Source organism: Saccharopolyspora halophila, assembly GCF_039531955.1.
In the GTDB taxonomy this organism is placed as follows: Bacteria; Actinomycetota; Actinomycetes; order Mycobacteriales; family Pseudonocardiaceae; genus Saccharopolyspora; species Saccharopolyspora halophila.
Genome location: NZ_BAAARA010000023.1, coordinates 57,672 through 114,402 on the forward strand (window position 1 = coordinate 57,672; position 56,731 = coordinate 114,402).

Consider the following 56,731-nt stretch of genomic DNA (forward strand, 5'->3'; position numbering starts at 1 on the left):
CCGACTGCTACGTCGATCGCAACGCGCGCAAGGGCAAGGGCACCTCCGATCACGCACCGGTCGTGGTGGATCTCGCCCTGGACTGACGGTTATGTTCGGCGGATGTCCGCCGACATCTGCCACCGCACGGCCACCGAGCTCGCCGGTCTGATCCGCTCCGGCGAGCTCTCCGCCCGCGAGGTGATGAGCGCGCACCTGCAGCGCGTCGAGCAGCTCAACCCGAAGGTCAACGCGCTGGTCTCGCTGGCGCCCGAACGGGCGATGGAGGCCGCGCGGGAAGCCGATGAGCGGTTCGCGCGCAACGACGCCACCGGTCCGCTGCACGGGCTCCCGATGGCGCACAAGGACACCCACGAGACCGCCGGTATGCGCACCACTTTCGGCTCCCCGGTGTTCGCCGAGCACGTCCCGCAGCGCGACGAGCTGATCGTGGAACGGCTCAAGAACGCCGGAGCGATCACCATCGGCAAGACCAACGTCCCCGAGTTCGCGGCCGGTTCGCACACGTTCAACCCGGTGTTCGGCACCACCGCCAACCCGTACGCGACGGATCGCTCGGCGGGCGGCAGCAGCGGCGGCGCGGCGGCGTCGCTGGCGTGCCGGATGCAACCGCTGGCCGACGGCAGCGACATGGGCGGGTCGCTGCGGAACCCCGCGTCGTTCTGCAACGTCGTGGGGCTGCGCCCGGCGCCCGGCCGAGTCCCGACGTGGCCAGCGCCCGCGGGCTGGTCGACGCTGTCGGTCCAGGGCCCGATGGCTCGCACGGTGTCCGACGTCGCCCTGATGCTGTCGGTGCTCGCCGGGCCGGACCCGCGCACCCCGATCGCGCTTTCCGAACCGGGCTCGACGTTCCTCGGGCCCTTGGACGCCGAGCTGCGCGAACTGCGCGTGGCGTGGTCGCCGGACCTGGGCGGCCTGCTCGCCGTCGATCCGGCGGTGCGCGACGTGCTCGAACCGGCCGCTGAGGTGCTCACCGGCCTGGGCGCGCACGTCGAGCTCGCCCAGCCCGACCTCACCGGCGCGGACGAGGTCTTCCGCACGCTGCGCGCGTGGCAGTTCGAGCTCTCCCTTGGCGAGCTCCGCGACGCCCATCCCGACCGGATCAAGCCCAGCCTGCGCGAGAACATCGACGCGGGCCGCCGCCTGGCCGGGGCCGACGTGGGCCGCGCGGAACGCCTGCACACCGAGCTGTTCCACCGCGTCCGCGAGTTCTTCGACCGCTACGACGTGCTGGCGCTGCCGGTCAGCCAGGTCCCCCCGTTCGACATCGACCTCGAGTACCCGGCCGAGATCGCCGGTCGGCCGATGGAGACCTACCTCGACTGGATGCGCTCGGCGTACTGGATCTCGGCCACGGGCAACCCGGCGATCAGCGTGCCCGCCGGCTTCACCTCCGACGGCCTGCCGGTGGGCCTGCAGCTCGTCACCGCCCACCGGGACGAACACCGGCTGCTGCGGATCGCGCACGCCTTCGAGCAGGCCACCGGGCACGCCGCGCGCCTGCCGGAGCTGTGACCGCGACAGCGCCCGTCCGACCTGGCGCGGCGCAGGACTCCGGGTGCCGCACGCCCGGCCCCGCTGCACCCGCTGGCACCCGACCACTCCGCTCGACGAGCCGTTTTCGCGGGTAGCACCGGGTCATCCGAGAAAGGCCTTGTTTCCCGCCGCGCGCACCCGTTTACTTACTTAGCGAAGGTAAGTTCACGGTCGAGCAAGGAGCAGAATGCCCTCCCCCGGGTCCGCAGCACCGAGGAACTCGAAGATCGTCATTCTGATCCTCGCCTCCTGCGGTATCGCCGTATCGCTGATGCAGACCCTGGTGGTGCCGCTGCTGCCCGAGTTTCCCCGACTGCTGAACACCACGGCCTCGAACGCGGGATGGCTGGTCACCGCTCCCCTGGTCGCGGGCGCGGTGTGCTCGCCGGTCACCGGACGCCTCGGCGACATGTACGGCAAGCGAAAGATGCTGTTGCTGTCGCTGGCCGTGATGGCCGTGGGCAGTTCGATCGGGATCGTCAGCGATGACTTCACCGCGGTGCTCGTCGGCAGGGTGCTGCAGGGCGCCGCCGTCGGGGTGGTCCCGCTGGGCATCAGCATCATGCGCGATGAGCTCCCGGAGCAGCAGGTGCCCACCGGGGTCGCCTTGATGAGCGCGACGCTGGGCATCGGTGGTGCGGTGGGCCTGCCGCTGACCGGCGCGGTGGCCCAGCTGCTCAACTGGCACTGGTTGTTCGCGGGTGCGATGTTGTTCGCGCTGGTCGAGATCGTGCTGATCCTGCGGGTGGTGCCGGAATCCACCCAGCGCACCGGCGGCCGGTTCGACTTCGTCGGCGCGGTCGGGCTGTCGATCGCGCTGACCTGCGTGCTGCTGGCCATCTCCAAGGGCAACGAGTGGGGCTGGACCAGCGCGCTGGTCCTGGGCCTGCTGGGCGCCGCGATCATCCTGCTGCCGGCCTGGGGCCGCTACGAGCTGCGTTCCCCGGCTCCCCTGGTCGACTTGCGGGTCTCCGCTCGGCCGCAGGTGCTGCTGACCAACATCGCCTCGGTGCTGGTCGGCGTCTCGATGTTCACCGGGTTCCTGGTCGGTGCCCAGCTCCTGCAAGCTCCGCCCGGAACCGGCTACGGCTTCGGCCTGTCGCTGATCGCCAGCGGACTGGTGCTGCTGCCGATCGGCGCCGCGATGGGCCTGTTCTCCCCGGTATCGGCCGCCATCACCCGCCGCTTCGGCCCCCGGACCACCTTGATGGTGGGCGCGGCCATCATGACCGTCGGCAACCTCGCGAGCGCGGTGGTGCACGGCCCGATGCCGCTGGTCGTGGCGAACCTGACCATCGCCTCGATCGGTGGCGCGCTGGCCTACGGTGCGCTGCCTACCGCGATCATGCGCGCGGTGCCGACCACGGAGACCGCCGCCGCGAACGCGCTCAACAGCCTCGCGCGATCCATCGGGACGTCCAGCTGCAGCGCGATCGTGGTGGCGCTGACCACCGGCTCGCTGGTGCGGGTCGCGGGCGCCACGTATCCGTCCATCGACGCCTACTCGTGGGTCTTCGTCGTGGCGGGCGGCTGCGCGCTGGTGGCGGGCCTGCTCGCGGCGGCCACACCGGCATCCAGCGAGCCGGCCCCCGTCACACCGCAGCCCGCCACCGCCGCTATCCGCTAGGCCCAGCGCACGGACATCTCAGGTACCGCTGCGGCAAGCGGTGGGCTCAGGGTCCTCGCAGTGCGCGGCGGAGCCGCACGCGGTGTGGGACTCAACTCGCGCCGCCGCGGGTTCTGGCGCGTCAGCTTCCACCACCCGCGCCGCCGCGCAAACCCGGCCTGAAACGTCTCCTCAGGCCGTGCGCCCCAGCGCGGTGTCGTGCGGAACTCCGTCCAGCGCCTTGTCGAACTGCTCGATGACGTCGGCCAGCGGCTTGGTGCTGTCCGGGTGGACCTCGAGATCCTCGCCGACGACCGCGAGGTGCTCGTCCAGCAGGAAGAAGCTCTGCACCACGTGCCGGGCGCCCAGCGAGTGCGCCACCGGGCGCAGCGCGTAGTCGATGCTCAGCACGTGCGCGACGCTGCCGCCGGTGGCCAGCGGCAGCACCGCCTTGCCCGCGAACCCGAATTGCGGAAGCAGGTCCAGGAACGCCTTGAGCAGTCCGGAGTAGGCGGCCTTGTAGGTCGGGGTGGCGAGCACCACGCCGTCAGCGGTCTCGACCTGCGCGACCGCGGCGCGGATGGCCGGATCGTCGAAGTCGGCGCCGAGCAGCGAATCCGCGGGCAGGGCGCGCACGCGCAGGTGCTCGACCTCGTGACCGGACGCGGTGAGCTCGCCGGACACGTGCTCGCCGAGTTTCTCCGTGCGAGAGGGATTCGCCGGGCTACCGGAAATTACCAGAACGCTGGACACTTCTGCTCCCTGATTCCGAGTGGACCGATCAGTCGGAATCGGTCCGCACCAGTCCTCCCCGAGAATTCCGGCGCGACCGCGACGAGAATCGCATCGCTCCTCGAGAGGGCCTTTGATCTGAGCGTTTCGGTGTTCCTCGAGATACCTCCGGGCCGTCGGCAGAACCGATCAATCCTCTTCACGGCCGGCTCGCGCTGTCAATGAACGAGCGGCGCATCCCACTTGCCGGATGCGCCCGTCGATCTGTCCAGTTAGCTCTCCGAATTTCATCGATCTGGCACTGGCCAATCGCGGCGGCACCGACGACGCTGGGTCCGAGCACAGAAGGAGGAACGTATGTCGAGCACCGCCCTGTGGCACCCGTTCGCGGACATGCACGAGGTCAAGAACAGCCAGTTCTGCGTCACCAAGGCCGAGGGGTCCTGGATCTACGACGACGCCGGACGCGGCTATCTCGATGGCACCGCGAGCCTGTGGTACGCCAACGTCGGGCACGGCCGCGCCGAGATCGTCGAGGCCGCCGCGGCGCAGATGCGCGAGCTGGAGTCCTACTTCGTCTTCAACGACTTCACGAACCCGCCCGCCGAGGCGCTGGCCACCCGGTTGTCCGAGTGGGCTCCGATCGAGGACGCGAAGGTCTTCTTCACCACCGGCGGCGGTGAGGCCATCGACACCGCGGCCAAGCTCGCCCGGCAGTACTGGTCGCAACGCGGCAAACCGCAGCGCACGAACATCCTCAGCCGCGGCAACGCCTACCACGGCACCAACGGCATGGGCACCGGAATCGGCGGCATCGAAGCCAACCGGTCCGGGTTCGGCACGCTCGTCCCGGAGACCGCTCGGGTGGCGCACGACGACGCCGAGAGCCTGCGCAGCGCCATCGAGAGCATCGGCGCGGACAACATCGCGGCGTTCTTCGCCGAACCCGTGATGGGCGCGGGCGGGCTGTACCCGCCGGAACCGGGATACCTGGAAGCCGTTGCCAAGATCTGCGCCGAGCACGACATCCTGTTCGTGGCCGACTCGGTGATCTGCGGGTTCGGCCGCGTCGGCGGCTGGCTCGGCGTCGAGCGCTGGGGCCTGCAGCCCGACATGATCGCTTTCGCGAAGGGCGTGACCAGTGGTTATCTGCCGCTGGGCGGGGTCGTCGTCTCGGGCAAGGTCGCCGAGCCGTTCTGGGAGGAACCCGGCCACCCGTTCCGGCACGGCGCGACCTACTCCGGTCACCCCACGGTGGCCGCTGCCGCGATGGCCAACCTGGACATCCTCGAGCGCGAGCAGCTCCCGTCTCGCGCCGATGCCCTGGAGAAGCCGCTGCACGAGGCGCTGACCGCGGTCGCCGACCATCCGGCGGTGGCCGAGGTGCGCGGCGGGGTCGGTCTGCTGGGCGCGGTCGAGCTCACCCCGGAGATGCTCGCCGACGGCGCGTTGCCCCGGCTGCAGAAGAAGATCCGCGAGCTCGGCGTGATCGTGCGCCCGCTGGGCAAGGCGCTCGCCGTGTCGCCTCCGCTGATCGTCACCGAGGAGGAGATCGGGCTGATCGGCAAGGCGTTCCGGGAAGGCCTGGACGAACTGTGACACGTGGATCGGGGTGGACGCGCGGACTCGTCCACCCCGATCCGCGCCGCCCCGTTCATCCGAACATCGTCCGCCGCGTCGCCGCGTTTCAGCCCGCAGCTCCGCCGTTGTGGAACCGATACGTTCCGGGCTGGTCCGTACCAGGTTTCGTCACGTACGTTGCCACTAGTCCACCGATCCGCTGGCGACCGCGTTGCCGCAGCTGAGCGAGGCTGTTCTGACGCCGTTGCCCCCGGTGCGCGCCTAGATTCGTCCGGTCCAGACCGCGGGGGATGCCGACATGCAGCGAACCAGATGACCGACCAGGCCACCTCCGGCCCGGCGGGCTCGAGGTGCGCACGCGAGGCCAGCTCCACCCGGGCCACCAGTGAACGCGAATCGCTGGACGCAAAATCGGAGCCCCTGCATTCGAGCCACCCAGTAGAGTTGGCAAAATAAGGCTTCCGGGTGAATAGTGCAGCGGGGGCGGACGGAGGAACACAGCCAGGTGAACACGCAGACCGCACAAGTCGACGACCTTCGGCTGATCGCACTTCCCAGCGCGGTGAACTGCACCGAGATGTTCGTGCGCTTCACTCTCGCCGAGTGGAACCTGCGCGAGCTGACCGACGACGCCAACCAGCTGGCATCGGCCCTGGTTACCGCGGCGGTGGACAGCGCCGACCAGACCAACCCCGGTTTCCTGACCATCCGGTTGCGCCTCAGCGGCGAGAGCCTGGTCGCCGAGGTCGAGGACGAGACGGGCACGGTCCCGCCCCAGCTCGCCCCGGGTTTCGCGGACGGCCGGTGCGGTTCCACCAACCTGCAGGACGGCGGCACCCTGGTGTGGTGCGAGCTGCCGCTGCCCGGTGGCGTCAAGGCCGACTCGGTTCCGCTGCCGCGCCGTTCGCGCACCAACAAGCGTCAGCAGGCCACGCCGGACGAGACCGCCGAAGTCGATCCCGAGGTCATCAAGCGCCTGCTGTCCGGCCTCAGCAACACCGACCAGCTCTGACCTCCCGCGGCGGCTGAGCCCGGCCACTCCTGCTGCCGGAGAGGTGTGCTCCGGCTCGTTCCGGGGTAGCTCCTTACGTGCACAACGAACACGAGCGCGTTGGGGAGTCGAGATGGTCATGGTGGATCGGGCCGAGCTGCTGCGGCTGCTCAGCCACGTGCGTTTTCCGGCCACCAAGGACGAGATCCTGCAGCAATGCCGCGAGCAGGATGCCGGGGCGGAGCACCTCGCGCGGCTGGAGCACCTGCCCGCGGATGTCTACGTCGAGGCGGACACCGTGCTGCAGGCCATTCCGCACCCGGCGCCGTGATCGATCGGTCGCCGGGTCAATCCCGGGCTCTGCGACGCAGGTCGTAGACCACGATGGCCGTGCCCACCGCGGTGAGCGCGGCGAGTCCGGCCGAGATCCACACGAAGCCGCTGACCAAGAACACGACCGCGGTCAGCGCGACGATCGACAGCAGCGCGAACAGCATGAGCTTGCGCACGCCTTCCCAGGTGCTGCTGCCGTCGAAGCGGTCGAACCGCTCCACGAACTCCGGATCGGCGGACGCCAGCGCCGCTTCGATCTCGGCGAGCCGGTCCCACTCGTGCCTGCTCAACATGACGAGCTCCTAGTGACGTCACCGTTGACCCCATCGAGGTACCCGCCCCCGGCGGCCTTAAGCACCCGGCGGGGCTCGTCCAGACTCGCACGGGACGGCGCCACGACCTACGCGGCAAGTGGGTGATTTTACCGGCCCGCAGCGGGCCTTTCCGGTTACGCGTTGTCGCGTTGCGCCGGCCCGTCGTGCTGCCCGACCAGGTGCGTGGGGTTCGCAGCCGACGCGCGAACACGCTCCGTGTCGAGGTGTCGCGTTCCCGCCGCGCCGCGGTTCGTTCCGGCATACTGCTCGACCGGAGGTGCCCGATTTGACCGCTGCGGACCTCACCCCGCTCGACGACCTTCCGCTGCTCGACCACCACGTGCACGGCGCGCTGACCACCGACCTCGCGCGGCCCGAGATGGAGAGCGCGCTGACCGAATCGGACCGGCCCGTGCCGGGGTGGATGACGCAATTCGACTCGCAGCTGGGGCTGGCCGTTCGCCGCTGGTGCGCCCCGGTGCTGGACCTGCCCGCGCACGTCGCGCCCGAGGAGTACCTCCGCAGGCGGTCCGAGTTGACCGCCGCCGAAGTGACCGGGCGCCTGCTGCGGGCGAGCGGGATCGCGACGTGGCTCGTCGACACCGGCATCGCAGGACCCGGCGTCCTCTCCCCCGCCGAGATGGCCGCGGCCTCCGGTGCTCGCGCCTGGGAAGTGGTGCGCCTGGAAGCGGTGCTCGAGCAGCTCGCCCGGGAGGGCTTCTCCGCCGCCGAGCTGCCCGCCCGGTTCCCGGAGGTGTTGGCCGAGCGCACGGCGAGCGCGGCCGGGCTCAAGAGCGTCGTCGCCTACCGCTCCGGGTTCGATTTCGAGCCGAACCGCCCCTCCGACAGCGAGGTCGTCGCCGCCGCCGAGCGCTGGCTGCGCGCCGGTGGCGGCCGGGTCGTCGATCCGGTGCTGCTGCGATTCCTGCTGTGGGCGGGCGTGGATCGCGGCCTTCCGCTGCAGCTGCACACCGGACACGGCGACCCGGACCTGCGGCTGCACCGGTGCGATCCGCTGCTGCTGACCGAGTTCATCGAGCTCGTCGAGCCCACCGGCACCGAACTCGTGCTGCTGCACTGCTATCCGTTCCACCGCAACGCGGGACATCTCGCGCAGGTGTACCCGCACGTGTTCTTCGACGTCGGGCTGGCGATCAACCACACCGGGCTGCGTTCGGACTCCGTGGTCGCCGAATCGCTGGAGCTGGCACCGTTCGCGAAGGTGCTGTTCTCCACCGACGCCTACGGCCCCGCGGAGCTGCACCACCTCGGAGCGGTGCTGTGGCGGCGCGCCATGCGCCGGACGCTGGCTCCGTGGGTCGAGGACGGCGTCTGCTCGGCCGAGGACGCGCTTCGAGTAGCGAGCATGATCGGCCGGGACAACGCGCGGCGTCTCTACGGCTGTTGACCCCGATGTGAACCACGACATAGTGTCCCGAGCCATCTGATGTCAGGTGGATGGTGGTTTGCCCGTTGTCGTTGCCCGATGAACTTGCCGAGCAGCTCCTCGGAGCGATCATCGATGGAACCTATCCGCCGGGCACCGCACTGCCCTCCGAACCCGAGCTCGCCGAGCTGTTCTCGATCAGCAGGCTGACGGTGCGCGAGGCGATCAAGGCGCTGCGGGTGCAGAACGTGGTACGCATCCAGCGCGGGCTCGGCACCTACGTCAACACCCCGGACCGCTGGACCTCGCTGGAACCGCTGATCCGCGCGACCACGAGCCGCGGACCGGCCGACAGCGACCTGCTGGACGCCCGACGAATCCTGCAGGCCGGCGCCGCGGAGCTCGCTGCGGTCAACCGCACCGGGGAGGACCTGGCACGACTGCGCGCGCACCTGCAGGAGCTGCGGAGCGCGCCCGACGCCGCCGCGTTCTCCGCCGCGGACCAGGCCTTTCACCGCGCGATCATGTCTGCCAGCGGAAATTCCTATCTCCCACTTATGTTCGAGCCGTTCGCGAAGATCGATGCCGACCGGGACGCGCGACGGCACGAGCAGGTCCTCGCCGCTCTCGAAGCGGGCGACCCGGTCCGGGCGCGGGAGGCGATGAACGGCGCCGCCGCAACGCGTTCGGAGGGCGAACCGGCGTAACCCGGCCGAATCGGGCTCGTTGATCTCCTCTGAGTCCCTGGGAGGTCCTCATGCAACGACGCCTGTTGGCCCTGCTCCTCGCGCTGACCACGGCCTTGGCCGGGTTGACCGGTGCCGGAGCCGCCACCGCCGATCCGGGCGCGCGCGGGGAGCAATTCCCCGGCGTCGCAGTCGAAACCGATGTCCCGATCACCATGTCCGACGGCATCGTCGTGCGCGCCAACGTGCGGCGCCCGGCCGACGCCGAGGGCGATCCCGTCGCGGGACGCTTCCCCGTGCTGCTGACCATCACCGCCTACAACAAGAACGCCCTCGACGGTCCCGCCGCCGGCGTCATCGGCGGCTCGTCGGACTTCTTCGTCAAGCGCGGGTACGTGCACGTCACCGTCGACGCGCGGGGAACCGGGAGTTCGGACGGTTCCTGGCAGGCCTTCGACGACCGGGAGAACACCGACTCCGGTGAGATCGTGGAATGGGCCGCCTCTCGCGGCCGGCCGTGGAGCAACGGATCGGTGGGCATGCACGGCGCGTCCTACATGGGCATCAGCCAGCTGTTCGCCGCGAGCCATCGCCCGGCCGGGCTCAAGGCGATCTTCCCGCAGGTCCCGGCCGCCGACACCTATCGCGACGTGGTGGCCTCCGGTGGCGCGCTCGACGTCGGCTTCATTCCGCTGTGGATGGGGCTGGTGACCGGAACCGGGGTCATCCCACCCGATTACGGCCCCGCCGAACCTGATAACGCGCTGCAGATGTACCTCTCGCGGCTCAAGGGAGCCACCAGCTTCACCGCACCGACCCTGCTGGAGGCGACCCTGGGGCTCAACGCGGCCTTCGACGGGCCGTTCTACGCCCAGCGCTCCCCCATCAACGTGGTGGACGACATCGACGTCCCGACGTTCCTCGTCGGTGGCGAGTACGACCTGTTCCAGCGCGGCACGCCGATGATCTTCGACCGGCTGCGGCAGAACGGCGTCCCGACCAAGATGATCCTGGGCCCGTGGGACCACCTGCAGGCCAGTTCCGGTTCGGCGATCGCCGAAGCCGGCCACGGCACGTTGCAGGAGCTCCAGCTGCGCTGGTTCGACCACTACGTCAAGGGCGTCCCGGATCCGGGCCTGAGCGACATCCCGCCGCTGACCTACCACGAGATCGGCTCCGGCGAGTGGCGGCACGCGCAGGACTGGATCGGCGAGCAGCGCGCCACCACGTTCAACCTCTCCGGGAGCTCCTTGCCGGGACGGCCGGGGGCGCTGACCGCGGGCGACGCCGACGACGGGGCCAGCCCCGTCGCGCCGGTGCCGGTCTCCGGGCTGTGCACTCGCTCGGCCAACCAGTGGACCGCGGGACTGCCCAACGCGGTGGGCGTCGGCGCGCTCTGCGAGGACAACCGGCTCAACGACACCACCGGGGCGGTCTTCGAAACAGCGCCCGTCGACCGGCCGTTGCGCCTCCGCGGTCCGATCAACGCGCACCTCAACACGTCCACGCCCACCGGCAACGGCATGTTGTCGGTCTCGGTGTCGGCGGTGTCCCCGGACGGCGAGGTGGACCGTCTCACCGGCGGCTGGCAGGTCCTCTCGCACCGCGCGCTGGACGAGTCGAAGTCGCGCTATCTCGACGGGGAGCTCATCCAGCCGTTCCACCCGTTCACGAAGGAAGCCCAGTCGGTGATGCAACCCGGCAGGCCCGAACCGATCGACGTCGAGATCTTCCCCACCGGCGCGGTCATCCCGCCGGGCAGCAAGCTCCGTGTGGCCATCCAGGCCTACGACGTCCCGCACCTGCTGCCAACGGTCCGCGACCTGCCAGCGGCCCTCTCCCCGCTGACGATCCACACCACCCCGCAAAACCCCTCGCACATCACCCTCCCCACCCTCGACTGATCGGGCGAGGTGACAGTTTTGCCTAAAACTGTCCGGACATTTCGGGCGCCAACTGCTTGCAGTTTTAGGCAAAACTGTCACGGGTGACCGAAGTGAGCGGCCCCGCGCCCTGTGCTTGGGTTCTAGTGGTGGGTGCGGGGCCGCTTCGGGATCGGGTTACTTGATCTCGCAGAGGGAGGCGCCCTGGGAGACCGAGTCGCCCGGGGTCGCTTCGAGACCGGTGATCGTGCCGGACTTGTGGGCGTTGACCGGGTTCTCCATCTTCATGGCCTCCAGGACCGCGATCTGCTCGCCCTCGGCGACCTCCTGGCCCTCGGTGACGGCGACCTTGACGATGGTGCCCTGCATCGGGGCGGTGACCGCGTCGCCCGAGGCCGCGGAGCCGCCCTTGCCCGCGGTGCGCTTGCGCGCCTTCTTCTCCTTGCCCGCGGGCGCCGCCGACGGAGCGGCGAACCCGGCGGGCAGCGAGACCTCGAGCCTGCGCCCACCGACCTCGACCATGACGGTCTGGCGCTCCGCGGACTCCTCGGCGACCTCGGCGCCGCCGGTGAACGGTTCGATGGTGTTGTCGAACTCGGTCTCGATCCAGCGGGTGTGCACGGTGAAGCCGTCCTCGCCGACGAAGGCCGGATCGCGCAGGATCACCTGGTGGAACGGCACCACGGTCGCCATGCCCTCGACGACGAGCTCGTCGAGCACCCGGCGGGAGCGCTGCAGCGCCTCCTGCCGGTCTGCGCCGGTCACGATGATCTTGGCCAGCAGCGAGTCGAACTGCCCGCCGATCACGCTGCCGCTCTCCACACCGGCGTCGATGCGCACGCCCGGCCCCTGCGGGGCCACGAACTTCGTCACCGTGCCCGGGGCGGGCAGGAAGTTGCGGCCCGCGTCCTCACCGTTGATCCGGAACTCGATGGAGTGGCCGCGCGGTTGCGGGTCCCCGTCGTACTCCAGCTTCTCGCCCTCGGCGATGCGGAACTGCTCGCGAACCAGGTCGATTCCGGTGGTCTCCTCGGAGACCGGGTGCTCGACCTGCAGCCGGGTGTTGACCTCGAGGAACGAGATGGTGCCGTCCTGCCCGACCAGGAACTCCACGGTACCCGCGCCGTAGTACCCCGCCTCGGCGCAGATCGATCGGGCGGCCTCGTGAATCCGGCTGCGCTGGTCCTCGCTCAGGAACGGCGCCGGGGCCTCCTCGACCAGCTTCTGGTGCCTGCGCTGCAGCGAGCAGTCGCGGGTGCCGACCACCACCACGTTGCCGTGCTGGTCGGCGAGCACCTGCGCCTCGACGTGCCGGGGCCGGTCCAGGTAGCGCTCGACGAAGCACTCGCCGCGCCCGAAGGCGCTCTCGGCCTCGCGCACCGCGGAGTCGTAGAACTCCGGGATCTCCTCCATGGTGCGGGCGACCTTCAGGCCGCGCCCGCCACCGCCGAACGCGGCCTTGATCGCCACCGGAAGCCCGTGCTCCTCGGCGAAGGCGACCACCGCGTCCGAACCGGAGACCGGGTCCTTGGTGCCGGGCACCAGCGGCGCGCCCGCGCGGGTGGCGATGTGCCGGGCGGTGACCTTGTCACCGAGGTCGCGGATCGCCTGCGGCGACGGGCCGATCCAGATCAGGCCGGCGTCCTGCACGGCCTGGGCGAAATCCGCGTTCTCGGACAGGAAACCGTAACCTGGGTGCACCGCGTCGGCGCCTGCGCGCTTGGCGACCTCGACGACCTTGTCGATGTTGAGGTAGGACTCACCGGGCGTCGAACCGCCCAGCGCGAAGGCCTCGTCGGCCAGCCGCACGTGCTGGGCGTCGGCGTCGGGCTCGGCGTAGATCGCGACCGAGGCGATGCCCTCGTCCTTGCAGGCGCGGATGACCCGCACCGCGATCTCACCGCGGTTGGCGATCAGGACCTTGCTGATCGGCGTCACGTCCACAGTGGTCAACTCCTAAAATTCCCGGCGCGACGCCGGAGCTGCATGGGAAATCTCTTCGTCGGCGCGGCGCATCAGCCGGGCATCCCGGACGCGCGCCAGGCGTTGGGGCCGGGACGCAGCGGGCGGCGTCCGGCCGGGTGGCGCAGCGCGGCGTCGCGGTCGGCCCACAGCGACATCGGCTCGGCCGGTTCCGCCGCGGGCTGCGCGGCGGCAGCCCCGGCCAGTGCCGCTGTCAGCGCGGCGATCTCGACGTCGTCGGGGTTGCCCCGCACGATGCGCAGCACCGGTCGGTCGGCTTCGTCCTGGCTCATCTAGACCACCTCGTCACAGCGGGATGTTGCCGTGCTTCTTGGCGGGCAGGTTGGCCCGCTTGTCGGCCAGCACGCGCAGCGACCGGGCGACGTGACCGCGGGTGTGCGACGGCGGGATCACCGAATCGACGTATCCGCGCTCGGCGGCGGTGTAGGGATTGCACAGGGTGTCCTCGTACTCCTGCTGCAACCGCGCCCGCTCGGCCTCGACGTCCTCACCGGCTTCGGCCGCCTCCGCCAGGGTGCGCCGGTAGAGGATGTTCACCGCGCCCTGGGCGCCCATGACCGCGATCTGCGCGGTCGGCCAGGCGAGGTTGATGTCGGCGCCGAGGTGCTTGGAGCCCATCACGTCGTAGGCACCGCCGTAGGCCTTGCGGGTGATCACGGTGACCAGCGGGACGGTGGCCTCGGCGTAGGCGTAGAGCAGCTTGGCGCCGCGCCGGATGATGCCGTTGAACTCCTGGTCGGTGCCCGGCAGGAAGCCCGGCACGTCGACGAAGGTCAGCACCGGGATGTTGAACGCGTCGCAGGTGCGCACGAACCGGGCCGCCTTCTCGCTGGCGTCGATGTCCAGCGTGCCCGCGAACTGGGTGGGCTGGTTGGCCACCACGCCGACCGGCTTGCCCTCGACGCGGCCGTAGCCGGTGATCATGTTCGGCGCGAACAGCGAGGAGACCTCGAGGAACTCCTCGTCGTCGACGACGCGGTTGATCACCTCGTGCATGTCGTAGGGCTGGTTCGGCGAGTCCGGGACCAGCGTGTCGAGCTCGCGGTCGGCATCGGTGATGTTGTCGGCGACCGCGCCCGCCTCGATCTCCGCACCGTCCTCGATCGGCGCCTCGGAGAGGTTGTTGCTCGGCAGGAACGACAGCAGGTCCTTGACGTAGGTGATCGCGTCGTCCTCGTCGGAAGCGAGGTAGTGCGCGTTGCCGGAGCGCGAGTTGTGCGTGTGCGCGCCGCCGAGCTCCTCGAAGGTGACGTCCTCGCCGGTGACCGTCTTGATCACGTCCGGTCCGGTGATGAACATGTGCGAAGTCTTGTCGACCATCACGGTGAAGTCGGTGATCGCGGGCGAGTACACGGCCCCGCCCGCGCACGGACCCATGACCAGCGAGATCTGCGGGATGACACCGGAGGCGTGGGTGTTGCGCTTGAAGATCTCGGCGTAGAGGCCCAGCGCCGCGACGCCTTCCTGGATGCGGGCGCCGCCCGAGTCGTTGATCCCGATCAGCGGGCAGCCGGTCTTGAGCGCCAGGTCCATGGCCTTGACGATCTTCTCGCCGAAGACCTCGCCGAGCGAGCCGCCGAAGACGGTGAAGTCCTGGGAGAAGACGCAGACCTTGCGGCCGTCGATGGTGCCGTAACCGGTCACCACGCCGTCGCCGTAGGGACGGCTGGAGTCCATGCCGAAGTTGGTGGAGCGGTGCCGCGCGTGCTCGTCGAGCTCGACGAACGAGCCCTCGTCCAGCAGCATGTCGATGCGCTCGCGGGCGGTCTTCTTGCCCTTCTCGTGCTGCTTGGCAACCGCGCGCGCCGAGCCGGCGTGCACCGCCTCGTCGTTCCGCCGGTACAGATCCGCCAGCTTGCCCGCGGTCGTGTGGATGTCCGGCACGTCAACCGGCGGCTCACCGACCGGCTCCGTCGCGCTGCTCATGCAACCAACCTGTTCTCGTTACCTGCTCTGGTCCAGTATCCGCACCCCGCGGTCGGCACTGCACACCGACGCGCGCGGGCGCACCTTTTCGCCGCGCGGCGCGCGGGCGGATCCGGTCTGCGCGGAGATTAATGCGGCACGACCCGCGCAGTCAACGTCCAAGTGATCGGTGGATAGCTCGTCAGGATTCCGGAGAAACAGCTTTGCCTGCGGGTTCAATGTCTAAGTGAATTGCCAGTAGCGCACTGGGCAACGGACATCGCGGTATGGATCACAGGCCTGTCACCGGGGTCTCCAGCATCAGCGCCGAGCCCAGCCTGCGCAGCGCCCGGTGGTCGCGCACGGGCCCGGTGCGCGCCATGTCGTTGGCCGCGGTCAGCGCGGCCTGCACCAGGATCCGCGAGCGCACCTCGTCCACCGCGGGCCGCGCCTCGCAGAGCAGCCCGACCCATTCGGCCACGTAGGCGTGCTGGGTCTGGCGGGCGCGGTGCCGCTCCCCGTCGGGAAGGTGGTTGACCTCGCTGACCAGGATGTCGATGAAGCCGCCGTGGTCGAAGGCGAACCCGATGTACGAGCGCAGCAGGTCGCGCAGCGCCTCGGCCGGGTCGGCGGTGCTGGCCAGGGTGCGTTCGAGCTCGACCTCGAGCCAGGAGTTGCCGCGGGTGATCACCGCGGAGAGCAGCTCCTGCTTGCTGGCGAAGTAGTTGTAGAGGCTCGGCCCGGCGATGCCCGCGGCGGCGCCGACGTCCTCGGTGGTGACCTTGCTGTAGCCGGCGTCGGAGAACAGCCGGGTAGCAGCGGCCAGCAGCAACCGCCGCCGGGACGCGCGACCGGTGAACAACGACAGCTGGTCCGGTCCCGCGGTCGGGCGGGCGACGAGCTCTTGGGGCGGCTGCGTCCCGATGACCACGACCATGTCGCGCAGCAGCTGCTCGAAGTCGCGGCGCGGGAGCTCGACCTGGTGATAGCTCGGGCTGGTCAGCACGCTGAAGGTGCACCAGGCGCGGAACCGGGCATCCGCCTCGGAGACGCCCGGGTTGAGCGCGCGCACGAGCGCTGCCAACCCGGAGGCGACCCCGCGCAGCTCGTCGCGCAGCGTCTCGCGCATCTCCGCGGGGAGGTGGCGGGACTCCCGCTGCCAGAGCACCCCGAGCTGGCGGTGGTCCAGCGAGGCCGCGGCCAGCCGACCCACGGTCTCCTCGGCGTCGTCGATCTCGCCGGTGATCTCGGTGAACGGCTGGAGGTGATCCAGCACCAGCTGGGTCAGCAGCTCCTGCTTGCCCTTGAAGTGCCGGTACAGCGCGGAGGACCCGACCCCGACGGCCTCGGCGATGTCGCTCATCGCCACGCCGTCGTATCCGCGCCGGTAGAACAGGTCGGCGGCCGCCGAAGTGATCATCGACCGGCGGTTGCGCGGACGCGTGTTCCGCGCGGGCGGGTTGCCCACCTCGGCCATCGAACCTCCCTGATCGACCCGGGAGCATACCGACCGGTGGCCCCGGCGGACCTCGGGTTGCCGCGGCGAGGGCGTCACTCGCGACGCAGGGCCAGCACGGGGATGGTCCGGTGCCCCCGGGCCTTCTCCTCGTAATCGGCGAAGCCCGGGTAGCGGCGGGCCTGCTCGGCGTAGACGCGGTCGCGCTCGGCGCCGGTGAGCTCCTGAACGCGCACGTCGTAGTCCTCGTCACCGACCTCCACGCGAGCCCGGCCCGCAGCGGTGAGGTTGTGGTACCAGTCCGGGTTGGTGGGCGCGCCCGCCTTGGAGGCGAACACGTAGATGCTCTTCCCGTCCTCACCCGGCAGGTACATCATCGGGTTCACCCGTTCGGTGCCGCTCTTGCGGCCGACGTGGTGCACCAGCACCATCGGCGCACCCTCGAACGGGCCGCTGACGCGGCCGTGGTTGGCGCGGAACTCCTCGATGACCTTGTCGTTCCATTCCGACATGCGCACCTCCACTGGTAGTGCCCCCGATGGTCCTCGCGAAGACGAGATCGAGCACGCCGACCGGCTTCGTCCCTAGTGGACTCGGCGCAGCGGAATCTCGGATAGGCTGCGCACACTCGGTTTCAACCTCGCAGGAAATGGGCGCACCCACATGTCCGAAATCGCCGACAAGCTCAGCGTCGCAGACGTCGACGCGCGCCGCGGCCGGATCTCCGAGGTCCTGGTCGACGCCTTCTCCGAGCTGATGGACCGCAGCCCGGCGGCGTTCAGGACCAAGTTCCGCAAGATGGCGGCCTCGCCGTTCGCCTTCTACCGCGGCAGCGCCTGCCTGTTCTACGCCGACGTGGCCCGGCTCGACGACCCGTGGGCCGATGAGCGCACCAGCCGGGTGTGGATCCAGGGCGACCTGCACGCGCAGAACTTCGGCACCTACATGAACGGTTCCGGCGTGCTGGTCTTCGACGTCAACGACTTCGACGAGGCCTACCTCGGGCACTTCACCTGGGACCTGCAGCGCTTCGCCGCGAGCCTGGCTCTGCTGGGCTGGTCCAAGGCCTTGCCGGACGCCGACATCGTCTCCTTCGTCAAGCACGCCGCCACCTCGTACCTGGACCAGGTGCGGCACTTCGCCGAGCGCTCCGACGACTCCGAGTACTCGCTGCGGCTGAACAACACCACCGGAACCATCCACGACGTGCTGCAGCAGAGCCGCCTGAAGAGCCGCACCGAGATGCTGCACCGGATGACCGAGGCGGAGGGCTACGACCAGCGCATGCGGCGCGGGGCCAACATCCGGCAGCTCGGCGACGAGGAACGCGGCCGGGTCGAGGAGGCGTTCCAGCACTACCTGGAGACCATTCCGCAGGAAGTGCGGATGAAGGACATCGCCTACACGATCAAGGACGTCGTCGGCTCCAGCGGTTTCGGGATCGGCAGCGCGGGTCTGCCCGCCTACAACATCCTCATCGAGGGTCCGACCGAGGCCCTGGAGAACGACATCGTGCTGTCGATGAAGCAGGGCAACGTCGCGGCACCGTCGCGGGTGGTCACCGACGCGCGGATTCACGACCACTTCCAGCACCACGGCCACCGCACCGCCCTTTCGCAGCGCGCCCTGCAGGCGCACACCGACCCGCTGCTGGGCTACACCGAGCTCGGTGGTGTCGGCTACCTCGTCTCCGAGCTCTCCCCCTACGAGTCCGACCTCGACTGGGAGAACCTCACCGAGCCGACCGACATCCTGCCGGTGGTGGACTACCTCGGCCGCGCGATGGCCAAGATCCACTGCGTTTCGGACGCGCAGTCGGATGCCGAGCTGGTCACCTTCCAGGTCGAGGACGCGATCATGCACGTCGTCGGCGGCCGGCAGCAGGAGTTCGTCGACTGGCTGATCGAGTTCGCCCTCTCCTACGCCGACGTGGTCCGCGACGACTACCGCCTGTTCGTGGACGCCTTCCGCAACGGCGAGATCGGCAACGTGACGGCGACCGCGCGATGATGACTCCGGCCACCCGCTGCGGCTACCAGACCCAGCGGGTGGCCGCGGAGAGCTCCTCGGGGGTGGCCTCCGCGTAGCGCGCGGCCTCGCCGCGGCGGACCGTGCAGACGGCGTCGTGCAGCTCGGGCCCCAGCGCCTCGGCGAGCACTGCGGATTCCGCCAGCGCGTCGGCGGCCTGCTGCGCGTTCGCGGGCAACCGCCGGGCGGTCGATCCCGCGGACAGCGCCGGATCTCCGGTGATCTCGGCGGGCAGCCGCGCGGATTCGCGGATACCCGCCAATCCAGCCGCGATCACCGCGCCGACGGCCAAGTACGGGTTGGCCGTGGCGTCGAAGCACTTCACTTCGGCGTTGGCGGCCCAGGTCTCGGTGCCCGCCGTTCCGGTGATCAGCCGCAGGGCCGCCTCCCGGGTTTCGCGTCCCCAGACCTGCCAGATGCCGGCCCACCGCGAAGGCCCCAGGCGCAGGAAGCTGGCCGGGTTGCCCGCACCGATGGCGACCAGCGCGGGCAGCTCGCGCAGGATCCCGGCCAGGAACGCCTCGCCTTCCGGACGCAGGCCGTAGCGGCCCGGACCGTCGGCGAGCAGGTTCCCGTCGGCGTCGTGAGCCGAGAGGTGCAGGTGCGCGCCCGAGCCCGGCCCGCCGGGCACCAGGCAGGGCGCGAAGCTGGCTCGCCAGCCGTGCCGACGCGCGAGCGCGCGGACCGTGTGGCGCACCAGCACGGCGTCGTCGGCCGCACCGACCGGATCGTTGGGCTGCACCGAGAGCTCGGCCTGGCCGAGCGCGTACTCGGGGTGGAACTGCGCGACGCCGATGCCCTGCTCGCCCAGCGCTGCCACCAGATCGCGGCCGTAGTCGGCGAGCGCTTCCAGCCGGGTCTGGCCGTAACCGGACCCGCTGATCGCGGCCTCGAACTCGGTCGAACCCGCCACGGCCAGCGCCCACTCGTGCTCGAAGGCCGCCGCGACGCGCAGCCCCGCGGCCGCGGCCGCTGCCGCCTGCGCGGCGGCGAACGCGCGCTGGCAGGCGACGAACCGAGACCCCTCCTGGACGAACTTGTCCCCGGGGGCCCACGCCCACCCGGGCATCGCCGCGAGCGGCACGAGCCGGGACACGTCGGGGACCACGCGCAGGTCGCCATCGGGCCCGCCCAGGTGCGCGCCGCGCAGCATCGCGTCGTCGAAGGTGAAGGTCTCGAAGCACGGCGACGCACCGACGCCGTAGCGCGCGGCTTCGGAAAGCCGGGACAGCGGAACGCTTTTGACCCGGACGATGCCCGCGTTGTCCACGAAGGACAGCTCGACGAGCTCTACCCCGCGCGCCCGCAACCGAGCCGAGGCGGCCTGCAGCGAGGCGGGCTCGGGCGCCGGGATGCGATCACCGCTCATGCACCCACGGTAGTCGCCTGGGGCGTGTTTACGAAGTGCTTTGCTTGGCGGGGCGGGTAGCAGAACCTGGTCGGCTCCGTGGCTCCGTGCTCCGTGCGCCGCTCCTGATGTATGCCAATACGCGGCGTCCCGGCGTACTCGCCACGAAGCCGACCAGAACCCGCGGCGGTGCGAGCCGAGCCCCACACCTGAAACAGCGGCTGCCGCCGCATCCACAAACAGCTCCTCGGCGCCCGGGCCGCAGCCGTTCTCAGCGCGAGGTGCGGCGGTAGCTCCGCACCCGGACGATCTTGGCGGTCTTGGCCGCTCCGGCGAAGTGCAGCACGTGGCAGAAGGCCTCCTGCGCACCGTCGGGCCCGATGACCGCGCCGTCGACACCGGCCAGCCGCCCGTGGGTCAGCAGCGCCTCGAAGACCAGCTCATCGGCCGCGGGCAGTCCTGCGACCCAGTCGCGCACCGCGTCCGCGCCGACCAGCTCGGCGTCGCCGACCAGCGACCAGCGGACGTCCTCGGCCAGCAGGCCGACGACCGCGTCCGCGTCCGCTTCGGCGAGACCGATCACCAGGTCGCGCAGGATTTCCTTGCGCGGAGCGTTCCCGCAGTCTGGAGCTTCTCGAACGGCGACCACGCCGTCAGCCTAGGCCCCGAGACCGCCGAAAGCGCGAGATCCCACCGCGGCGAGCGGTGGGATCTCGCCGGTGGTGCCTTGTTTTGTGCAGTCCTTGCGGCACGCGGCGCAAGCCGCATGCGGTGCGGGACGCAGCCGGCACCGCTGCGGGTTCTCAGTCGTCGTCGGACGAGGACAGCCGCAGCGCCGCGCAGGTGGCTACTCAAGTCGCGGATCCCGCAGCCCGGCGGCGTCTGAGGTCCCGCTACCGGCACCGCCACGCAAACCCCAAGCTGAAACATCTCCTCAGTTGTGCTGCTGGGCCAGCAGCTGCTCGAACGGGATCGGGTTCTCGAAGGCGTCCTCGCGCGCCGGGGCGGGCCGGTTGTCCACCAGGGCGGCGAGCTCGCCCGCCGCCCGCTCGACGCGGTCGGCCAGCGTGGCATCGCCACCGGTGGCCCAGTCCTCCGAGGCCGCGTACACCGAGGTCGGCACGACCAGGGCGTGCAGGTAGCTGAACAGCGGCCGCATCGCGTGCTCCAGCGCCAGCGAGTGCCGCGCCGAACCACCGGTCGCGCCCATCAGCACCGGCTTGCCGGTGAGGTCCTCGGCGTCGAACAGGTCGAAGAAGGACTTGAACAGCCCGCTGTAGGACGCCTGGAAGATCGGCGAGACCACGATCAGCCCGTCGGCACCGCGCACCGCGTCGAGCGCCTCTTCCAGAGCAGGGCTCGGGAAGCCGGTGACGAAGTGGTTGGCGATGTCCTTGGCGTGCTCGCGCAGCTCGACGACCCGCGCGTTCGTCTCGAGCCCGCGCTGGGTGGCCGCGGTGAGCCGGTCGGCCAGCATCCGGGTCGACGACGGGTTGCTCAGCCCCGCCGAGATGACGACGAGTTCCCTCATTTCGCGGCCTCCGCGTTCTCGGCCTGCTGCTTGGCGGCCAGCAGGGACTGGTGGGTGGGCGCCTCCGGCACGTGGGCGGGCTTGAGCTTGGCGAACTCCTCGCGCAGCACCGGGACGACCTCCTCGCCGAGGATGTCGAGCTGCTCCAGCACGGTCTTGAGCGGCAGGCCCGCGTGGTCCATCAGGAACAGCTGGCGCTGGTAGTCGCCCACGCTCTCGCGGAAGCCCAGCGTGCGGTCGATGACCTGCTGCGGGCTGCCGACGGTCAGCGGGGTGGCCTCGCTGAACTCCTCCAGCGACGGTCCGCCGCCGTAGACCGGGGCGTCGTTGAAGTACGGGCGGAACTCCTCGACGGCGTCCTGCGAGTTCTTGCGCATGAACACCTGCCCGCCGAGGCCGACGACGGCCTGATCGGCCTTGCCGTGCCCGTAGTACTCGTAGCGCTGCCGGTAGAGCCGGACCATGCGCTTGGTGTGCTCGGCGGGCCAGAAGATGTTGTTGTGGAAGAACCCGTCGCCGTAGTAGGCGGCCTGCTCGGCGATCTCGGGCGAGCGGATCGAGCCGTGCCAGACGAACGGCGGCACGCCGTCCAGCGGCCGCGGGGTCGCGGTGAACGACTGCAGCGGGGTGCGGAACTTGCCCTCCCAGTCGACCACGTCCTCGCGCCACAACCGGTGCAGCAGCGCGTAGTTCTCCACCGCCAGCGGGATGCCCTGGCGGATGTCCTGGCCGAACCACGGGTAGACCGGGCCGGTGTTGCCGCGGCCCATCATCAGGTCGACGCGACCGCCCGCCAGGTGCTGCAGCATCGCGAAGTCCTCGGCGATCTTCACCGGGTCGTTGGTGGTGATCAGCGTCGTCGAGGTCGACAGCGTGATGCGCTCGGTCCGGGCCGCGATGTAGCCGAGCATGGTCGTCGGCGAGGAAGCCACGAACGGCGGGTTGTGGTGCTCACCGGTGGCGAAGACGTCGAGACCGACCTCCTCGGCCTTGAGCGCGATCCGCACCATGGCCTGGATCCGCTCGGCTTCGGAGGGGGTCCGGCCGTTGGTCGGGTCAGTCGTGACGTCGCTGACCGAGAAAACCCCGAACTGCATGTGAACTCCCCTGCTGACGCGACCCCGAGCCGGCTATTTCGAGGTTCAACTACTTCCACGAACGATTCTGCACCGGGAGGCATTCCCGCGGTAGGCAGCCACCTCCCCCGAGCGACGCAAATCACATGCGCGCACCGGGTACCCGACTCACCGGCGATGTACGGGCCCCGAGGCCGTCGGGATCGCTGCGTAAGATCCCCGTCGTGGCCTCCCCCGAACTCGCTTCAGCGACCGCGACCGACCAGGCGAACCCCGTCGACGTGCTGCGGCGGGTGTTCGGCTACGACTCGTTCCGCGGCACCCAGCAGGAGATCATCGGGCACGTCGTCAGCGGCGGCGACGCCCTGGTGCTGATGCCCACCGGCGGCGGCAAGTCGCTGTGCTACCAGATCCCCGCTTTGGTGCGGCCGGGCGTGGGCGTGGTGGTCTCGCCGCTGATCGCGCTGATGCAGGACCAGGTGGACGCGCTCGAGGAGCTCGGCGTGCGCGCGGGCTTCCTCAACTCGACGCAGGACCACGCGCAACGCCGCAGCACCGAGCAGGCATTCCTGGCGGGCGAGCTGGACGTGCTCTACCTGGCCCCGGAACGGCTCAAGCTGGACACCACGCTGGACCTGCTCGACCGGGGCGAGGTGTCGGTGTTCGCCATCGACGAGGCGCACTGCGTGGCGCAGTGGGGCCACGACTTCCGCCCGGACTACCTGGAGCTGTCGGTGCTGCACCGGCGCTACCCGGACGTGCCGCGCATCGCGCTGACGGCCACGGCCACCCCGGCCACCCGCGAGGAGATCGCCGAGCGGCTGCAGCTGACCGAGGCGCGGCACTTCGTCGCCGACTTCGATCGCCCCAACATCCAGTACCGGATCGCGCCGAAGAACGACCCGCGCAAGCAGCTGCTCAAGCTGCTGCAGGACGAGCACCCCGGGGACGCGGGCATCGTCTACCGGCTCTCGCGGGCCGAGGTGGAGCGCACCGCCGAGTTCCTGAGCTCCAACGGGATCAATGCGCTGCCGTACCACGCGGGGCTGGACAAGCCCACCCGAGCCGAGCACCAGTCCCGGTTCCTCCGCGAGGACGGCGTGGTCATGGTCGCGACCATCGCCTTCGGCATGGGCATCGACAAGCCCGATGTCCGGTTCGTGGCGCACCTGGACCTGCCCAAGTCGATCGAGGGCTACTACCAGGAGACCGGGCGCGCGGGCCGCGACGGGCTGCCGTCGACGGCCTGGATGGCCTACGGCCTGCAGGACGTCATGCAGCAGCGCAAGATGATCGACAACTCCGACGGCGACGAGGCGCACCGCCGGATGCTGGGCAGGCACCTGGACTCGATGCTGGCCCTGTGCGAAACGGTCGAGTGCCGGCGCAGCAGGCTGCTCGCCTACTTCGGCCAGGACGCCGCCCAGCCGTGCGGCAACTGCGACACGTGCCTCACCCCGCCGGAGTCCTGGGACGGCACGGTCGCCGCGCAGAAGCTGCTGTCGACGATCGTGCGGCTCAAGCGCGAGCGCAACCAGAAGTTCGGCGCCGGGCAGATCATCGACATCCTGCGCGGCAAGAACACCACCAAGGTCGAGCAGTTCCAGCACGCCGAGCTCAGCGTCTTCGGCGTGGGCTCCGATCTCGGCGACAACGAGTGGCGCGGGGTCATCCGGCAGCTGCTCGCGCAAGGTCTGCTGGCCGTCGAGGGCGACTACGGCACGCTGGTGCTCACCGACGTCAGCGGCGAGGTGCTGCGCCGGGAGGACCCGCGCCAGGTCTGGTTGCGCACCGAACCCAAGCGCACCCCGCAGGCCAAGGCGAAGGCCAAGGACACCAAGCGCGCACCGCAGGAGATGCCGGACGAGGCCGAGCCGGTGTTCCAGAAGCTGCGCGCCTGGCGGATGGAGACGGCCCGCGAGGAGGGCAAGGCTCCGTTCATCATCTTCCACGACGCGACGCTGCGGCAGATCGCGGCCGTGCAGCCGACCACGCTGGACGAGCTGGCCGCGATCAGCGGTGTCGGCGAGGGCAAGCTCAACCGCTACGGGCAAGCCGTTCTCGCCGCGCTGGCCGCACCGGAGGAGGAGTGACCGGCGCGGTCACCGGGCTCGCTCGTCAGCGCTCGCTGTTCGAATCGGCCATGACCCGGTAGCGATCGCCTCGGGCCGCACCGCCCGGTACGAGTTCCTCGAGCCGGGCGGGTTCCGCGTCGCCTAACATCACGCGGGTGCTTTCGATCATGGTCTCGACCTGGTCGAGGCGCCGCGCGCCGATCACCGGCAGGATGCCCTCGCCCTGCGCAACCGGGATTTCCGACCCCTGGGAGCGGCACGAGGTCTCCGTCCACCAGGACCGGAAGCGCCTGCTGCACCCGGTGGTCGGCGACCTGCACCTGAGCTGCGAAACGCTCACGCCGGACGCCGACACCAGGCCGCTGGCCCACTTCCCCGCCGAGGGCACCGATTCCCGCGAGAACCCGCTGCAGGTCATCGGAACCCGGTCGGTGCCGGCCCGCTCATCGCAGGACTTCGTGCAACGAGGTCTCCCGCCACTGCCGGAGCAGCTCGGAGAACTCCAGCGCGTCACCGGCGTATCCCGGTCGCTTCCGGGTGAGCTGACCTTCCGAGTTGTAATACCCCGGGGTGCACTCGGCGAGCACGTCGATGGGGAGGGCCTCCCGCTCCATCCGGTCGACCCACGCCTGCTCGGCTCGCTCGGTGGGTTCGATGCACCGCGCCCCGCGCGCTTCGGCCTGCCCGACGAGCCCGGCGACGTGCACGGCCTGCTCGTCGAGCACGTGCGAGAAGTTCACCGAGACCGCGTTCTGGCCCACACCCAGGCAGAACAGGTTCGGGAACCCGTTGCTGGTCAGGCCGTGCAGGCTGCGCAGCCCGCGCGCGCAGTGCTCCGCGAGGGTGCGCTCGCGGCCGCGGATCGGCGTGCCCGCGAAGGCCGGATGCCCCGCGCCCACGTCAAAGCCGGTGGCGAAGACGATGCAGTCGACGACGTGCTCGACGCCGTCGACGACGATGCCGTTCTCGGTGATGCGCTCGACGCCGTGCCCGGCGGTGCTGATCAGCTCGACGTCGTCCCGGTTGAAGGCCTGCAGGTACTCGTCGCTGAAGGTCGGTCGCTTGCACACGTGCCGGTACCAGGGCTTGAGCGCCTCGGCGGTGGCGGGATCGGAGACCACCTCGTCGACGCGGGCGCGCAGGGCGCTCATCTTCCGGTGATCGGCGATCTCCGCGCGCAGCTCCGGATCGTCACCGGTTTCGGCCCGGCTGTAGCGGGTGAGCTCGCCCCAGGCGTCGACCTGTTCGTCGTCTCCGCCCTTGCCGTGCACGACGCGCAGGAAGTTGTCCCGCCGGCGCTGGTGCCATCCGGGGTCGAGGCTCGCGGCCCACTCGGGATCGGTGGGCGCGTTGCCGCGCACGTCCACGGCCGAGGGCGTGCGCTGGAAGACCAGGAGCCGTTCGGCGTCCTCGGCCACTGCGGGCACGACCTGGATCGCGGTAGCCCCGGTGCCGATGAGCGCGACGCGCTTGTCGGCGAGCCGGTCCATTCCGCCGTACTGGTCGCCACCGGTGTAGCCGTAGTCCCAGCGGGAGGTGTGGAAGGTGTGCCCGCGGTAGTCGTCGATGCCGGGAATCCCGGGCAGCTTGGGACGGCTGAACGGTCCGCTGGAGATGATCACGTACTTGGCGCGCATCTCGTCGCCGCGGTCGGTGCGCACCGTCCAGCGCAGCGCCGACTCGTCCCAGGCCATCTCGCTGACCTCGGTCTGGAAGCAGGCGTCGCGGTAGAGGTCGAAGTGCTTGGCGATGCGCTGCGCGTGCCGCCGGATCTCCTCGCCCCTGGAGTAGCGCTCGCTGGGCACGAAACCGGTCTCCTCCAGCAGCGGGAGGTAGATGTAGGACTCGATGTCGCAGCGCACGCCCGGGTAGCGGTTCCAGTACCAGGTGCCGCCGACGTCGCCGCCCTTCTCCACGACGCGGATCGAGTCCACCCCGGCCTGCCGCAGCCGCGTCCCGGCCAGCAATCCGCCCAGACCGCCGCCGATGACCAGCGCCTCGACCTCGTCGGTCAGCGGCTCGCGCTGGATCTCCTCGGCGTAGGGGTCCTCCACGTAGTAGCCGAAGTCGCCTTCGGGGGCGACGTACTGACGCGCACCGTCCGGCCGCAGTCGCTTGTCGCGCTCGGCCCGGTAGCGGGCTCGCAGTTCCTCGATCTCGGAGTCGAGCATGATCCCTCCCATTTAAGTCAGCTGACTGAATTAAACCAGCCGACCGAGAACCGGGACGAACCGCGCCCCCGAAACGAAACCGCACCATTGATCAACACGGCTACACTCGCCGTGACCCACACGTCTCCGCGCACGCAGGAAGCGGACCCTTGACCTTCTCCTCCGCCTGAGGGCGGGGTTTTCCATCGGGCTCCTCCCGATGGTTCCTGCTTCACCGCCGACTGCCCCGTCCGGGAGGACTCCCGTTGAGGTCTGACACCGGCCCCACGGGCCGACACCGCCAGCCCGGCGGCCAAGATGTTCTTCGCGGCATTGACGTCGCGGTCGTGCGTGGTCTCGCACCCGGAACAGGTCCACGTACGGACGTTTCGCGGCATCTTCCCGGTGAGCCGACCGCACACCGAGCACGTCTCGCTGGAGGGGAACCACTGGTCGACCGCGATCACCTCGCGGCCGTCGCGGGAAGCCTCGCACTCCAGCACGGTGCGCGACTGCGACCACGAGGCGTCCGAGATCGCGCGCACGAACGTGCCGTTGCCCAGCGTCCCGCGCACGTCGAGGTCCTCGATCACGACCGTTTGGTTCTCGCGGACGAGTCGAGTGGTGACCTCGTGCAGATGATCCCGCCCGCGGTCGGTGATGCGCGCGCGCACGCGGGCGACCTTCCGGCGGGACGCGACCGAACCTGCGCGGCGACTTCTGCCGCTGCGCATCGGTCGGACAGAAGCGGTACTCGTACGCCCGCCCACCTCCGCCCCACCCATGTCTCACAGGCATGTCAACTTGTAGGCACCGATCTCGGGTGGTCACCACGCACCACTCGAGACCGGCTCCTCCCCCACCCGAAGGCAGAGGGCTTCCGCCGATTGGAGTTCCCATGAGCATCGACACGACGGTCGCGCACAACGCGCGGGTCTGGAACTACTGGCTGAACGGCAAGGACCACTACGAGGTGGACCGCCAGGTCGGCGAGCACGTGATCAGCATGTTCCCGTCGATCGCCGAGGTCGCCCAAGCCGACCGCGCCTTCCTGCGCCGGGTCGTGCGCCACCTTGCGGGCGAAGCGGACATCGACCAGTTCCTGGACATCGGCACCGGCCTGCCCACCGCGGACAACACCCACCAGGTCGCGCAGCAGATCAACCCGGCCGCACACATCGTCTACGTCGACAACGATCCGCTGGTGCTCACCCACGCCCGCGCGCTGCTGACCAGCACCCCCGAGGGACGCACGGACTACATCGAGGCCGACGCCCACGACCCGGAGGCCATCGTCCGGACGGCCGCCCGCACCCTCGACTTCAGCAAGCCGGTCGGGGTCATGCTGCTCGGCGTCCTCAACTTCATCGTCGACACCGAGAAGGCGGCGGCCACGGTTCGGCACCTGGTCGAGGCGGTCCCCAGCGGCAGCTACGTGGCCATCTCGCACCCCACGACCGAGCTGGGCGGCGAGGCCAACCGCGAGGCGATGGCCTTCTGGAACGAGAACGCCACCCCCGCGATCACCGCTCGCGCGGGCGAGGACATCGACGCCTTCGTCAACGACCTCGGTCTCGAGGTCCTCGAACCGGGACTGGTCTCCTGCGCGGACTGGCGCCCGGACGTCCAGGGCGGCAAGCCCAGCGACATCCCCCAGTACGCGATCGTCGCCCGAAAGCCCTGACACGGCCGGGAGACCGGCTTCGCCGGAGATCGTTCCTCGACCGGAGAACGATCTCCGGTGAGACGTCCGAGATCAGCTGAGACCGACGCTCAGCCGTCCAATCGCCCGGCCTTGACCTCCGCCAGGAACGACTTCCAGGCCGAGCTCCCGAAGACGAAGGCAACACCATCGGGGTCCTTGCTGTCGCGAACAGCCCGGGCGTCCTCGAGAGACGCGACCTCGACGCAGTTGTGATTTCCAGTGCTGCGGCTGGGCTTTCGCCAAGCCACTTGGCCGAGGTCCGGGGCTCGCATAGCGCCTCCTAAGTCAACTCCTCGATGCGGCGCTGCAGCAGCTTCGCCGATTCCCGGTCACCAAGCGCCGCAACCCTCAGCCTATCGAAAACCTCGCCGTACATTGCCGTGTGATGCGCTCGGTCCAGGTAATCGGCATCCGTGAGACCTTCCAGGTAGGCGAAGGTGGCGACCGGATCTGCCAGGTGCAGCAGGGTGAACGATGCCCCCATGGCGACGTGTTCCCCCGATTTGAACGGGAGGATCTGGATAGTCACGTTCCTGCGCCCGCCGAGCTCCAGCAGCTGCCGAAGTTCCGCACGAAGGACTTCAGGGCCACCGACCTCCCGGTACAGCACGGCCTCACCCAGAACAACCCAGAGCGAAGGCGCCTCAGGAGAACTCAACCGGTCACAACGCTGCACTCGCTCGGCAACCCGCGTCTCGATCTCGTCCGGCGTGTTGGCGAGCGAGTTCCCCAGAATCGCCCGGGCATAGCCCGCCGTTTGCAACATCCCAGGCACGACTTCCCCGTCGTAGAACTTGACCTCGCTTGCCGCTGCTTCCAGGGCGACGTACGTCTGACCCCAGTCCGGGACTCGCGACGGCCGATCCCGTTTGCGAGCTTCGGCACCGAGGCGGCGGACCTTCTCCGCTTCTTCGCCCTGAACTCCGTAGAGCTCGATCAGCCTGTCGATCTCGGGGAGGCTGATGGTGACGTCGCCCTTCTCCAACTTGGTCACCTTGGCCACGTACCAGCCAAGCTGCGGGGCGACCTCCTTCGGCTTCGCGCCGGCGCGCTCGCGCAGCAGGCGCAGCACGATCCCCAGTTGAACCCGCCGCACGGCGGGATTGAGCGCTTCTGCGGTGACCATGCTGTGGATCTTGCCGTCACCCGAAGCCCGTGTCACGCACCGTAATCACTTCGGGCGAATCCGTGTTGGGAATTCCCACAACGGCCTTCCGCTACCGCTATGTTCCCGACCGAGATGCGGTGATCGCGGTCACTCGCCATCGTACGACCGCCCCGGAAGCCCCGGACAACACCCCGAAGGAGAGCCCGCATGCCCGCCGACCCGGCACTCCCCCGCCACTTCTGGCTGCCGATCCCCGCCGGTGATCAGAACAGCGGCAAGCGCCACGCCTTCCGCGGACGCCGCTGGGAAGGCGAGCGCAGCGGCACCACCGTCTGCGCCGAGGAGGTCCCGATGGCCAGGCCTTCGGAGATGGACTGGATCACCCTCCCGACCTGCCTCAACTGCTACGAAATACTCCGCAAGGAACAGGACTAGCTGCGCGTGGCCGAGACGCGATTCAGCCGAACGCTCCTGACCGCGCACGCTCCAGCCCTGCCGCAGTCCCCAGCTCCGGACGAGCCGACACGTTCTCGAGGTCGAGTTCCACAGGCGTCGGCTCAGTCCGCGCCCGAGGTGGGCGTCACCTGTGGATGAGGGGTGCACAGCGGTTCCGGTACCTTGGCCTACTGCTGGGTAGGGAGGTTCGGCGATGTACCGGTGGGCCGGTTGGGTGGCTCGGGCCGCGGCGCGAAAGCTGCGGAACGGGGCCGCGATCACCGCGGACACGCCCGAGGGGCGGCAGTTCGGGGCTTTCGGGCCGGGGTCCGCTCTGGCGTTCCCGCAGGGGGCGTTGACCGGGGTCGACCGGGTCAAGGTCGGGGCCGGGTGCATCGTCAACGAGCACACCGTCTTCTCCGCTGGCCTGCCCGGGGCGAACCTGGGCAGGGGCGAGCCGATGATCGAGATCGGCGACCGGTGCGTGCTGGGCCGCAACGCCGAGATCCTCGCGATGCACTCGGTGGTGCTCGGCGAGGACGTGTGGACCGCCAGCCGGGTCACCATCGTCGATCACCACCACCGGCACGATCTCCCCGATGTGCCGGTCGCCGCGCAGTGGCCCCTGCATGTCCAAGGGGTGACCGTGGGCTCCGGGACCGTGATCAGCACCGGAGCCGTGATCCTCGCCGGGGCGCACATCGGGGAGAACTCGATGGTCGCCTCCGGTTCGCAGGTGCGAGCCGGAACCTACCCGCCGAACAGCGTCCTGGCCGGCGTCCCCGCACGCGTGATCCGCACGCACGAGCCCCAACGCGACGCCGTCTAGGGGCTTGTTGAGCAACGCGGCGCAGCCGCTGTTCCAGGGGTGCGACTCAAGCCGCGCCGCAGCGGGGTCTGACGCGGTGCGGCGAGGGCAGCCGCGACGCCGGGCCGCTACTCAAGGAGCGGATCCCGCGACCACACGGCGCGTCAGGTTCCGCCACCCGCACCCGCCACGCAAACCCCGAGCTGGAACAGTCCCTAAGTGGTCAGGAGTTCCAGGGCTATGACCTGCACCTCGCCTACCGCGAACCCCAGCAGCGCACCGGTCGCGATGAGCAGCCACTCCTCCTGCCGGAACGCGGGACGCAGCAGCTCCTCGAACTCCTCCGGTTCGAGCTCCTGCATCCTGGTGGTGAGCGTGTTGCGGATGTCCATGGCGTCCGCGGCGTAGTTCTCCACGTAGCTCATGGTGTCGGGCAACTTGGTCATCAACATCTCGGCGATGCGCTGCTTGAGGTCCTGATAGCGCCTGCCACCGACGGCGAAGACCACCAGCGGCTTGGCGATGCTGGTGCGCCGGTTGAGCTCCTCGTCGACCTTGCGGGTCACCAGCGCCAGCACCTTGTCCGACAGCGGACCGCGCAGCACCGCCTCGATGACGTTGCGCGGGGTGACGATCTCCTTGGAGATCAGGTCCGCGTAGGCCGCGGCGACCTCCTTGCGGCGCTTGAGGAACAGGCCCTGCCACTCGAAGCCGAAGTAGCGCCTCGGCTCCAGCGGCCGGAAGATCATCTTCAGCGCGAGCCAATCGGTGAACCAGCCGGTGAACAGGCCGAACAGCGGCATCAGGATCGGTTCCTTGAACACCACCCAGGCGACCATCTGCACCAGGCCGATGATGAATCCGAACGCCGCCCCCGAGCGGCGGATGAACTGGAACTCCTTGTCCCCGGCCTCCAGGAAGATCCGGTTGAGCAGTTCCTTGTCCCGGACCAGGCTCGTCACGACCATCGTCTTGAGGTCGAAGACGTTGTCCACATCGGACTTGATCTCGTCGAGGATCTCGCTGAGCATCCTCGGCGCGTCCGCCTGCACCCTGCTGACCATGGCGCGGCGCACCGACGCCGGGGTCGCCTCCCAGAGCCCCGGCTGATAGGTGGTGGCGACCTCCTCGACGATCTCCTCGATCGTCTGCCGCAACGGCCGGTCCACCTCGGCGACCAGGCGTTCCGCGTCCAGCCGGTCGACAACCTCGCGCGGGCTCAGCAGCTGCTGAGTCAGCGTGTCGCACGCGATTCCCGCCATCTTCGCCGCGTGCTTCGGCACCACGCCCTGCCAGCCGAAGTAGGGCTTGAAACCCTTGAACTCCAGCGGGAAGAACATCATCTTGATGGCCAGGACCTTGGTCACGTAGCCGATCAACGCCGCCACGATCGGAATGGAGAGATAGATCATCCAGTACTGCTCGAAATCCTGGAGAATCGCTCCCATCCTCACACCCTCTCCCCGAATCGCCTGCGTGGCAACGCTCCTACGCGGAGTGAGCCTACCTGGCTACTCAGCGCTCAAGGCGGTGCCGGGGTCCGGGAGCGAAGCGGGATCACACCGTTTCCAAAATCTCGCGCCCAAATCGGAAATTCGCACACTCCGCCGCACCACTCGGGCGGATTTGGCCATTTGCAAAGCCTCTCGGACCCGCGCTTCGGTCTGCAGAATCTGGTACTGATCGTCGAGCCCTTCCAGCGCGGGGCCGATCTCGATCAGCCCCAGGGCCTGCAACCGCGCGAGGTAGTGCGGCACCTCCTCGTGCAGCGTCACGCCGACCGCGCGTCCGACGGTGGAGCCGTTGCGCAGCGCGAACCTGCTGCTTCCCGTGATGCCGGAGCGCTCGGTAACGTGCACCACCGGATAGGCGGCGCCATCGCTCAAACCGGCCAGGATGCGCGCCTCATCGGGCACGATCAGCTGCAGGATGCTCTTGTAGAGCTGTTCGCGGGCGTGCTCGCGCCGGTTGGTGGCCGATCGGAACAGCAGCTCGGACATCGTCTCGCGCAGCGCGTCCGGAACCGGCTCCAGCTGCGACCCGGCTTCCTTCTCGGCCGACTCCTCGGCGTCCTCGTCGTGTCCGCGCTCCCGCTCGTCGACCGACTCCGCCCACTGGCGAACACCGGACGCCACGACCTTCTCCGCGCTGTGCACCTGGCGCTCGAACTCGGCGCCACCGGGGAGCTCGCGCACGATCCCCATGCCGGTGCCGGCCAGGTCCTTGCCCGCGCGCGCCGCCCAGCCCAGCAGCCCGCCGACGACGTTCGAGACGGACGAACGGCCGGCGTCCTCCGCCTCGACCGGCCGGCTCAGCTCGATCTCCCCTGCCACGAATCGGCCCCCTAGTAAGCTTCCACCACCCGCTGATCACGACGTGCTCGCCGATCAGTGGTGTGCGGAGTATCGCCCGCCGAGGGCCTTGCTGACCAGAGCATTCAGATTACGGAACGGTTCTGGCTCGCTCCCGGAGCACGTTCTTCTGCAGCTTGCCGGTGGAGGTCTTGGGCAGGTCGCCGAACACGATGCGCTTGGGAACCTTGAAATGCGCGATCCGATTCCGGACGAACGCGACGAGTTCCGCTTCGTCCAGACTCGCCGACTCGCGCGCGGTCACGTACGCGATGGGGACCTCGCCCCACTTGTCGTGCGGAGCGGCCACGACAGCGGCCTCCAGGACGTCGGGATGCGCGGTCAGCGCGTTCTCCACCTCGATCGAGGTGATGTTCTCACCGCCCGAGATGATCACGTCCTTGATCCGGTCGCGCAGCTCCATGTATCCGTCGGGATGGCAGACGCCCAGGTCACCGGTGCGGAACCAGCCGTCGAGGGTGGCCGCAGCGGTGGCCTCCTCGTCGCGGTAGTAACCGAGCATGACGTCGTTGCCGCGCAGCAGGACCTCGCCCGGTGTGCGCCCGTCGGCCGGAACGTCCTCGCCGGTCGCCGGATCGACCACGCGCACGGGTTCGGCGATGACGTTGGCGATGCCCTGCCGGGCGATCAACCCGGCCCGTTGTTCCAGGTCCCCGGGCCACTCCGGCTGCGGCTCGCACACGGCCGCGGGCCCGAAGGTCTCGGTGAGCCCGTACAGGTGCTGGATGTCGATGCCCAGCTCGCCCATCCTGGCCAGCAGCGCGGGCCACGGCGGAGCGCCGCCGGAGAAGACCCGCAGGGTCCGGTCCAAACGGGCCGCACCGGGGTGTTCGGCGAGCATGGTCAGCACCGTGGGCGCGCCGCAGAAGTGCGTGATCCCCTCGGTGGCGATCACCCGCCAGATCTCGGCCGGGTCGACCCCGCGCAGGCAGTGGTGCACGCCGCCCGCAGCGGTGACCGCCCAGGGGAAGCACCAGCCGTTGCAGTGGAACATGGGCAAGGTCCACAGGTAGCGGCTACCGGTGTCCAGCTTGGCGTGGAAGGCCATGGCCATGGCCTGCAGGTAGGCGCCGCGGTGGTGGTACATCACGCCCTTGGGCCTGCCCGTCGTGCCCGAGGTGTAGTTGATCGACAGCAGCGAACGCTCGTCGGAGACCTCCACCCGGTGCTCCTCGGACGAGTCCACGAGATCGTCGTAGCCGCTGGAGTCGATCACCGGGAGGGGCTCGTCCATCGCCTCGTCCAGGACGCCGCGGTACTCGGCGTCGGCCAGCACCAGGCTCGCGCCGCTGTGCCGCAGGATGTAGCCGATCTCGGCGGGCGCCAGGCGGGTGTTCAGCGCGACCAGCACCGCTCCGGCGAGCGGGACGCCGTAGTGCGCCTCCAGGAGCAGGTGCGTGTTCGGCGCGAGCACCGCGACCCGATCACCGGGCTGGACGCCCCTGGCCCGAAGCAGCCCGGCCAGCCGTTGCACCCGCTGCCACAGCTGCGCGTAGTTCCAGCGGTGCTCGCCGTCGACGACGGCAGGTCGGTCGGCGAAGACCGCGGCCGCCCGCTCCAGAAACGAGACCGGGGTCAACTCCCGAAACGCGATTCCACTCAAGGCACGCCTCCGTCCACCCGACGCCGGGTCGCACGAAGCCTAACGACCCGAACAACCCGGGCAATGACATTCCTGAGCGGCCGCGTCGCGCTCATCCCTTCACGCAGACCACCTGCTTGAGCTGGGCGACGACTTCGACAAGATCGCGCTGCGCCCGGATCACCGCGTCGATGTCCTTGTACGCCGAGGGGATCTCGTCGACGACCGCGCCGTCCTTGCGGCACTCCACGCCTGCCGTCTGCGCGGCCAGGTCGTCGGCGCTGAAGGTCTTCTTCGCCTTCCGCCGGGACATCCGCCGCCCGGCGCCGTGCGAGGCCGATCGGAACGACTCCGGGTTCCCCAGTCCGCGCACGATGTAGGAGCCGGTTCCCATGCTGCCCGGGATGATGCCCATCTCGCCCGAGCCCGCGCGGATCGCGCCCTTGCGCGTCACCAGCACGTCCACTCCGTCGAAGGTCTCCTCGGCGACGTAGTTGTGATGGCACGAGATCGGCTCGTCGAACCGGGTGCCGGGCACCACCTCGGCCAGCGCGGACTGCACCAGCGCCACCATCGTCGCCCGGTTGCGGGCCGCGTACTCCTGGGCCCAGAACAGATCTCCGCGGTAAGCCGCCATCTCGGGCGTGTCCGCCACGAACACCGCGAGGTCCGGATCGGGCAGGTCCGCGTTGTGCGGCAAGCCGCGCGCGGCGTCGATGTGCCGCTTGGCGAGCTCGTTGCCGATGCCCCGCGATCCGGAGTGCAGCATCAGCCACACCCGGCCCGCGTCCTCGCCGCCCTGCTCCAGGCACACCTCGATGAAATGATTTCCGCCGCCCAGGCTGCCGATCTGGCGGCGGGCGCGCTCCCGCAGCGACTGCACGTCGGGGTGCAGCTCGGCGAACCGCGCCCAGAAGTCGTCCCACCCGCCGGTACCGGGCACCCGATCCGGATTCACCGGCGTCTCGTGCATCGCGAACCCGACCGGCACGGCCGACTCGATGCGCCGCCGCAACCGCCCCAGGTCATCGGGCAGATCCGCGGCGGTCAGCGAGGTGCGCACCGCGCTCATCCCGCAGCCGATGTCCACCCCGACCGCCGCGGGCGAGACGGCGTCGCGCATGGCCAGCACGCTGCCGACCGTGGCGCCCTTGCCGTAGTGCACGTCGGGCATCACGGCCACGCCGTGGATCCACGGCAGGTTCGAGGCGTTGCGCAGCTGCCCCAGTGCCGCGTCCTCGATGGAATCGGGGTCGGCCCACATCCGGATCGGGACCCGGCCGCCCTCGACGGTCCGCATCAGGTCCTCCAGTCACTCGCGATCGACGACCTAGGACATTGCCCAATTCACCGCTGCTCTGGAAACAGAATTCTGCCACAACTATGCGTCGTCTGCCCCACGCAACTCAGGAGGCTGTTCGAGGTTTTGCTGCCGCTTCTTCTGCTCTGATTTCAATCTGTGCACCTGTTCAGAGAATTCCTCCAAAGCCTCCTTATCACTCAGCTTCTTGTATCGACCAATTCCCACTTCGAGAGCCTCCCACTCTTCCTCGATGGAATCCGCAGTCTGCTGTAGATAAAAGCTACGCTCCTTGTATTTGAAATACCCCAAGAATCCGCTCGACGCACCGACGAGAAACGTCACCCCTAAGATCGCCCAACGAACTTCTGGTATGGCCCCGGCCACGCCAGAAGCCGCCGTCGAGGAAAGCGACCCCAGAATCAGCACCCCTTGGAGGATGTTATTCACACGGCGGTACTTCTTACTTTCACCTCGGAGACTTTCAATATCCGAATAGGCATCTTCCTTGTACGCTAAACGTCGCACGCGTGTGTTGAACCCGGCATTAGAGATCGTCAGCTTTCGCGACTCTCTAACACGGGCAACGTCGAGCTCAAGCTGCCCCTCCTTTTTCCTGCTGTTATCTTTCCCTTTCGGTCCGCCTGGGTGAAACTTTGCACTCAGCGAATAAGCAGCAAAAGCCAAGCTCATCGGCATACCTGGAATAACGATCGCTAGGTACAATGCACCAGTGACCCATGGCAGCCACCATAGAACATAGAATCCCAGTAGGAGCACCGGACCCAAAACAAGAGAAAGATTGCCCCAATTCCGCCGTCGCCGAGCAACCCTAATGTCGTGCTCGAGCTCGCGTATTTGGTGATTAATGTACAGCAGCTTCTCATTTGGCGTCGACACTTCGCGCGCATCAGGCAACAGGTTCTCCTGTTCGAACAAGCAGCTGGTAATCCATAAATTCTCTTCTAGCTCGGGTCGTCGGAACTCGGGATTAGGATGACACTAGAAGTGGATACCTTGTGCGCATGCCCTTTAGAGGCGATGACTACACCGGTGCAAAAGTCAATTATTCGCCGCGCGGTACGTTCATCAGCCGCCGTTAAGTCAAGTACGCTCACCCGCTTTGCCGCCATGTTCCCATGAATATCCTGGACGGCCTCGCGGTACTCAGTCGGAGCCAACCTGACCGTGCCCCGCAGGTGAATAACTGGGTCCGCACGCGAGGGGGCAGCCAATGAAGTCAATTCCTCGGATTCGTTAACCCACTCGCCGATACGAACCAATGAAGAATCACCAGAGTCGGTAATCTCCCTGGAAGGAGAGGCAACGGGAGCTAGATTCCCCCTCGCCGTCAGACGGAGCGCAACGCGCGATCCAATCCAGAGAATAAAACAAACCGTAACGGGCCATACCAGTATCTGAAGGTACCCTAACGCCAACTGCGCAAACGCCATGCCCTGCATCATACAATTCAGAGTTCCAACAGTCAGGCGCTTGCGAAATTTTCTGGAATTTTCATTTCACCTATTTGGAGTCTTGCGTTCAGCCAGGACAACTGCGCTACCTGGGGATGAACACCATATTGGACACAAGGCTTTCACTTGACGTCTAATTCGGCTTGAAATGGCAAGCGTCGAGTACGAGTCGAAGTCCCTTATTCCATCGGCGTCGCGCGATGCACCGACCGGGGGGCGTCTTCAACGCGGCTGAGTCAACGCATTAGGAACGGCTCACGTGGAACCACGCCGTAGATCTGAACTACGGTGCTAGCCTACCCACATTAAAAGAAGCACGGGTTGCCGTGAACTCCTACCGGCCGCGACCACATCCACGGCTCAGCCGAAGAAGCCGCCCGGCTTGTCGTTCCGGTCGGCGATCAGGCCCGCGAGAGTGGCGATGGCGATCTCCGGGGGCGTCCGGGACCCGATGTTGAGCCCGATCGGGCGGTGGACGCGCTTGATGTCGTCCTCCGGGACGTCCAGGGCGCGCAGGGCCTCGACGTGCGGGCCCTGGTGGCGCGGGTTGCCCATGATGCCCACCCAGCGGGCGTCGCGCTCCAGGACGTCGCGCAGGACCGGGCCGAGCTCGTCCCGGTGGTGATCGGTGAGCACCACGTCCACGCCCGGCCCCAGCTCCGGCACCGAGGTCACCGCCTCGTGCTCGGCCGCTCGCGCGGCATCCGGTTCGATCAGGATCGTGGCGTAGCCGAGGTCGCGGCCGTAGCGCAGCAGGTGCTCGGCCACCGGGGAGGCGAACACCGCCGCCAGGACCTTCTCGCCGGTGTCCACCGGAACCTCGACGTGACCGTGCGCGACGGCGCAAGCAACATCCTCAGCCATGAGGCCAGAATGCCATGCGCGTGGCAGGCACCACACGGGGTCGCCGGCCCGGGCGGGTTCGGGGCGGCGGTGGAGCCGCCGCTGCCGTTGCGGGCTCCGCAGGCCCGGCCGCGGATCCCGAGCGGCTTCGCGGCGACCGTCCTGACGCCGCCTCGATGCGACGCGCGGAGGTCCGCGAAACCGCTCGGCTCCGGCGACCGCACCGCAAAACCCTTCCCGAACAGCTCCTACAGCCGAACGGCGGTGGCCAACCAGGCCGGAGCGTCCACCAGGTCCCCGTCGCCGACGCCGAACGCGGTGGCGTGCTCGCCGCGCGCCACGCCCCGGTAGGTGGTCTCCCGGACGCCCTCCAGCCGCCAGCCGTCGGCGAAGGCCGCCGCGAACGCCGACCTCGGTACCACCGGCCCGAGGGCGGGCTCGGCGTCGGCCAGCGCGAGCACGTGCACGCGCGCGCCCGGCCCGCACGCGCGATGCAGACCGTCCGCGTAGCGCCGCTGGTCGTCGGCGTCGAAGACGTGGAACAGCGCGCTGTCGACGACCGTGTCGTACGGGCCGCCGGGCGGCTCCATCGCATCGCCCACGGCGAACCGGGCGTCGATCCCCCGCTTGGAGGCGTTGGTCTCGGCGAGTTCGATCGCGTTCGGTGCCGCGTCCACGCCGAGCACCTGGTAGCCCCGCTCGGCCAGCAGCATCGTGTGCTCGCCGGTGCCGCAGCCCGGATCGAGCACCGCTCCGGCGATCTCCCCGGCGGCCTCGAGCTCGAGCACCGCGGGCTGCGGCGCTCCGATGACCCACGGCGGGCTGCCGTTGGCGTAGGCCTCGGTGAATACAGACGGCTCCACTGTTGTTCCCATCGAGTGCTCCTTCCGTCAGCACGTGCTCGACCAGCCTGCGACTTCCAGCGCACTCGAGGTCAACACCGCCCGGAAGGACCGGAACGCCCGACTTCGGACGTGACGCGGACCACGACACCCCGCACTTGGAATTACTCCGGCTTCGCTTATGTTGGTTGATAGCAGCAGGCTCAACTAGATGGCGGCGTTGGAGAGCAACACCGCCGCGAGGAGGTTTGAGATGGCGACGTTCTTCGGACCGGTCGGCGGCCCGTTCGACGAGTACTTCGCGCGCTTCTTCGGGGCCGACGACGCCGCGTCCGGCTCACGTCGGGTGGACATCACCGAACTGCTCACCGAGCAGGCGCAGCAGCTGTTGGGCACCGGGGCGCAGATCGCGCACGAGCGCGGCCAGGAGGCCCTGGACGCCCTGCACCTGCTGTGGGCGGCCACCAAGCAGGAGCCGACGCGCTCCCGGCTGCAGCAGGTCGGTGTGGACCCCGACTCGTTCGCCAAGGAAGTCGAGGCGCACCTGCCCGCGGCGAAGGACCGCGCGCGGGACGAGTCCGTGACGCTGACCCTTGCGGCGCGCACCGCGCTCGCCGACGCCCACCGGATCTCCCGGGCTCTGGGTTCGACCTACATCGGCCCGCAGCACGTGCTGTTCGCGCTGTCGGCTAACCCCGAGACCGAGACCGGCAGGCTGCTGGGCGCCGCGGGGGCGAGCCCGGAAGCGCTGCGCGACGCGGAGCAGCACCCGCAGCAGGGCCAGGCCACCGCGACCGGCACCACGTCGGCCGAGAGCGAGACCCCGACCCTGGACACCTACGGGCGGGACCTCACCGAGCTGGCTCGGGACGACAAGCTCGACCCGGTGATCGGCCGGGCCGACGAGATCGAGCAGACCATCGAGATCCTGTCCCGTCGCACCAAGAACAACCCCGTGCTCATCGGCGAGGCCGGCGTCGGCAAGACCGCCGTCGTCGAGGGCCTGGCCCAGCGCGTGGCCTCCGGTGACGTGCCCGCCGTGCTGACCGGCAAGCGGGTCGTGCAGCTGGACCTCTCCGGCATGTTGGCCGGCACCCGCTACCGGGGTGATTTCGAGGAGCGGATGACCAAGGTGATCGACGAGATCACCGAGCACACCGACGAGCTGATCGTGTTCATCGACGAGGTGCACACCGTGGTCGGCGCCGGTGGCGCCGAGGGCGCCATGGACGCGGGCAACATCCTCAAGCCCCGGCTGGCGCGCGGTGAGCTGCACGTGGTCGGTGCCACCACGCTCGAGGAGTACCGCAAGAACATCGAGAAGGACGCGGCGCTGGAGCGCCGTTTCCAGCCGGTGCAGGTGCCCGAGCCGAGCGTGGACAACACGATCGCGATCCTGCGGGGCCTGCAGGACCGGTACGAGCAGCACCACGACGTGCACTACACCGACGAGGCAGTGCAGGCGGCGGCCCGGTTGTCCGACCAGTACGTCAACGACCGCTTCCTGCCGGACAAGGCCATCGACCTCATCGACCAGGCCGGTGCGCGCAAGCGCCTCAACTCGGGCGCGTCGGACTCCAAGCAGATCCGGGAGCGCATCGCGCGGCTCGAGGAGGCCAAGAACGAGGCCGTCTCCCAGGAGGACTACGAACGGGCTTCGAGCGTGCGCGACGAGATCACCGCCGAGCAGGACAAGCTGGGCGACGAGACGGCCGGGTCCCTGGAGGTCTCCGCTGCCGACATCGCCGAGGTGATCTCGCGGGCGACCGGCATCCCGGTGTCGCGGCTGACCGCGGCCGAGAAGGTCCGGCTGCAGAACCTGGAGTCCGAGCTGCACCAGCGGGTCATCGGCCAGGACGACGCGGTGCGGGCGCTGTCCCGTGCGGTGCGCCGCGCGCGCAGCGGCCTGGGCGAGCCGGGCAAGCCGGTGGGCAGCTTCCTGTTCCTGGGCCCGACCGGTGTCGGCAAGACCGAGCTGGCCAAGGCCCTGGCGGAGTCGCTGTTCGGCGACGAGCAGCGGATGATCCGGCTGGACATGAGCGAGTTCCAGGAGCGGCACACCGCGAGCCGGCTGGTCGGGGCTCCTCCGGGCTACGTCGGCCACGGCGAGGCCGGTGAGCTGACCGAGACCGTTCGGCGCAACCCGTACTCCGTGGTGCTGCTGGACGAGATCGAGAAGGCCCACCCGGACGTGTTCAACACGCTGCTGCAGGTGCTCGACGACGGCAGGCTCACCGATGGTCAGGGCCGCACGGTGGACTTCAGCAACACCGTGCTGATCATGACCTCGAACCTGGGTTCGGAGATCGTCTCCAGCGCGGGCGGCAGGATCGGCTTCACCGCGGGCAGCCCGACGCAGGACCTCGAGGAGCGGATCATGCCGAAGCTCAAGGAGGCGTTCCGGCCCGAGTTCCTCAACCGGATCAACGAAACCGTGGTGTTCCGGCGGCTGGACGGCGAGCAGCTGCACGCCATCACCCGGATGCTGCTGGAGCGCACGACGGCGAAGCTGAACGAGCTGGGCGTCGAGGTCACCTTCGACGACGACGCGGTCGCCTGGATCGCCGAGCGGGGCTACCAGCCCGAGTTCGGTGCGCGGCCGCTGCGGCGGGCCATCGAGCGCGAGCTCGACGACCGGATCAGCGACCTGCTGCTCGACGGCGAGCTCACCGAGGGCACTCGGCTGCGCGTAGGCACCGCCGACGGTCAGCTGGACCTGCGGGTGGAGGTCCCGGCCGCGGTCTGAGCGCGATGAGAAGGGGCGGGCACTCGACCGAGTGCCCGCCCCCGTTGCGTACCCGAGGGTTTCCTTCCATTCTCCAACGCGCTGACCTGGCGCGATCCCGTTACGGTGAAAACGCGAACACCCCGGTTGGACCCTTCACAGCGAGGTGCCAACGTTGCAATACTTGGTCAACGAGGCGGTACAACCCGGCGGAGGTAGCCATGCTCCCCAGGGAAGAACGGCGCCGCCTGCAGGAGATCGAGCAGCAGCTCGCTGAGGACGATCCCCGGCTCGCGCGCAAGATGGACCAGACCAGCACGGTGGGATATCTGCGGGCCCGCCTTTCCACAACGAACCTGCTGGCGGTGTTCTCCGGTGTCCTGGCGGTCATCTGCCTGTTCCTCGGCGAGGGCGGTGCGATGCTCACCGCCGTGTTCACCGCCGGACTGCTGCTGGCCGCGAACGCCGTCCAGCTCCGGTTGAGCTGATCCGCGGTGGCTTGAGCGGGGTTTCCCCACGCGCCGATGTGCTCCGACACACCGGCGGTTCCCGTGTGGTCGAGCAGCGCTCCCGCGAGGAGAATCGCCGGTGGATCTTCGCGGCTAGTTGGGAGTTCGAATGACCGCTGTGGCGTTTCTGGGCACCGGCACGATGGGCTTTCCGATGGTGCGCAACCTGCGCGCCGCCGGGTTCGACGTCCGGGCGTGGAACCGCACCCGGAACAAGGCCGAACCCCTCACCGAGCACGGCGCCGTGGTCGCCGATTCCCCCGCCGAAGCCGCGCGGGGCGCCGATTTCCTGATCACGATGCTGCTCGACGGCGACTCCACCGTGAACGCGGGCCGGGAGGCCGCCGAGGTGCTCAACCCGGGCGGGGTGTGGGTGCAGATGGGCACCATCGGGATCCCCGCGACCGAGCAGGCGTGCGCGGCGGCGGGCGAGGTCCCGTTGGTGGACGCCCCGGTGCTGGGCACCAAAGCGCCCGCGGAGAACGCGCAGCTGGTGGTGCTGGCAGCGGGCCCGGCACAGGTGCGCGACCGGGTGCAGCCGCTGTTCGACGCCGTGGGATCGAAGACCCAGTGGGTCGGCGAGGACGCCGCGCAGGCCGCGGGAACGCGGCTGAAGCTGGTGGCCAACAACTGGGTGCTGACGCTGACCAACGCCGTCGCCGAGACGATCGGCCTCGCCGAGGACCTGGGCGTGGACCCGAAGGACTTCCTGGGCGCGATCGAGGGCACTGCGACCGATTCCGCCTACGCGCACCTCAAGGGCAAGGCGATCATCGAGGACGACTTCACGCCCGCCTTCACCCTCAGCGGGGCGGCCAAGGACGCCGGCCTCATCGGTCAGGCGGCCAGCTCCGACATCCGCCTGGACCTGTCCCAGGCCGTGCGGGAACGCTTCGCACGGGCGCTCAACGCCGGTCACGGCGACAAGGACATGGCTGCCGTCTACTTCGCCTCGCGCCCGTAGCGCCGCGTTCCGGAGGTGTTCGGGTGGGCTCGCACAGCCCACCCGAGCCCGCGACCGCACGCCACCGGACGCTCCGCGGCTCGCCGCCCGGTTCGCCCGGGCAGGTTTCTCATCCGCTCGTTCCCGCGCGAAGGCGCGCGTCGAGGGCGTCCATCACTTCGGCGATGTCACGGCCGCGTCCACTCACGCGGGGATAGCGGCGCAACACCTCCACCAGGGTGGCGGTCGCGTCCTGCAGCACTGCCGCTTCGGCTTCCGCTCGCGCCAGCGGGTTCACCGGGCCCAGCTGCAGGGCCAGGACGGTGTGCGCCGGACCCCGCAGGACGTGGCCGACCTGCGCGCCGTCGGCGAGCGGGTGGACGTAGGCGGACGCCGCCGCGTCGCCGGCGGCCATCGCCGCATGCGAAGCAGCTGGGGAGACCTCCTTCGCCGCGCGGTGAGCCGCCGGTGCGCTGCTGCGCTGCGCCCGCGATCGCGGTCCCCCGCGAACGAAGTCCGCAGCCGCCGCCAGTGCCTGCCTGGGGCGCTCGTCGTGCGGGTGCGCGGCCTCGAAGAGATCGATGACGCGCAGGGCGCAGGCCAGGTTGAACGCGGTCACCGCCCGGATCTCGTCCATCGACAGGTCGAAGTCCGGGGTGCGCGGGACGGGCGACCCCGGCGCGCCGTTGGCGGCCATGCACCGCATCGTAACTTCGCCTCGACGGTGCGGGGTCCAAACCCGATTCCTCGGTGGCGCCCGGAGGGCAGCCCGCACAGATCGCCCGGGCCCACGAGTTCGGGGACCCGTCGGCGGCGCGGCACCAGCTGCAGTACCGGCTGCAACGCCTGAACGCACCATCCGCGGAGCTGCTCGGTGCCGCTGCGCGACGCCCCGGACGAACCTCCCGGAGCATCCCCGCGGCGACTCGGGAGTGCGCAACCCGAATCACCGCGGATGCCCGCGGTCGGTACTCCTAGACGGTGAACCCGCCCTCGAGGCGGATGTCGCGGGACGACTCGCCCACCAGCACGCGGTACTCGCCCTCGGAGATCCGCCAGCCGTCGTCCCAGTAGGACAGGTCGCGGTCGGTGAGCGCGAACTCGACCGAAACCGATTCTCCCGGTTGCAGTTCGAGCTTGCGGAAGCCCTTCAGCTGGCGCGGCGGCTGCGGGACGACCGCCGGAAGCCCGAGGTAGAGCTGCGGGACGGCGTAGCCGGTGCGGGCACCGGTGTTGGTGACCGTGACGCTGACCGCGCGGTCCCCGACGCGCAGGTCGTCGTAGCCGAAGGTGGTGTAGGACAGCCCGTGGCCGAACGGGAACGCCGGGGCGATCTCGTTCGCGTCGTAGTGCCGGTACCCGACGAAGACGCCCTCGGTGAAGTGCACGTCCCCGCCGACGCCGGGATAGCGCTGCGGATCGCCCGCCGTCGGCAGGTCCTGCTCGCTGACCGGGAAGGTCACCGGCAACCTGCCACCTGGATCGGTGTCGCCGAACAGCACCCGAGCGAGAGCGGTTCCCGCGTTGGCGCCCGGGTACCAGGACTCGAGCAGTGCCCGGGTGCGCTCCCGCCAGGGCATCCGGACGGGACCACCGGTTTCCAGCACGACGACCGCGTCCGGATTGGCCTCCAGCACCGCCTCGATCACGGCGTCCTGGTCGGCGAACGGATCGCCCACTTGCGGCGGCGGGAAGCTCGCGATGCCGGAGTCGAGATCGAGGTCCGGCTTGTCCAGGAACTCGGACATCAGGTCGGAGGCGATCACCACGGCCAGGTCGGCGTTGCGGGCCGCCTCGGCCGCTGCGCGCGGGCTCTTGCCGGGTTCGTGCGTGATCTCGATGCCCTCCCGCGCGCCCCGCTCGCGCAGGCCTTGCAGCGGGCTGACATAGCTGAACGGGGTGGTCGAGGAAGAACCGCCGCCCTGGACGAACTCGTCGGCGGCGCGGCCGATCACGGCGATCGTCTTGCCGCGCAGCTCCGCGGCGTCGAGCGGCAGCAGCCCGTCGTTGCGCAGCAGCGTGCTGCCCTGCTCGGCCACCCGGGAGGCGACCTCGAGGTGCGCCCGCCGGTCGATCTGCCCCTCGTCGTTCGGGAAGGCCGGGCGGTCGAAGATGCCGTGGGCGAACATGGTGCGCAGGATTCGCCGCGCGTGGTCGTCCACGTCGGCGGTCGAGGCGGCGCCCGCGGCCAGCGCGGTGTGGATCGCCGCGGGCGAGTAGACCAGGGCGGGCCAGGGTTCGAAGTCCATGCCGTTGCTCAGCGCGGCACCGGTGTCGTGCATCGCGCCGTAGTCGGCGATGGTGTAGCCCGCGAAGCCCCATTCGCCCTTGAGCAGGTCGTTGAGCAGCGCCTGGTTCTCGCAGGCGTACTGACCGCCGACGCGGTTGTACGAGCCCATCACCGCGCCCACCCCGGCCTCTTGGACTGCGGCTTCGAACGGCGGCAGGTAGATCTCGCGCATGGTGCGGTCGTCGACGACCGCGTTGTACAGCGTCCGGCCCCCGACCAGGCCGAGGATGCCCTCCTGGGTGTAGGCGGCGAAGTGCTTCACGCAGACCACGAGCCCCTCGGAGTGGGCACCGCCGGCCCACTGCACGGTCACCTGGCTGGCCAGGTGCGGGTCCTCGCCGAATCCCTCGAACGCCCTTCCGGACATCGGGATTCGCAGCACGTCCACGGTGGGACCGAAGACCACGTCGTTGCCCTTGCAGCGGATCTCGTTGGCCACCGTTTTGCCGTAGTCGCGCGCGAGCGCGGGATCGAATCCCGCCGCCAGCGCCAGGCTCGAGGGCATCGAGGTGCCCTCGCCCTGCCGAGCACCGACCGGTCCGTCGCCGTAGTACACCGGCGGAACACCCAGCCGCTCGACCCCGTGGCCGGTGCCGGTGTGGCCGGACCCGGTCGCGCCCCAGAAGTCGTCCCCGCCGAGCAGCGAGACCTTCTCGTCGAGCGTCATCTCGCGCAGCACCAGCGCGGCCCGCTCATCGGGTGATAGCTGCGCGTCGCACCACGCGTGCTCACCACATCGTCCGGGTGCGGCGTTCGCCGAAGGAGCGACGGACATCCCGGCCAACCCGGCCACACCCATGAACATCCGACGACTGACCGGCTGCATCCGCCGAGTCCCCTCTCCATCGAACAACGAGACGAACTCAGCCTGCGGCAGAAGTTACCGGAGAGTCATCGTCCGTTCGCAGTCATCCGATTCCGCCGATGGGCCGCCATCCGGACGGGCGCGTTGCCCACGCCGTAGCCGGCGTAGTTGCCGATGCGCTGGACCAGCTCGAAGAACACGCGGTCGCCGAACAGCTCGGTGAACACGTGCAGGAACTCGCCGTGCCCGTCCCGGTCGTAGAGCACCGAGTGCGCGCGCAACCGCGCCAGCAGGGCGGCGTCCAGGCCGAAGCGGGCGTCCAGGTCGTCGTAGTAGTTGTCCGGGATGCGCAGCACCGGAGCTCCGGACTCGGCCAGCGCGCTCGCGGCAGCGAGCACATCGGTGCAGGCGAAGGCGATGTGCTGGGGATCGCGAACCACCGGGGCCCATTCACCGCGGCGCACCAGGGTGCCGTTGAGCGCGATGCGCACCGAGCCACCGGCGTCGGCCATGCCCCGGTTGCGGACCATGCCGAACGGTGCCGCGTACTCGGCGACCTCCTCGGGCTCGAGCCCGAGCACCGAGCGGTAGAACAACGCCGCCTCGTCGAAGTGGTCGAACGGCTGGGTCAACGAGACGTGATCGATCCCGGTGATCCCCAACCCTGCGCCCGGCTGCGCCCCCGCACCGCGGAAGTCCGAGGACCAGCCGTCGGCCGCGCCGCTGTCGCAGAAGAACACGTTGGTCCCGTCCGGCGCGGCGACCGAGGCCAGCCCGGCCTCCTCCGGACCGCGCTCGCGGGCGAGGATCGGTGAGCGCATCGCCTCGGCCCGCCGCGCCGATCGCGGCGGATCGGCGCTTTCCACGGCCAGCGCGCCGATCGCCGCGCCGCAGCCGGCCGTCCCGGACTCCGGGCCGCCGTTGCCGGAGACGTCGGTGTTGACCAGCACGTGGGTGGTGCCGTTCGTCCAGCGCTGCACCGGTTTGGTGTGGTGGTCGCCGGTGTGGGCGAAGCCGAGGTCGCCCAGCGTCCGGGTCAGCGACGGGCAGATCTCGACGTCCGCGGTGATCTCGGTGAAGGCGTAGCCGGACAGCTGCGGGGCCGGTTCGGCCACCGGATAGCCGAGCTGCTCCTCCAGCAGCCGCAGCGAGCGCATCGCGTCCACTGCGGCCGGTCGCGGGTCGGCTTGCCGGAAGACGTCGTTGAACACCTCCAGCGACAGGGGTCCGGCGTAGCCGGCCTCGAGAGCGTTGGCGGCGAAGGTCGTCAGGTCGAACGAGCCCTGGCCGGGGAACAGCCGGTGGTGCCTGCTCCACTGCAGCACGTCCATGTCCAGCCTGGGCGCGTCGGCCAGCTGCAGGTAGAAGAGCTTGTCGCCGGGGATCGTGCGGATCAGCGCCGGATCCCCGTCCCGGGAGAGCACGTGGAAGCTGTCCAGGCAGACCCCCAGCGCCGGGTGGTCGGCGCGGCGCACGATCCGCCAGGAGTGCTCGTAGGTGTTGACGAACCGGCCCCAGGCCAGCGCCTCGTAGGCCACCCGCATGCCGCGCGCGGCCGCGCGCTCGGCCAGGGCCCGCAGCTGCTCGGCGGCCAGCTCGTCGTCATCGACGGCCGTTGGCGAGACCGTGGAGCACACCAGCACCAGATCGGTGCCGAGCTGCTCCATGACGTCGAACTTGCGCTCGGCACGTCGCAGGTTGTCCGCCAGCTGCGCGGGCGGCACGGCCTCGAAGTCCCGGAACGGCTGGTAGAGATCGACGCTCAGCCCCAGATCCCGGCAGTACTCGCCGATCTCGACCGGCGAGTTCGCCGAGGCGACGAGGTCGTTCTCGAAGATCTCCACACCGTCGAAACCCGCCACCGCCGCGGCGGCCAGCTTGTCCTCCAGCGTTCCCGACAGACAGACCGTGGCGATCGAGCGCCGCGGCTCACCCTCCGACATGCGCGTCCTCCCGCTCCAGTTCGGCGAAATGCCCCAGCATCCGTTCGACGTCCGGTTCCACCCCGGTGAACAGCTCGAACGAGCCGGCGGCTTGGAAGACCGCCATGCCGCCGCCGTCGAGCACCCGGCAGCCGCGCTCGCGCGCGGTGACTACGAGTTCGGTGCGCAGCGGCCGGTAGACCACATCGGTAACCCACATCCGCGGGTTCAGCGACCTGGTGGGCACCGGGAGCCCGGGGTGCGCGGCCATGCCGGTCGGTGTCGCGTGCACCAGCCCGTCCGCCCCGGCCAGCTCCGCCGGTAGGTCCCTGCCCGCCTCGGCCCGGTCGCCGAACCGCTCCCGCAACGCCGCGACGAGCGCGTCCGCGCGTTCCGCTTCGGCGTCGAACACGCGCAGCGCACCGACCCCCAACCCGAGCAGCGCGTGGGCGACGGCCGCACCCGCGCCACCCGCGCCGAGCAGCACCACGCGATCCAACGGGACCCCGGGCAGGCCCCTGCGGAAGCTGCGGGCGAAGCCGGAATGGTCGGTGTTGTGCCCGGTCGTGCGCCCCGCCTCGAACACGACGGTGTTCACCGCGCCGAGCGCGGCGGCGTCCGGCGAGATCTCGTCGAGGTGCTCCAGCACCGACCGCTTGCAGGGATGCGTGATGTTGAGACCCCGGTACCCCCGTTCACGAGCGCGCGCCAGCAGCTCCCCGATCGCGTCGGGACGCTCCCCCAGCTCCTCGAGGTCCCAGCGCAGGTACCGGTAGGGCAGCCCGAGTTCGTTGGCCTCCCGTTCGTGCAACGCCGGGCTCAACGAGGGACCGATGCCGGAACCGATGAGCCCTACCAGGAAGCCGTCTCGCACTTCCACACCTCCAACTAACGAACTAGCTAGTTAATACTACGGCGATGGCTCCGCCCCGTGAAGACCTCGTGCACTACAGTGGCGCTGAAGTGCAGCCACCGCAGGGGAGTTCCGTGCCCGCACCATCGTCCGAGCCTCGCGAAGTCCGGCAACGCGACGCGGAGAGGACCCGCGCGGAGATCCTCGAGGTGGCCACGGCCGAATTCGCCGACAAGGGCTACACCGGCGCCCGGGTCGACGAGATCGCCGAGCGGACCAGCACCACCAAGCGGATGATCTACTACTACTTCAGCGGCAAGGAACAGCTCTACCTGGCCGCGCTGGAGAACGCCTACTCGGTCATCCGCGACCTGGAGAGCCGGGTCGACGTGGACGACCTCGGCCCGGCCGAGGCGATCCGCAGGCTCGCCGAGCTGACCTTCGACCACCACGAGTCGCATCCCGACTTTCTGCGGCTGGTCAGCATCGAGAACATCCACCGCGCCGAGCACCTCAGCAGGTCCGAGCTGCTCCCCCGCCTCGCCGCCCCGACGGTCGAGGTGCTGGGAGGAATCCTGGAGCGCGGCAGGCGAACCGGCGCGTTCCGCGAGGACGTCGACGCGCTGGACGTGCACATGGTGATCAGCTCGTTCTGCGTGTTCCGCACCGCCAACCGCCACACCTTCCAGGCGATCTTCCAGCGCGACATGCTCGACCCGGACCGCCGCGAGCACTACCGGCGGATGCTCGGCGATCTCGTCCTGGACTTCCTCACCGCGCGCTGAAGCAGCCCGCCAACCCCTATTGACACTCCTCGGGCCGCGCTTCACAGTCTTGAGAACTAACTAGATGGTTCATAAGCCACCGCGCAACGGTGCACGGATTCCTGGAGCGAGCAGTGACGGACCACCCGAGTGCCACGCAAGGCAAGCCCCGCAGGGCCGCGATCGCCGCGTGGATCGGCAGTGCCCTCGAGTACTACGACTTCTTCATCTACGGCACCGCCGCAGCGCTGGTGTTCAACAAGATCTTCTTCCCCGCCTACGACCCGGCCACCGGCACCCTGCTCTCGCTGGCGTCCTTCGGCGTCGGCTACCTGGCGCGGCCGATCGGCGCGTTCGCGCTGGGCCACATCGGCGACGCCTTCGGCCGCAAGCGGGTCCTGGTGTTCACCGTGCTGCTGATGGGCGTGTCCACGGTGCTCGTCGGCTGCCTGCCCACCTATCAGCAGATCGGCCTGGCCGCACCGGCGCTGCTGGTCACCCTCCGCCTGCTGCAGGGGTTCTCCGCTGCCGGAGAGCAAGCCGGAGCCAACTCGATGTCTCTGGAGCACGCCCCGCAACGCAGGCGCGCCTACTACACGAGCTTCACGCTCAGCGGCACCCAGGCCGGCCAGATCCTGGCCACGGCGGTCTTCCTGCCGGTGGCCGCCCTGCCGCAGGAGCAGCTGCTGAGCTGGGGCTGGCGGGTACCGTTCTGGCTCAGCGGAATCGTGGTCGTCGCCGGCCTGGTGATCCGGCGCTCGCTCGACGAGACGCCGGTCTTCGTGCAGGAGGCCACCGAGGCCAAGCGGGCGAAGACACCGCTGGCGCCGCTCTTCCGAGACCACTGGGCGGGCGTGCTGCGGGTCATCGTCGCATCGGTGATCTCGGCGGTGAGCACCATCTTCACCGTCTACGCGCTCAGCTACGCGGTCAACACCGTCGGCCTGGCAAAGGCACCCGTGCTCTGGGTCGGCGTGCTGGCCAACATCGTCGCGCTCGCGGCGATCCCGCTGTGGGCGAGGCTGGCCGACCGCATCGGCCGCAAACCGGTGTTCATCGGCGGCTCGCTGGGCTGCGCAGTGCTGATGTTCGCCTACCTCTGGTCGTTGTCACTGGGCAACTGGCCGTTGATCTTCACGACCGGCATCCTGCTGTTCGGCGTCGTCTACAGCGCGACCAACGGGATCTGGCCCGCCTTCTACGGCGAGATGTTCCCGGCGAAGGTCCGGCTGTCCGGCATGGCCATCGGCACGCAGATCGGCTTCGCGCTGGCAGGGTTCTCCCCCAGCATCGCCGAGGCCATCGGCACCGGCTCCGACGGCTGGATCGCCGTCGCGTTGTTCACCGCGGGCCTGTGCCTGCTCAACGTCCTGGCAGTCGCCAGCGGGCGGGAAACCCACCTGGTCCCCACCGAGGAGCTCGGCCTGCGGCGCGAGCGGGTCGGCGCCGGCGTCTGACACCCGCCAGGTAGGCCGAAAAATGCCCGCTCACCAGCGATGATCGCTGGTGGGGGGGCATTTCGCTCAGTGCCCCCGGCCAGGCGGCGCGGGACGCTGCGGCGGTCGGCCTCCACCCGGAGGACCGCCCCGTCCCGGAGGCTGCGGACGGCCACCGCCCGGAGGCGGAGGCGGCGGGGCCCCGTTGGGGTTCGGCCCGCCCGGAGCACCACCCCGTCCCGGGGGCGGCGCCGGACGTCCCTGATTGGGGGCTGGACGTTGCCCCGGCTGCCCCGGCTGACCCGGCCGACCGCCGCCCGGGGGCGGAGGAGGCGCCTGCCCCTGACGCTCGGGAGCGGGACGCTCGGGAGCGGGACGCTCGGGAGCGGGACACTCGGGGCGGCCTTGCGGAGCTCCACCGCGCCCTGGCGGCGGACCCTGCCGACCCTGGCTCGAGTCGTCCGGACGACCCCGTCCCGGCGGTGGACCCTGCCGGGTCGGCTCCGCACGGCGCGGCTCGTCCGGGTGAGCGAAGGCACGGTCGAACTCGTCCTCGTCCGAATCACGCCGACGCCTCGGCGGCTTGGCAGCGCGCACGTCGCGGCCGCCCGCACCCTTGCGGCTGTTGACCCACAGGTCGAACCCGAAGATCACCAGCCCCATGATCAGCAGCATCAGCCCGAGCATCGGCACGCCCAGGATGAAAAAGCCGGCCAGCGCCGCGACCAGCAGCAGCGTCACCGGAACCCACGCGAAGGGGTCGACCCGACTCAGGATCGCGGAGACCCCGGCGGAACCCTCATGGTCCGCGTCACGTGCCATCGAGACTCTCCAACTTCACTCAGCGCCCGGCCGCAGAAGTCTACCGGAGCGAACTCGCGGTCCCGCGACTCCCGACCCGCACCTGCGGACCGGTCACAGCACTCTCAACCTTCACGGCCAGGCGCACCTGAACGTCCCGACGGAACCACACGAGCCCGGCACGTCGTGCACGTCCCCCCCGCAACGATGCTCCCCCGGGAGAAACCGCTGAAACCGGTCATACCGGAGCGAAAGCCCAGGGCACCGCGCGTTGCGCGGGAGCCGTCGAGATCATACTCGGACCCGGGCCCCACTGCTCCGCGCCGCATCCGGACACCGCCCGCCAGCGACGACCCGACGAGCACGCCGAAGAGCAGCCGACAGCGCCCGACCGGCGTATTTCCATTGTCGGGTTTTTCACAGTCCACAATGGATCTATTCCCAAATGTGCGCCGCGGGTGAATTCCACATCAAGGATTAGTTGATCACGAAATTCGGAGCCGGTATCTTGTCCGTTTTCCAGCAGTCGGGCGGAGTTCGGCAATCAACCCGGCAACGTCGAAGATCACTGCGGGAGCTTCTGGAAGCCGCCGACATCGCCAGATAATGTGGCGCGCCGTAACTTTTCGGTGATCGACCTCCGGAGTTCGAAAACACATGGAGCAGGTGCCAATGAGTGCTACCGGCGGTACGCTGGGCGATCTGACAAAACACCAGTTGCGCAACCTCTGCCGGGTAGTCAGCATCGACGAATCGGAGCCCGTTCGATTACTCGGCAGGGTGCTCGGATCCGCCGATTCGCGTCCGCTGTCGCGACCTCCGCTGTGGCAGTCCGACATCGCCGACGACGCGACCCCGGTCGAGTTCTCCGTCCAGATCAACGACACCGGCGAGCGCCACCTGCGCATCCTGGCCGAGACCCTGCCCGAGCACCCCTCCCCCGCCGCCAACCTGGGAGCGGCGCGCGACCTGGTCAGCTCGCTCTCCGAGCGCTACGGTCTGCCGCTGGACCGGCTGCGCGCGATCGAGGACCTGTTCACCCCGGACGAGCCGCAGGGGCACTTCTCCTGGTGGTTCTCGTTCATCTTCGACGCCGCGGGCCGCCCGAAATTCAAGGTCTACCTCAACCCGGCGATCCGGGGCCCGGAGCGGTCGGACGAGATCTGCGCCGAGGCGTTCCGGCGACTCGGCCTGGAAGAGGCATTCCACACCGTCGGCGCGCACGCCCTGCAGCGCGCGCAGGACGAGCTGACCTTCTTCGCCCTCGACCTCGACCACGGCCCGCAGTCCCGGGTCAAGCTCTACATCTCGCAGCACGACGCCACCACTGACGACGTCATCCGAGCAGCAGGCGCCGTTCCCGGCATCTCCCCAGGTCAGGTGGGTGACTTCTGCCGACTCCTCGCGCCGGGCACCGCGCGCTTCTCCGGCCGCCCGCTGGTGTCGAGCTACTCGCTGGTGGAGTCCGACCGGGACAAGCCCAGCAACTACAGCATCTACCTCCCGCTGCGCGACTACGTGCCGGACGACTCGGTCTCCCGGGAACGCGTGCGACGGCACCTGCGCGAGTACGAGATCGATCCAGCGATGCTCGACGAGGTCATCGGCTCCCTCACCGAGCGCGAGCTGTCGGCCAACGCCGGCCTGCTCGCGCACATCTCGCTGCGCTTGAGCCCGGACCAGACCGGCACCACCGTCTACGCCTCCTCGGAGGCCTACGGCGGAACCCCGGTCCAGCGCTGAACCCCACCGGGCACCCCCGGATCGCATCAACACGAGGAGTCACCACAGATGCCGCACCTACGGCCTTTCGTTTCCGCGGTCGTGCGACCGATACCGATCACGACTCGCGCCGAGCGCATGCGGGAGATGGACCTGGCCGGGCACAACCCGTTCAACCTGCCCGCCGACAAGGTGAGCATCGACCTGCTCTCCGACTCCGGCACCGGAGCCGTCTCGATCGATCAGCAGGCGTGGGCCCAGCGGGCCGACGAGCGCTACGCGGGCGCGGAGTCGTTCTACAGGTACCGCGACGCGGTGCGCGAGATCGTTCCCTTCGAGCACGTGCTGCCGGTGCACCAGGGCCGCGCGGCCGAGCGCGTGCTGTTCGGCGCGCTGCTCGGCGAAGGCGCGATCAGCCTGAGCAACACGCACTTCGACACCACGCGCGCCAACGTCGAACTGCGCGGTGCCGAGGCTCGTGACCTGCCGTGCCCGGAGGCCGCGGACCTCGACTCGGACTTCCCGTTCAAGGGCAACATCGATGTCGCCGAGGTCGAGCGGATCCTGTCCGGGCCGGAGCGCGAACGGGTCGGGCAGATCCTGGTGACCGTCACCAACAACGGCTTCGGCGGCCAGCCGGTGTCGATGGCCAACCTCGAAGCCGTCAGCGAGGTCGCCCGCGCCCACGGCGTTCCGCTGATCCTGGACGCCGCCCGGTTCGCCGAGAACGCCTGGCTGGTCACCCGGCGCGAGCAGGGCTACCAGGACTGGACACCGTCGGAGGTCGCGCGCCGTGCCTTCGAGTTCGCCGACGGTGCGGTGGCCAGCCTGAAGAAGGACGGGCTCTCCCCCGAGGGCGCCTTCATCGCGGTGCGCGACGGCCGGGTGGCCGACCGCTGCGAGGTCGACATCATCGCCACCGAGGGCTTCCGCACATACGGCGGCCTGACCGGGCACACCCTCGAGCAGCTGGCGGTGGGCCTGCGGGAGGTCGTGGACCCGAACTACCTCGCCGACCGGGAGAACGAAGCCGCCTACCTCGCCGCACGAGCGAACCAGGCGGGAGTGGACACGGTGCAGCCGTCCGGGCTGCACGCGATCTACCTCAACGCGGGGCGGCTGCTGCCGCACCTGAGCCCGTCGCAGTTCCCGGGTCACGCGCTGGCCAGCGCCCTCTACCGCGAAGGCGGGATCCGCGCGGCGGAGCTGGGCTCGCTGTACCTGGGCTCGCTCGACGAGAACAACGAGCTGGTGAGCCCAGCGCCGTTCGAGCTGATCCGGCTCGCGCTACCGCGGCGGGTCTACGACCACAGCCACCTGGAGTACGTCGGCGAGGTCCTCGCCGACATCGCCAAGGACCCCGGGGCCGTGCCGGGTTACCGGATCACGCACGCGCCGAAGGTGCTGCGTCACTTCCGCTGCCGGGCCGAGCCGATCGAGGGATGACGCCGACGGGCGGGGCAGTCCGCGCCCCGCCCGTCGCTCACACCTCCGCCGGCGTGCGGTCGATCGCGTGCTTGACCAGCGTGACCAGCGCGTCCTTGCACGGGCCGCGCTCGCGGGCGTCGCAGATGACCACCGGAACCTCCGGCGGGATCACCAGCGCCTCCCGCACTTCCTCGGCCTCGTAGTCATAGGCGTCGTCGAAGATGTTGACCGCCACCACGAACGGGATCCCGCGCCGCTCGAAGAAGTCCACCGAAGCGAACGCCTCCTGCAGCTTGCGGGTGTCGACCAGCACCACGGCACCGACCGCACCGAGCGCCAGGTCGTTCCACAGCGGCCAGAACCGGTTCTGGCCCGGCGCCCCGAACATGTACATCACGATCTCGTCCGAGATGGTGATGCGACCGAAGTCCAGCGCGACCGTGGTGGTCTCCTTGCGCTCGACGCCGGAGACGTCGTCGACGCCCTCGCTGGCGACAGTCATCTCCTCTTCGGTGGTCAGCGGATTGATCTCGCTGACCGCACCGACCAGCGTCGTCTTGCCGACGCCGAAACCGCCCGCGACGATCAGCTTCACGGGGATCGGCGCGGCGTTTTCCGCGCCACCGTCGGTCGAGCCGGCCTGCGCCCGCTCGGCGACTTCAGAGTCTGGAAAGCCCACGATATACCTGCTCCAAGATTTCTCGGCTGACTTCTGCACGAGGCGAGCGCACGATGACGGCGCCGTGGTCGAGCAGGTCACTGATGAGAACCCGCACCACGCCCATCGGCTGACTCAACAGAACGGCCAACTCGGCCGGCGAGACCGGGCGACGGCAGGCATCCAGGATCCTGCGGTGCTCCGGCGTCATCTCCAGTCTCGGGGACTCCGGCCTCGGTTCCGCGGTCAGCACCTGCGCGGCGGTGTCGATGCGCTTGTGCTGCCCTGGAGTACGTCCGCGCGTGATCGTGTACGGCCGGACGATCGGTCCCGCTTCGTCGTCATACCACGCCTCGTCCACTGTCAGGTCCTCTCCGCCGCCATCCCGTGCAGCTCTCGGGGCGCGGCCGACAGGAACGACCCGACCCGCGTGATCAGCCTGCCCATCTCGTAGGCGACCAACTCGATGTCGGTGTCCGCCGAGGACAGCACGGCCAGGCACGCGCCGCTACCTGCGGCCGAGACGAACAGGAACCCGTGCTCCATCTCCACGTGGGTCTGCGCGACCTGCCCGCGGCCGAAGTCCTTGCTCACGCCCTTGCCGATGCTGCGCATGCTCGACGCGGCAGCGGCCAGCTTGTCCGCGTGGTCCCGGTCCAGTCCCTGGGAACGAGCGATGACCAATCCGTCGTTGGACAGCACCACCGCGTGGTCCGCCCCGTGCACCCCCTGCACGAAGTCATCCAGCAACCAACTCAGTTTCGACGCCGTTTCGGTCATGCCCACCTCACACACACTTGCTTG

The 56,731-nt window shown here is 69.4% G+C and carries 51 protein-coding genes and 1 pseudogene (1 of these 52 running past the window's edge); 22 read left to right on the forward strand and 30 right to left on the reverse strand.

Annotated elements, in window-relative coordinates:
- The 3 genes from ABD289_RS23285 to ABD289_RS23295 all read left to right on the forward strand — a co-directional run.
- Positions 1-86 carry the end of an exodeoxyribonuclease III gene (locus tag ABD289_RS23285; RefSeq protein WP_344137030.1) on the forward strand. It extends 715 nt beyond the left edge of the window, so the window shows 86 of its 801 coding nt (coding positions 716-801); its start codon lies beyond the left edge, outside the window; its stop codon occupies positions 84-86.
- Positions 87-102: 16 nt separating this feature from the next.
- Positions 103-1,515 (forward strand): amidase, encoded by a 1,413-nt coding sequence (locus ABD289_RS23290; protein ID WP_344137033.1) that lies wholly within the window; start codon positions 103-105, stop codon positions 1,513-1,515.
- Positions 1,516-1,723: 208 nt separating this feature from the next.
- Positions 1,724-3,163, forward strand: coding sequence for an MFS transporter (locus ABD289_RS23295; protein WP_344137036.1), 1,440 nt, complete (start codon positions 1,724-1,726; stop codon positions 3,161-3,163).
- 171 nt (positions 3,164-3,334) lie between these two features.
- Here ABD289_RS23295 and ssuE read toward each other — a convergent pair whose 3' ends face one another.
- Complete coding sequence (gene ssuE, locus ABD289_RS23300; RefSeq protein WP_344137039.1) at positions 3,335-3,895, reverse strand: NADPH-dependent FMN reductase; 561 nt, start codon at positions 3,893-3,895, stop codon at positions 3,335-3,337.
- A 336-nt stretch (positions 3,896-4,231) separates the two neighbouring features.
- Between ssuE and ABD289_RS23305 the strand changes: the two genes are divergently transcribed.
- The 3 genes from ABD289_RS23305 to ABD289_RS23315 all read left to right on the forward strand — a co-directional run bounded on the left by ABD289_RS23305 (position 4,232) and on the right by ABD289_RS23315 (position 6,777).
- Positions 4,232-5,473 (forward strand): aminotransferase family protein, encoded by a 1,242-nt coding sequence (locus ABD289_RS23305; protein ID WP_344137042.1) that lies wholly within the window; start codon positions 4,232-4,234, stop codon positions 5,471-5,473.
- Between the two features lie 487 nt (positions 5,474-5,960).
- A complete protein-coding gene (locus tag ABD289_RS23310; RefSeq protein ID WP_344137045.1) occupies positions 5,961-6,467 on the forward strand; it encodes an ATP-binding protein in 507 nt (168 codons plus the stop codon).
- A gap of 112 nt (positions 6,468-6,579) precedes the next feature.
- On the forward strand, positions 6,580-6,777 hold the full coding sequence (locus ABD289_RS23315) for a DUF2795 domain-containing protein (RefSeq protein ID WP_344137048.1): 198 nt from the start codon (positions 6,580-6,582) through the stop codon (positions 6,775-6,777).
- A gap of 16 nt (positions 6,778-6,793) precedes the next feature.
- On the opposite strand, the gene ABD289_RS23320 is transcribed toward ABD289_RS23315, so the two are convergent.
- A complete protein-coding gene (locus tag ABD289_RS23320; RefSeq protein WP_344137052.1) occupies positions 6,794-7,072 on the reverse strand; it encodes a DUF3040 domain-containing protein in 279 nt (92 codons plus the stop codon).
- 307 nt (positions 7,073-7,379) lie between these two features.
- Here ABD289_RS23320 and ABD289_RS23325 point away from each other — a divergent pair, with 307 nt between their 5' ends.
- The 3 genes from ABD289_RS23325 (at position 7,380) to ABD289_RS23335 (ending at position 11,070) form a co-directional block, all read left to right on the forward strand.
- Entirely contained in the window at positions 7,380-8,501 is a 1,122-nt protein-coding gene (locus ABD289_RS23325) for an amidohydrolase family protein (protein WP_344137055.1), read from the forward strand.
- Positions 8,502-8,566: 65 nt separating this feature from the next.
- Complete coding sequence (locus tag ABD289_RS23330; RefSeq protein WP_344137058.1) at positions 8,567-9,187, forward strand: FadR/GntR family transcriptional regulator; 621 nt, start codon at positions 8,567-8,569, stop codon at positions 9,185-9,187.
- Positions 9,188-9,237: 50 nt separating this feature from the next.
- The gene (locus tag ABD289_RS23335) at positions 9,238-11,070 is read left to right on the forward strand and encodes a CocE/NonD family hydrolase (protein ID WP_344137060.1); all 1,833 of its coding nucleotides are present in this window, start codon (positions 9,238-9,240) and stop codon (positions 11,068-11,070) included.
- 156 nt (positions 11,071-11,226) lie between these two features.
- Here the strand turns inward: ABD289_RS23335 and ABD289_RS23340 are convergent, their stop codons facing one another.
- The 5 genes from ABD289_RS23340 to ABD289_RS23360 all read right to left on the reverse strand — a co-directional run bounded on the left by ABD289_RS23340 (position 11,227) and on the right by ABD289_RS23360 (position 16,905).
- A complete protein-coding gene (locus ABD289_RS23340) occupies positions 11,227-12,993 on the reverse strand; it encodes an acetyl/propionyl/methylcrotonyl-CoA carboxylase subunit alpha (RefSeq protein WP_344137378.1) in 1,767 nt (588 codons plus the stop codon).
- A gap of 71 nt (positions 12,994-13,064) precedes the next feature.
- Positions 13,065-13,304 carry an acyl-CoA carboxylase epsilon subunit gene (locus ABD289_RS23345; RefSeq protein WP_344137063.1) on the reverse strand — a complete coding sequence of 80 codons (240 nt, stop codon included), beginning with the start codon at positions 13,302-13,304 and terminating at the stop codon, positions 13,065-13,067.
- A gap of 13 nt (positions 13,305-13,317) precedes the next feature.
- Positions 13,318-14,958: an acyl-CoA carboxylase subunit beta gene (locus tag ABD289_RS23350; RefSeq protein WP_344137066.1), complete on the reverse strand. Its 1,641-nt coding sequence runs from the start codon at positions 14,956-14,958 to the stop codon at positions 13,318-13,320.
- Between the two features lie 271 nt (positions 14,959-15,229).
- Entirely contained in the window at positions 15,230-16,414 is a 1,185-nt protein-coding gene (locus tag ABD289_RS23355) for a TetR/AcrR family transcriptional regulator (RefSeq protein WP_344137069.1), read from the reverse strand.
- A gap of 74 nt (positions 16,415-16,488) precedes the next feature.
- Positions 16,489-16,905, reverse strand: coding sequence for a nitroreductase family deazaflavin-dependent oxidoreductase (locus ABD289_RS23360; RefSeq protein WP_344137072.1), 417 nt, complete (start codon positions 16,903-16,905; stop codon positions 16,489-16,491).
- A 151-nt stretch (positions 16,906-17,056) separates the two neighbouring features.
- Between ABD289_RS23360 and ABD289_RS23365 the strand changes: the two genes are divergently transcribed.
- Positions 17,057-18,403: a DUF2252 domain-containing protein gene (locus ABD289_RS23365; RefSeq protein WP_344137075.1), complete on the forward strand. Its 1,347-nt coding sequence runs from the start codon at positions 17,057-17,059 to the stop codon at positions 18,401-18,403.
- Positions 18,404-18,425: 22 nt separating this feature from the next.
- Here the strand turns inward: ABD289_RS23365 and ABD289_RS23370 are convergent, their stop codons facing one another.
- From ABD289_RS23370 to ABD289_RS23385, 4 genes are all read right to left on the reverse strand, one after another.
- A complete protein-coding gene (locus ABD289_RS23370) occupies positions 18,426-19,790 on the reverse strand; it encodes a type I glutamate--ammonia ligase (protein ID WP_344137078.1) in 1,365 nt (454 codons plus the stop codon).
- A gap of 250 nt (positions 19,791-20,040) precedes the next feature.
- Entirely contained in the window at positions 20,041-20,418 is a 378-nt protein-coding gene (locus ABD289_RS23375; protein WP_344137081.1) for a nuclear transport factor 2 family protein, read from the reverse strand.
- 285 nt (positions 20,419-20,703) lie between these two features.
- A complete protein-coding gene (locus ABD289_RS23380) occupies positions 20,704-21,300 on the reverse strand; it encodes an FMN reductase (RefSeq protein WP_344137084.1) in 597 nt (198 codons plus the stop codon).
- Positions 21,297-22,397 (reverse strand): LLM class flavin-dependent oxidoreductase, encoded by a 1,101-nt coding sequence (locus ABD289_RS23385; RefSeq protein WP_344137087.1) that lies wholly within the window; start codon positions 22,395-22,397, stop codon positions 21,297-21,299. Before ABD289_RS23385 ends, ABD289_RS23380 begins: the two co-directional genes overlap by 4 nt.
- A gap of 203 nt (positions 22,398-22,600) precedes the next feature.
- Here ABD289_RS23385 and recQ point away from each other — a divergent pair, with 203 nt between their 5' ends.
- Together recQ and ABD289_RS25420 are read left to right on the forward strand one after the other, a co-directional pair.
- Entirely contained in the window at positions 22,601-24,469 is a 1,869-nt protein-coding gene (gene recQ / locus ABD289_RS23390) for a DNA helicase RecQ (RefSeq protein ID WP_344137090.1), read from the forward strand.
- Positions 24,470-24,663: 194 nt separating this feature from the next.
- Positions 24,664-24,795: pseudogene (locus ABD289_RS25420) on the forward strand (MmyB family transcriptional regulator); the annotation flags it as partial.
- 99 nt (positions 24,796-24,894) lie between these two features.
- Here the strand turns inward: ABD289_RS25420 and ABD289_RS23400 are convergent.
- Together ABD289_RS23400 and ABD289_RS23405 are read right to left on the reverse strand one after the other, a co-directional pair.
- The gene (locus ABD289_RS23400; protein WP_344137096.1) at positions 24,895-26,622 is read right to left on the reverse strand and encodes a flavin-containing monooxygenase; all 1,728 of its coding nucleotides are present in this window, start codon (positions 26,620-26,622) and stop codon (positions 24,895-24,897) included.
- A 17-nt stretch (positions 26,623-26,639) separates the two neighbouring features.
- Entirely contained in the window at positions 26,640-27,386 is a 747-nt protein-coding gene (locus tag ABD289_RS23405; protein ID WP_344137099.1) for an RNA-guided endonuclease TnpB family protein, read from the reverse strand.
- Positions 27,387-27,499: 113 nt separating this feature from the next.
- On the opposite strand from ABD289_RS23405, the gene ABD289_RS23410 reads away from it, so the two are divergent.
- A complete protein-coding gene (locus ABD289_RS23410) occupies positions 27,500-28,285 on the forward strand; it encodes an SAM-dependent methyltransferase (protein ID WP_344137102.1) in 786 nt (261 codons plus the stop codon).
- 89 nt (positions 28,286-28,374) lie between these two features.
- On the opposite strand, the gene ABD289_RS23415 is transcribed toward ABD289_RS23410, so the two are convergent.
- Together ABD289_RS23415 and ABD289_RS23420 are read right to left on the reverse strand one after the other, a co-directional pair.
- Positions 28,375-28,578 carry a DUF397 domain-containing protein gene (locus ABD289_RS23415; protein ID WP_344137105.1) on the reverse strand — a complete coding sequence of 68 codons (204 nt, stop codon included), beginning with the start codon at positions 28,576-28,578 and terminating at the stop codon, positions 28,375-28,377.
- An 8-nt stretch (positions 28,579-28,586) separates the two neighbouring features.
- Positions 28,587-29,432, reverse strand: coding sequence for a helix-turn-helix domain-containing protein (locus tag ABD289_RS23420; protein WP_344137108.1), 846 nt, complete (start codon positions 29,430-29,432; stop codon positions 28,587-28,589).
- A gap of 189 nt (positions 29,433-29,621) precedes the next feature.
- Between ABD289_RS23420 and ABD289_RS23425 the strand changes: the two genes are divergently transcribed.
- On the forward strand, positions 29,622-29,849 hold the full coding sequence (locus ABD289_RS23425) for a hypothetical protein (protein ID WP_344137111.1): 228 nt from the start codon (positions 29,622-29,624) through the stop codon (positions 29,847-29,849).
- A gap of 214 nt (positions 29,850-30,063) precedes the next feature.
- Positions 30,064-30,678 (forward strand): acyltransferase, encoded by a 615-nt coding sequence (locus ABD289_RS23430; RefSeq protein WP_344137114.1) that lies wholly within the window; start codon positions 30,064-30,066, stop codon positions 30,676-30,678.
- Positions 30,679-30,872: 194 nt separating this feature from the next.
- Here ABD289_RS23430 and ABD289_RS23435 read toward each other — a convergent pair whose 3' ends face one another.
- From ABD289_RS23435 to ABD289_RS23465, 8 genes are all read right to left on the reverse strand, one after another.
- Positions 30,873-32,105, reverse strand: coding sequence for a DUF445 domain-containing protein (locus tag ABD289_RS23435; protein ID WP_344137117.1), 1,233 nt, complete (start codon positions 32,103-32,105; stop codon positions 30,873-30,875).
- Between the two features lie 63 nt (positions 32,106-32,168).
- The gene (locus ABD289_RS23440; protein WP_344137120.1) at positions 32,169-32,990 is read right to left on the reverse strand and encodes an Abi-alpha family protein; all 822 of its coding nucleotides are present in this window, start codon (positions 32,988-32,990) and stop codon (positions 32,169-32,171) included.
- A gap of 109 nt (positions 32,991-33,099) precedes the next feature.
- The gene (locus tag ABD289_RS23445) at positions 33,100-34,632 is read right to left on the reverse strand and encodes an acyl--CoA ligase family protein (RefSeq protein ID WP_344137123.1); all 1,533 of its coding nucleotides are present in this window, start codon (positions 34,630-34,632) and stop codon (positions 33,100-33,102) included.
- Between the two features lie 91 nt (positions 34,633-34,723).
- The gene (locus tag ABD289_RS23450) at positions 34,724-35,911 is read right to left on the reverse strand and encodes an RtcB family protein (RefSeq protein ID WP_344137126.1); all 1,188 of its coding nucleotides are present in this window, start codon (positions 35,909-35,911) and stop codon (positions 34,724-34,726) included.
- Positions 35,912-35,992: 81 nt separating this feature from the next.
- On the reverse strand, positions 35,993-36,850 hold the full coding sequence (locus ABD289_RS23455) for an SLATT domain-containing protein (protein WP_344137129.1): 858 nt from the start codon (positions 36,848-36,850) through the stop codon (positions 35,993-35,995).
- A 26-nt stretch (positions 36,851-36,876) separates the two neighbouring features.
- Complete coding sequence (gene sepF / locus ABD289_RS25425; protein ID WP_425564767.1) at positions 36,877-37,377, reverse strand: cell division protein SepF; 501 nt, start codon at positions 37,375-37,377, stop codon at positions 36,877-36,879.
- A gap of 369 nt (positions 37,378-37,746) precedes the next feature.
- Positions 37,747-38,250 carry an XdhC family protein gene (locus ABD289_RS23460; protein WP_344137132.1) on the reverse strand — a complete coding sequence of 168 codons (504 nt, stop codon included), beginning with the start codon at positions 38,248-38,250 and terminating at the stop codon, positions 37,747-37,749.
- A 227-nt stretch (positions 38,251-38,477) separates the two neighbouring features.
- Positions 38,478-39,104, reverse strand: coding sequence for a class I SAM-dependent methyltransferase (locus ABD289_RS23465; protein ID WP_344137135.1), 627 nt, complete (start codon positions 39,102-39,104; stop codon positions 38,478-38,480).
- A 220-nt stretch (positions 39,105-39,324) separates the two neighbouring features.
- Between ABD289_RS23465 and ABD289_RS23470 the strand changes: the two genes are divergently transcribed.
- From ABD289_RS23470 to ABD289_RS23480, 3 genes are all read left to right on the forward strand, one after another.
- Entirely contained in the window at positions 39,325-41,817 is a 2,493-nt protein-coding gene (locus tag ABD289_RS23470; protein ID WP_344137138.1) for an ATP-dependent Clp protease ATP-binding subunit, read from the forward strand.
- 200 nt (positions 41,818-42,017) lie between these two features.
- Positions 42,018-42,284: a DUF3040 domain-containing protein gene (locus ABD289_RS23475; RefSeq protein ID WP_344137141.1), complete on the forward strand. Its 267-nt coding sequence runs from the start codon at positions 42,018-42,020 to the stop codon at positions 42,282-42,284.
- A gap of 130 nt (positions 42,285-42,414) precedes the next feature.
- Complete coding sequence (locus ABD289_RS23480) at positions 42,415-43,269, forward strand: NAD(P)-dependent oxidoreductase (RefSeq protein WP_344137144.1); 855 nt, start codon at positions 42,415-42,417, stop codon at positions 43,267-43,269.
- A 109-nt stretch (positions 43,270-43,378) separates the two neighbouring features.
- On the opposite strand, the gene ABD289_RS23485 is transcribed toward ABD289_RS23480, so the two are convergent.
- The 4 genes from ABD289_RS23485 to ABD289_RS23500 all read right to left on the reverse strand — a co-directional run bounded on the left by ABD289_RS23485 (position 43,379) and on the right by ABD289_RS23500 (position 49,139).
- Positions 43,379-43,945: a putative immunity protein gene (locus ABD289_RS23485; protein ID WP_344137147.1), complete on the reverse strand. Its 567-nt coding sequence runs from the start codon at positions 43,943-43,945 to the stop codon at positions 43,379-43,381.
- 277 nt (positions 43,946-44,222) lie between these two features.
- Positions 44,223-46,364: a beta-glucosidase gene (locus tag ABD289_RS23490; protein WP_344137150.1), complete on the reverse strand. Its 2,142-nt coding sequence runs from the start codon at positions 46,362-46,364 to the stop codon at positions 44,223-44,225.
- Between the two features lie 65 nt (positions 46,365-46,429).
- The gene (locus ABD289_RS23495; protein WP_344137153.1) at positions 46,430-48,286 is read right to left on the reverse strand and encodes a bifunctional sugar phosphate isomerase/epimerase/4-hydroxyphenylpyruvate dioxygenase family protein; all 1,857 of its coding nucleotides are present in this window, start codon (positions 48,284-48,286) and stop codon (positions 46,430-46,432) included.
- Complete coding sequence (locus ABD289_RS23500) at positions 48,273-49,139, reverse strand: shikimate dehydrogenase (protein WP_344137156.1); 867 nt, start codon at positions 49,137-49,139, stop codon at positions 48,273-48,275. The genes ABD289_RS23495 and ABD289_RS23500 overlap by 14 nt, the downstream gene beginning before the upstream one ends.
- Before the next feature lie 113 nt (positions 49,140-49,252).
- Here ABD289_RS23500 and ABD289_RS23505 point away from each other — a divergent pair, with 113 nt between their 5' ends.
- The 4 genes from ABD289_RS23505 to ABD289_RS23520 all read left to right on the forward strand — a co-directional run bounded on the left by ABD289_RS23505 (position 49,253) and on the right by ABD289_RS23520 (position 55,287).
- Complete coding sequence (locus tag ABD289_RS23505) at positions 49,253-49,903, forward strand: TetR/AcrR family transcriptional regulator (RefSeq protein WP_344137159.1); 651 nt, start codon at positions 49,253-49,255, stop codon at positions 49,901-49,903.
- A 113-nt stretch (positions 49,904-50,016) separates the two neighbouring features.
- Positions 50,017-51,339: an MFS transporter gene (locus ABD289_RS23510; RefSeq protein ID WP_344137163.1), complete on the forward strand. Its 1,323-nt coding sequence runs from the start codon at positions 50,017-50,019 to the stop codon at positions 51,337-51,339.
- Between the two features lie 1,452 nt (positions 51,340-52,791).
- Positions 52,792-53,862: a tryptophan dimethylallyltransferase family protein gene (locus ABD289_RS23515; RefSeq protein ID WP_344137166.1), complete on the forward strand. Its 1,071-nt coding sequence runs from the start codon at positions 52,792-52,794 to the stop codon at positions 53,860-53,862.
- A gap of 48 nt (positions 53,863-53,910) precedes the next feature.
- Entirely contained in the window at positions 53,911-55,287 is a 1,377-nt protein-coding gene (locus ABD289_RS23520) for a tryptophanase (RefSeq protein WP_344137169.1), read from the forward strand.
- A 37-nt stretch (positions 55,288-55,324) separates the two neighbouring features.
- Here ABD289_RS23520 and ABD289_RS23525 read toward each other — a convergent pair whose 3' ends face one another.
- The 3 genes from ABD289_RS23525 to ABD289_RS23535 are packed head-to-tail and all read right to left on the reverse strand — an operon-like array spanning position 55,325 to position 56,707.
- Positions 55,325-55,948 (reverse strand): GTP-binding protein, encoded by a 624-nt coding sequence (locus tag ABD289_RS23525; protein ID WP_425564768.1) that lies wholly within the window; start codon positions 55,946-55,948, stop codon positions 55,325-55,327.
- A complete protein-coding gene (locus ABD289_RS23530; RefSeq protein WP_344137172.1) occupies positions 55,929-56,288 on the reverse strand; it encodes a DUF742 domain-containing protein in 360 nt (119 codons plus the stop codon). Before ABD289_RS23530 ends, ABD289_RS23525 begins: the two co-directional genes overlap by 20 nt.
- Positions 56,289-56,290: 2 nt before the next feature.
- On the reverse strand, positions 56,291-56,707 hold the full coding sequence (locus tag ABD289_RS23535; protein ID WP_344137175.1) for a roadblock/LC7 domain-containing protein: 417 nt from the start codon (positions 56,705-56,707) through the stop codon (positions 56,291-56,293).
- Positions 56,708-56,731: the final 24 nt, after the last annotated feature.

What these genes read in the sequence shown, in the direction of transcription:
- ABD289_RS23435 (WP_344137117.1), bottom strand. Translation starts at nt 32,105, where the DNA reads ATGGGAGCGATTCTCCAGGATTTCGAGCAGTACTGGATGATCTATCTC.
- sepF (WP_425564767.1), bottom strand. Translation starts at nt 37,377, where the DNA reads ATGATGCAGGGCATGGCGTTTGCGCAGTTGGCGTTAGGGTACCTTCAG.
- ABD289_RS23475 (WP_344137141.1), top strand. Translation starts at nt 42,018, where the DNA reads ATGCTCCCCAGGGAAGAACGGCGCCGCCTGCAGGAGATCGAGCAGCAG.
- ABD289_RS23420 (WP_344137108.1), bottom strand. Translation starts at nt 29,432, where the DNA reads ATGGTCACCGCAGAAGCGCTCAATCCCGCCGTGCGGCGGGTTCAACTG.
- ABD289_RS23535 (WP_344137175.1), bottom strand. Translation starts at nt 56,707, where the DNA reads ATGACCGAAACGGCGTCGAAACTGAGTTGGTTGCTGGATGACTTCGTG.
- ABD289_RS23495 (WP_344137153.1), bottom strand. Translation starts at nt 48,286, where the DNA reads ATGTCGGAGGGTGAGCCGCGGCGCTCGATCGCCACGGTCTGTCTGTCG.
- ABD289_RS23460 (WP_344137132.1), bottom strand. Translation starts at nt 38,250, where the DNA reads ATGGCTGAGGATGTTGCTTGCGCCGTCGCGCACGGTCACGTCGAGGTT.
- ABD289_RS23490 (WP_344137150.1), bottom strand. Translation starts at nt 46,364, where the DNA reads ATGCAGCCGGTCAGTCGTCGGATGTTCATGGGTGTGGCCGGGTTGGCC.
- ABD289_RS23355 (WP_344137069.1), bottom strand. Translation starts at nt 16,414, where the DNA reads ATGGCCGAGGTGGGCAACCCGCCCGCGCGGAACACGCGTCCGCGCAAC.
- ABD289_RS23425 (WP_344137111.1), top strand. Translation starts at nt 29,622, where the DNA reads ATGCCCGCCGACCCGGCACTCCCCCGCCACTTCTGGCTGCCGATCCCC.
- ABD289_RS23465 (WP_344137135.1), bottom strand. Translation starts at nt 39,104, where the DNA reads ATGGGAACAACAGTGGAGCCGTCTGTATTCACCGAGGCCTACGCCAAC.
- ABD289_RS23360 (WP_344137072.1), bottom strand. Translation starts at nt 16,905, where the DNA reads ATGTCGGAATGGAACGACAAGGTCATCGAGGAGTTCCGCGCCAACCAC.
- ABD289_RS23405 (WP_344137099.1), bottom strand. Translation starts at nt 27,386, where the DNA reads ATGGGTGGGGCGGAGGTGGGCGGGCGTACGAGTACCGCTTCTGTCCGA.
- ABD289_RS23305 (WP_344137042.1), top strand. Translation starts at nt 4,232, where the DNA reads ATGTCGAGCACCGCCCTGTGGCACCCGTTCGCGGACATGCACGAGGTC.
- ABD289_RS23295 (WP_344137036.1), top strand. Translation starts at nt 1,724, where the DNA reads ATGCCCTCCCCCGGGTCCGCAGCACCGAGGAACTCGAAGATCGTCATT.
- ABD289_RS23370 (WP_344137078.1), bottom strand. Translation starts at nt 19,790, where the DNA reads ATGAGCGGTGATCGCATCCCGGCGCCCGAGCCCGCCTCGCTGCAGGCC.
- ABD289_RS23380 (WP_344137084.1), bottom strand. Translation starts at nt 21,300, where the DNA reads ATGAGGGAACTCGTCGTCATCTCGGCGGGGCTGAGCAACCCGTCGTCG.
- ABD289_RS23350 (WP_344137066.1), bottom strand. Translation starts at nt 14,958, where the DNA reads ATGAGCAGCGCGACGGAGCCGGTCGGTGAGCCGCCGGTTGACGTGCCG.
- ABD289_RS23385 (WP_344137087.1), bottom strand. Translation starts at nt 22,397, where the DNA reads ATGCAGTTCGGGGTTTTCTCGGTCAGCGACGTCACGACTGACCCGACC.
- ABD289_RS23400 (WP_344137096.1), bottom strand. Translation starts at nt 26,622, where the DNA reads ATGCTCGACTCCGAGATCGAGGAACTGCGAGCCCGCTACCGGGCCGAG.
- ABD289_RS23470 (WP_344137138.1), top strand. Translation starts at nt 39,325, where the DNA reads ATGGCGACGTTCTTCGGACCGGTCGGCGGCCCGTTCGACGAGTACTTC.
- ABD289_RS23430 (WP_344137114.1), top strand. Translation starts at nt 30,064, where the DNA reads ATGTACCGGTGGGCCGGTTGGGTGGCTCGGGCCGCGGCGCGAAAGCTG.
- ABD289_RS23520 (WP_344137169.1), top strand. Translation starts at nt 53,911, where the DNA reads ATGCCGCACCTACGGCCTTTCGTTTCCGCGGTCGTGCGACCGATACCG.
- ABD289_RS23365 (WP_344137075.1), top strand. Translation starts at nt 17,057, where the DNA reads ATGTCCGAAATCGCCGACAAGCTCAGCGTCGCAGACGTCGACGCGCGC.
- ABD289_RS23290 (WP_344137033.1), top strand. Translation starts at nt 103, where the DNA reads ATGTCCGCCGACATCTGCCACCGCACGGCCACCGAGCTCGCCGGTCTG.
- ABD289_RS23410 (WP_344137102.1), top strand. Translation starts at nt 27,500, where the DNA reads ATGAGCATCGACACGACGGTCGCGCACAACGCGCGGGTCTGGAACTAC.
- ABD289_RS23450 (WP_344137126.1), bottom strand. Translation starts at nt 35,911, where the DNA reads ATGCGGACCGTCGAGGGCGGCCGGGTCCCGATCCGGATGTGGGCCGAC.
- ABD289_RS23345 (WP_344137063.1), bottom strand. Translation starts at nt 13,304, where the DNA reads ATGAGCCAGGACGAAGCCGACCGACCGGTGCTGCGCATCGTGCGGGGC.
- ABD289_RS23335 (WP_344137060.1), top strand. Translation starts at nt 9,238, where the DNA reads ATGCAACGACGCCTGTTGGCCCTGCTCCTCGCGCTGACCACGGCCTTG.
- ABD289_RS23415 (WP_344137105.1), bottom strand. Translation starts at nt 28,578, where the DNA reads ATGCGAGCCCCGGACCTCGGCCAAGTGGCTTGGCGAAAGCCCAGCCGC.
- ABD289_RS23480 (WP_344137144.1), top strand. Translation starts at nt 42,415, where the DNA reads ATGACCGCTGTGGCGTTTCTGGGCACCGGCACGATGGGCTTTCCGATG.
- ABD289_RS23315 (WP_344137048.1), top strand. Translation starts at nt 6,580, where the DNA reads ATGGTCATGGTGGATCGGGCCGAGCTGCTGCGGCTGCTCAGCCACGTG.
- ABD289_RS23515 (WP_344137166.1), top strand. Translation starts at nt 52,792, where the DNA reads ATGAGTGCTACCGGCGGTACGCTGGGCGATCTGACAAAACACCAGTTG.
- ABD289_RS23320 (WP_344137052.1), bottom strand. Translation starts at nt 7,072, where the DNA reads ATGTTGAGCAGGCACGAGTGGGACCGGCTCGCCGAGATCGAAGCGGCG.
- ABD289_RS23485 (WP_344137147.1), bottom strand. Translation starts at nt 43,945, where the DNA reads ATGGCCGCCAACGGCGCGCCGGGGTCGCCCGTCCCGCGCACCCCGGAC.